The following is a 57,671-nucleotide window of genomic DNA, read 5'->3' on the forward strand; positions in this document are numbered from 1 at the left end:
AACAAGCTCCACAAGTTGCCCTGCTGCTCAAAGATTCTGACATTGGTGTCCGTCTTGCAGCAGCAGAGGTACTAGGGCAGATGCAAGCCAAGGAAGTAGTTCCACAAGTTGCCCTGCTGCTCAAAGATTCTGACTCTGGTGTCCGTTTTGCAGCAGCAGAGGTACTAGGGCAGATGCAAGCCAAGGAAGTAGTTCCACAAGTTGCCCTGCTACTCAAAGATTCTGACTTTCGTGTCCGTAAAGCAGCAGCAGCAGCACTATGGCAGATGCAAGCTAAGGAACAAGCTCCACAAGTTGCCCTGCTGCTCAAAGATTCTGACTCTGGTGTCCGTGGAGTAGCAGCAAAGGCACTAGGGCAGATGCAAGCTAAGGAACAAGCTCCACAAGTTGCCCTGCTGCTCAAAGATTCTGACATAAGAGTCCGTAGACTAGCAGCACAGGCACTAGGGCAGATGCAAGCTAAAGAAGTAGTTCCACAAGTTGCCCTGCTGCTCAAAGATTCTGACTCTGATATCCGTTATGCAGCAGTACAGGCACTAGGGCAGATGCAAGCCAAGGAAGTAGTTCCACAAGTTGCCCTGCTGCTCAAAGATTCTGACTCTGATATCCGTGGAGCAGCAGCACAGATACTAGGGCAGATGCAAGCCAAGGAAGTAGTTCCACAAGTTGCCCTGCTGCTCAAAGATTCTGACGAAATAGTCCGTTTTCTAGCAGCACAGGCACTAGAGCAGATGCAAGCCAAGGAAGTAGTTCCACAAGTTGCCCTGCTGCTCAAAGATTCTGACTCTGATGTCCGTAAAGCAGCAGCACAGGCACTAGGGCACATGCAAGCCAAGGAACAAGCTCCACAAGTTGCCCTGCTGCTCAAAGATTCTGACTCTGATGTCCGTTTTGCAGCAGCAGAGGTACTAAGGCAGATGCAAGCCAAGGAAGTAATTCCACAACTTGCCCTGCTGCTCAAAGATTCTGACTCTGATGTCCGTTTTGCAGCAGCACAGGTACTAGGGCGGATGCAAGCCAAGGAACAAGCTCCACAAGTTGCCCTGCTGCTCAAAGATTCTGACATAAAAGTCCGTAGAGCAGCAGCATGGGCACTAGGGCAGATGCAAGCCAAGGAACAAGCTCCACAAGTTGCCCTGCTGCTCAAAGATTCTGACTCTTATCTCCGTCATGTAGCAGCAGAGGTACTAGGGGAGATGCAAGCTAAGGAACAAGCTCCACAACTTGCCCTGCTGCTCAAAGATTCTGACTCTTATCTCCGTAGACTAGCAGCACAGGTACTCATAAAACTAGGGCAACAAGATTTGCCAGTTGTTGTGCAAATTCTCAATTCAGTTCACTATTATCCCTCTGAGATTGGTCAACTCAGATTTTTAGCTCATTTTTTGGCAGCTGGTAAACCAGAATTAGAAACTCTTATGCAATGGGTTGGTAAGCCTAAAATACGACCAGAGAAACCGAGCTATAAGCAGGGAGTGGAAGCAATGCAAGTTTTCGAGAAAGCCTGGATAGATTGTGATTCTCTGCCAGAACTGCGAACAGAACTAGCACAACAAATTTCTGAAGTTGCTGCTAAAAAACAAATTATTTGGAAAGCCCAGGATCTTAACTTACTGAACACTCATTACAGTAACCTCAAAAAAGTTAACTCCACTCAGGCTGAAGCACTACAGTCAGTAATTAATCATCTGGAATATTGACAGTGGTTTTTCAAAGCCAAAATCACCATTTATATTCATGCTACCTTTTGGCTTGCCCTGATCTTTGCCTACCCAAAATTTCCCCAAGTCCAAGCCATCTTCTTCTACAACCCTTGGGTACGCCGGATTCTCGGTGTCGGCTATGTCGGCTTTCTCCTCACCTGGGTTCCTTTCTTCCGGCGCAAATTATTTGAACCATTCAAATCTTCCCTATTAGCCGATGCCGGCTTAGATAATTTTTATGACCAATCATACTTCCCAGAATCTCAAGTCAAAGTTCCCACCTCAGGAGACATCCTGCCAATTACCGCAGCCCTACCCAGTATTCAAGGACAAATTATCTTAGAAGGTGATTCCGGCTTAGGCAAGTCAATGTTTCTCCGGCATCTGTTGAAAAATCAAAAGCGCATAGTCGTTTATCTCCCCGCCCAGAAATGTCATAAAGGCGTCATTGAGGCAATTCAAGACAAGCTACACGGCCAAGCCAAAGATGCCGACTTCCTAAAAAACCTGATTTACAGTGGTGCGATTGACATCTGCATCGACGGACTCAACGAAGTCACCGCCGATACACAAGCAAAAATCTGCCAGTTTGTCGAAAGCTATTTCCGGGGCAACATTATAATGACTACCCAACCCCTAGAGTGGATACCGCCCTCAACAGCAAAAACATACTACTTGCAACCCCTTGAGCAATAACAAATTCAAGAGTTTTTGATATCCCGTCAGCCGCGACTCCCCAAAGATGCCAAAGTTCAAGGCGACGATTACGCCAAAGCCTGCACCAATTATTTAACAGAAGTCCTGAATAACCAGCAAGTCAAAGAAGAGTTAAACGCTGCCCAACGAACTCTTTCCAATCCAATGGATTTAACAGTGGTAGCGCTGATGTTATCACAAGGCAAATATCCTAACTTGTTTCGCCTGCAAGAACAGCAATACAATTTAATGGCGGCAGAATACCTCAAAGAATGGAATCAAGAATTTCCCTTAAAGAAATTTTCCGCCGCCGTTTACCAAATGCGACTCGAAGACAAACAAGCCCTACCCGCAGATGAATTTCACCAAGTTGTCATGTCTTTGTCAGATGAAAAATACAAAATGGTAGTCAGCCGTCAGTGGGAAGGTGAAAAAGGCGAAGCCAAGAAAGAATGGTACTTCCGCCACGATAAAATCATGGATTTCTTCTTGGTGCAAAACTTTCTCGGCGAAACTGATGCAGCCGAAGGGCTATTAATTGATAGAATGGGCGATCCGCGATTTCGTGGTGTTTATTTCTTGCTAACAACCTTACTTGAGATAGATGCAGCCAAAAAACTGCGGGAAGAATTGATTCAATACGCCGCCGACACGAAAGACAATACGGTGAGTAATACCTTTGTGCGGTTATTGCGTTGCTTCACATCTAGATGGATAGACAGGTGAACCGAAAAGTTCTACAATCTGACTGATTGCGGTAAATTTACCTATTGCCCAATCCATATAAGCATAGTGAAGATTTTCTAGTGATTGCATTTGATTGCGGAAGCACTAAATTAATATAGGAAAGTCTTTAAGTAAAGGGCAGCAAACAAATGGATGTAAAGCTGATTCTAGCCGGATTAACAGTTATATTTACGCTCTCGTGCTTATTTTTCGGCACGAAAAATGGATTCTATGATTCAGATAACTATCACGGCAATGGCTCCGCACATTGAGATAAATCTGTAAACGTTTGGGCGACTTTTCATAGGATGAGTTGGCTAAGAGCGCTCAGAATTTGCAAAGGGAAAATAAACAAAAGGCATTCTTGAGCTTTTAGTTTGTTTGCTTTTCGTTAATCCACCTTTCCGAACCAGTGCGGGTTCGGTGGAGGCGTCCTCCCCAATCAAAAATCTGTATTCTCAGGGTGTAGGGGCGCACAATAAAACTTACCCCTAAGTCACAAAACCAAAATTTGTGTAATTTTTGGATTTTGGGATATGTCTATGATGATCAGGTTTGAGGGGAGGAGAGCATGAGGGATAATCTGTCGGCATCCTCTCACGTAGATGCTGGGGAAGCAGGTAGTGAATTAGAATGTTTGCCCTATAGTGTCCAGCATGACGATGAGGGCATGTGTTTATTGGTGAAGATGGGGCCACACCGCATCCTGTTGGACTGTGGTTTGGAGGATATTTCATCGCTAGCTAAGGGGCTTACTAAGTCGGGACGGGGAGCTAGTTCGCCCCTACCAGCAGATTTAGTTTTGATTAGTCACGCCCACCCAGATCACGCCAGAGGCTTACTGGCATTGCATAAAACTTTTCCAAAGTTACCGATTTATGGTAGCGAAGTAACCAGCAAGTTACTGCCGCTGAATTGGCTAGACCAAGATCCTGAGGAGATTTCCCAATTTTGTCATGCCTTGCCGTTGCGATCGCCTGTGGAATTCCAAGATGGTCTGGTAGCAGAATTATTTCCCGCAGGGCATCTACCAGGGGCAGTGGCAATTCTGCTCACTTACACCACTAAGCAGCGTACTTACAAGCTACTCTATACAGGGGACTTTTTCTTATCAAACTCCCGCCTGGTAGAAGGTTTACGCTTAGAGGAACTGCGGGGCTTAGATTTGGATGTGCTAATCATTGAAGGCAGTTACGGTACATCCCGCCATCCTCACCGCCGCAACCAAGAAAATCAACTAGCAGAGCGAATTAATCGAGCGATCGCTGACAATTGTTCTGTAATCCTTCCCACCCCGGCTTTAGGATTGGGTCAAGAATTATTAATGCTCCTACGCTCTCATCACCACTTCACCGGACGAGATTTAGATATTTGGGTAGATGGTGCTGTCGCCACTGGGTGTGATGCCTACCTAGAACTGCTAGCCCACCTTCCCCCATCCGTACAAAACTTCGCCCGTCATCAACCCTTATTTTGGGATGAACGGGTACGTCCCCGCGTGCGTCGTTTGCAGCCAGAACATCGTGCTTTTGTCGGCAAATCACCTTGTATTGTCCTCACTGACTCCACAACTGATTTGGGTAAACACTGCCAATTAGATACTGGCCCTTGGCTGATCCTTTTACCAGAAAAAATTGATATAAGAGTTAACAAAGAATATTTAGCACCCACCACTGTCGAAAGCTATCTCCTGGCTCAACATAGTGATGGCCCTGGTACTACGCAGCTAATTCATAATTTGCGACCCCAGCACGTCATTTTTGTCCACGGTTCTCCTGCCTACTTGGCAGACCTGACTAGCTTAGAGGAGTTGCAAAACCGCTACCATATACATTCTCCGGCTGCTGAGACTTTAGTAGAACTGCCTATCGGTGATACATTTTTACAACCGGCAGCACCAGAAACTAACTACGAAGGCGAACTCACAGAGTTGGGAACAATAATCACAATTACCCTACCTAATGTGATTACTACCGATCCTCGTTGGCGGCAATTTGCCGATACTGGCTTAATCGAAGCTCGTTGGCAAGGGGAAGAACTAGTCTTAAGGGGATTGTCTCAACGAGAACTGCTCAACCAAAATAGCGATCGCTATACATGGACAGATGTAGACTGTTGCGGTACTTGCCGACATCAAAGGGGGCAACGGTGTTGGAACCCAGCTTCCCCGTTATATAACTTTAAGGTAACTCTAGAAGGTTACTGTCCTGCTTTTGAAGGTTTATCTAATCCTGAGTCTTGAGGACTGAGTTAGGATTTATTAACTCAGCCCTCAGCACTCAGCACTGATTATTCTGGATTCGAGTCAGTGTAACGGTTGTGGATGCGCTCTGCTTCGGGACAGTCTTCAGTCATCAGAGGTTCCACATTCCCGCGTGGCACTGAAGCTAATTTTTGCGTTACAGCACCAATGCTCTCAAGGCGAACCATTTCTTCCCAAGAACAAACTTCGTCCTCTTCTTCTGTTTCATAGCGTAGGGTCACTAAATCTCCCTCTATGTCTATGATGCGGGCGCGTTCAATCCAGCGTTGCTGGTCCCGCAAGAAAACACATACCTCGCGCCCATCGCAACACAGTTGATAAATCTTGCGGTGTAGCATGTACTGTTTCTGCCTTTTTAAACAACGTAGTTAAACCTTTCAAAATCTGGGTTCTACCCCATTACATTACACCTTTAAGAGGTTAATTTCACCGTTCAGAACAAGTACGCTTTATAAACCAATCCCAATACTTGCTTGTAGTTGTCAAAATATTGGGAAATTTTGGGTCATAAATCAGTGTTTGCTCTAGCAATGAACTCAATCTCCTCCGGCTCGTTCTAAGGAATGTCTGCTTCATAGAAGTCAAACAATTCGGGATCTGCCCTAACCAGATTCATATATGCTGGTGAGTCATTATTACCATTATGTAATAAACGATACTCCAAAATAATCGTTGATTGCGGTTGTTTAATTTGCCTACTTTTAGTCATTGGCATTACTGGGAAGTCCGGGGACTTGGCTTTACTTTTACCCATGTGTATCTGATCTTAACTCATTCTCTTGCTGACCTTGGTAATTTTCAACAACAACACCTAAAGAGTTTTAAGATTTTTGCCTGATCATGGCTAAAGAAAAGCCAAGATAGTGGGGAGTGCATCAGGCAGCTTCCCTCTGTTCCTGTGCTTCTTTTGGAGGAGCAGGGAGATTTATATGGTAGGGGATAATTCCATAAGCTTGTTCGACGAGGACGCTTCTCGTTTAATTTTACCTGCGCGAACTGCATTGTATAGGGCTGCAAGGGCTGGTAAATCTTCTGACTGATAGCATTTAGTAGCCACTACTTGATGGAGTAAACCCTCAGATTCAACACTAAGATATCCAGTTTGGAAAGCAGATTCAACGATTGTGCGAATCATCTTGGTTAGGGCAAAGTAAACAATTTGTTACTTCAAGTGTGGAACATTTCCCGCTGCTACTAGTTGATATGGAACATGAAAATCATGTGATTATAGTTACATATAATTAGTGATATGCATCACAATAATGGGTTATGATAAGAGTTTGCGATGGGAGTACTAGTAGTATACTTAAAGTATTTAATACAATTTATTCAGTATTGATGTTGATCAGCCGGATGGTTTGACAATATTAAAATATAAAAAAACTTTTAGGCAAGTATCCAAAAAATATAGTGAAACATAAGCAATCAAGCAAAAAACTGGCGGAAATCCTCATCCTTTTGACTCAATTTCACCCAGTCTAGATTTAAGGACTGGAATTTTTGCACCAAGCGATCGCAAGCAGGACGTTCAGTAGCATAATGTCCAGCATCGATTAAAATTAGATTGCGCTCACGGCTTTCTTGAAACTGATGAAACTTACAATCAGAAGTCAGATAAGCTTGAGCACCAGTTTTAACGACAGATGAAATGTAACTAGCCCCTGAACCACCCAAAACGGCAACTCGTGAAATTGTTTGCTGTAAATCAGCAGTTGGGGAAAAAATCAAATGAGGGGAAGCAAGTCGGGTTTGAATTGCTGCGAGTAATTCCTGTAATGTCAAAAATGGTTCTAGCCAACCAACACGACCATATCCTAACCCTGCTTGTGTAGGTACTATGGGAGTAACTTCCTTTAGCTCTAAAATCTGAGCTAAAACGTCAGCAGTACCATCCTGTACTTGGTCAAAATTCGTGTGAGCAGTGTAAATACCAATATTGTGGGTAAAAGCTAACCGGATCATTTCTGCGATCGCTTCACCACTGCGTAATGACTTGGGAGGAGTAAAAATCAAGGGATGATGGGCAAATATCAGATTAGCATTAAGAGCGATCGCTTCCTGCATTACTGCCAAAGTCGGTGTCAAACACACCAAAACCCGTGTTTTTTCGTGCAAAACTCCTGGTTCAATCTGCCAGCCACAATTATCCCAGCTTTCACACCAAGCAGGATTTGCCCATGCTTCAAACCAAGTAATTAAATCACCAATTTTCATCCTATTTTTCCAGCCAATTATTTTGTATGCAGCAAGTAGCTAGATACTTGCCTTGTAAAGGGTTACATTTTTGATTTTTGAATTTTTGATCAGTGTCTCTGTGGTAGAATACTTAATTTTAATGCTAATTGCTGGCGCATTTCTTGAAAAGGTTTATTCCATACTGGGCTAGCGTTCCAGTTCCACACTGCCACTGGAATAAGTTGTTCTTCAGCAAGATAAGTTAGCAGACGGTATTCATCTTCTGGTTCACGAGAAAATGTGAAGGGATTGCGATAACCTGTTTCACATAGTTTATAAGATGTGATCTGACCGTGATTAATACGTTGTAAAAGTTCCTTGCCTTTGACGAGCAAATAATCCAAAAAAACCAGACTAAAAGGCTCTATATGTGCCCGATTTTGTGGTTCTTTTTGTACCCATCTTGCCCAATCAAATCCATACATAAAATCGTGAACGTAACGGAAGCGCATTTGCGTTTTATTTCCGAACATCTCTATCAGTAAAACCATTTTTTTGCCAAAAACTTTTAAAAAAGGAATAGCACCCTCATCTGCTACTAAAGCCTGTCTAAGCATACTACTTACCAAAAAATCAAAATCCCAGAAGATGTTTCCTGGAAAATTTTGCAACTGAGTGCAGACTATAGATTCGAGAGTTTCCTGAAGGGTTGTAATAAATTGAATGTCAGTGTTTTCTTCAGTAATAAAATTTCCCAATTCTGCAAAACTGGTAATTAATCTCTTTTGGGGATTAAGTGATAACATATTAACAGACTGCTGGGCAAGGATTTCATCAAGAAATTGGAAGGTATGAGTTGGTGTCAGTTCTTGCTTCATAGTAATTGAAATAGCCCAGACAGCTTACACTAAAATAATATTAGTTTATAGTCTGAAAATAGATTATTGAATAATTACAAATAAACTTAACTTTTAAATTTACAAATTTACATAAATTATTTAGTATGTATCTAGTCAATTTTACATCACTAATTTTTGTAAAAAAGCGATGTCTACGACGGGCTACGCCTACGCAGCGAAATTTGTTTAATGCATATGACCGCGAAGTTGACGAGATTTTTTCCACAAGTTACACAGTATAAATAGGGCGTTTCAACTCTACAAAGTCACACCTTAAATGAATTAAATTTGAGAATTTACTATCCAGAAATGTGGATAACTAATTCCCTCGAATGACTGCGCTGGCGATGTTCCCAAATATAAATTCCCTGCCAAGTTCCTAGCACCAAATGACCGCGATTAATAGGGATATGTTCAGAAGTATGGGTAAGTGCGGTACGAATATGTGCCGGCATATCATCAGGGCCTTCTGCATCGTGGATGTATTTGCCTGATTCTGGCACGAGTTTTGCCATAAAATTAGCTAAATCTATAAGGACATCGGGATCAGCATTTTCTTGAATCACTAAACTGGCTGAAGTGTGGCGCAAAAATAGAGTACAAAGACCAGTTTCCACTCCCGACTCTGCAACTATAGCTTCAATTTTCGCGGTGATGTTAGAAAAAGATTTGCCCGTGGTGGAAATTTTTAGTAACTTTTGGTAGTGAGTCATCTGTAATTTGATTGATTATTGACTAATAACCGTTGATTTTTTAGTTTGGATGATTTGCCTCACCATATAAATAAAGTTTATAGCGGTTTTCGTTTGGATGCAATACGCGCTTCGGGCGCACATCTGCGCGTCCCTACTGTATTTTACGTAATTGAAAACAGCTATAACCTTCTCAGCAGATAGCTAGTAGCCGATGAGAGGCTATCAGTTAAGTCAAGTTTAATTACTGCGAAAATAGTTGACAATAGCATGAGCGATCGCTTCATTACCATCCTTGGCAATTGGTTGAGATTGCTTTGGTGGTTGGGGTAACTCACGCAGAAAATCCCAAGTTCCTTGAAAAAACTCAGAAGGGGTGATGATTTGGTGCTGGTTATAATTAATTATGCCTTCTAGTATAAAATTCGCTTCAGCAAAATCTTCACGTGGTATAGTAATAATAGGCACTTGTAGTATTGTGGCTTCGGAAAAAGTACTGTAACCAGGTTTAGAAACGACTCGTCCACAAATAGGCATAAAATCTACAGGGCGGTATTTGCGGTCATCAATTTTCACTAAATTAGGTAAATCAGGGGCAGATTGATCAAATACGATGAATTGCCAATCTGAAAATCGCCGCAGGTTATCATAGGGGATTTGCTGTAAACCCAAACCGCCAAAGGTCAACAAAATAGTTTTTTCAACTGGTGTAGTTATTCCCCAAAGAGAACGTAAATCATCAGCAGAGTAACGGGGGGAACCGCCTGTTAAGCCGACATCTGTGATATTGTTACAAGCCTGCATCGGTTCATGGAAGGGTAGACGAAACAGGCGATCGCACTTTGAGTACCAATCACTAATCCAATCGGCAACTGCGGTAAATTCACCCCCCCAATCTCGGTAGATCAAGTCCCAACCAAAGTTACTCATCATCCAGCAGGGAATATTTGCAGCTTTGGCAAACCCAGGAGCCAGGAAGGAAATATCTGCCAAGATGAGATTAACACGATTTTGGCGGATAAAATTGACTTCTGAGGCAATCAGCGAATTTTGATGCTTCTTAATATCGAGCAACTTTTCTAAAGTCGCTACTTTATCCATTGTCAAACTATCAGTTTGCACCACACCCAAATCAAATGCACGGGGACGATAGATAAAATCACCTTCTATATAGCACTCTAGCAACCAGCGGGGGGCAGTACTCACCATAATTAGCAGAACTTCTGGACATAACTTTTGAATTGTCGCAGCTACAGAAGCCGTGCGGGTAGCATGACCAAAACCGTGGTTAGTTATGGCTATGTATAAGATTGGGCGTTCCATTTTATAGTTAGGAGTTATAAATTATTAAATGTAGAATGTAATTGAGTCTCTAGCCAATCTTTGATAGTGGATTCATTATTGAATAGCAAAATATTTTCATCTACTTCAGGAGGCTGAAAATTTTGTATTAGTTCTGCAAAAATCTCCTTTTTGATTCCTTGGCGTTTTTTAGTCTGTTCATTCATTTGCATTCTTATGTAAATTTCCTCTAGCGGAACATTGAGGTAAATTACTTTGCTTTTATAATCATGTCGTTTGGCGACCTCTCTAAATCTGTCACGCAACCAACGAAAACAGTTTGTATCATCGAGAATGATATCTTGTTCTAGCTGCATTAAATTATCCAAAATCCCAATTGCGATCTGGTGAGTATTTTCCCACTCTTCAACGGGAATACCATCTCCACCAAAACCAAGTCCTCGCTCTTTATTGATATCATCCAGACTTACATATGCATAGTTTAGGTAATCGACTATTGCTTTAGCCAAGGTACTTTTACCAGAAAACGCCAAGCCACAAAGTAAATAAAGGGTTTTCATTTAGTTCAGCAGAGTTAAGTACAGCATCTTAGCTTGAGATACCATAACGCACTAGTAAAAGTGCGTTACAACACACCCTACTGATCCTACATTTTACAAAAACTTTGAATTGCCTCAATCAATTGGTCAATTTCCGATTCTAAAGTAAAGTAATGAACACTAGTGCGTATACAGCTAGGGTCAGCAATTGTCCGAGTTAATATCCTTTGTGAGTCTAAAAATTGCACCAACTTCAAATGAGCTTGGGGCTGATTCTGGGTGAGTTGAAAAGAGACTATACCGCTTTCAGGTGGGGAAGTTCGTAGACATTTGACATCGGGTAACGCTACTAACTGCTGCCAGAGGTACTCACTGTTATGGCAAATTTGCTCGTAACGTTCCTGTGAGGTTCCCCATTGCTGATGGATTGCGATCGCCTCCCGTAACCCAACATACAACGGATAAGCTAATGTAGACACTTCGTATCGTCGCCCATCTGGAAGCCAATCTACAGGCTGAGATTGGCTATCCACAACAATGCCATTCAAGCCAATAAATGTAGGTTTCAGGCTTTCTCGTGCTTCTGGTCGAACATACAAACCACCAGCACCCGCAGGGCCACATAGCCATTTGTGACCAGTGAAAGCATAAAAATCTACTCCCAATTCAGTCAAATTTAAAGGCAACAAGCCGGCAGATTGGGCAGCATCTATCAGTAGTAAAGAATGATTATTTCTGCATACTTCGGCAATTTTATCAAGAGGTAAAACTTGACCAGTATTCCAGAAAACATGACTTAATATCACAAGACGAGTATTAGGGCGTAAGTGCTGGATAATAACTTTTACGGGGTCGCCCTCATTTAAAGTCGCTTTTAGAGGACAGGTAGTAACTTCCACAGCAAATCTCCGCGCGATTTCTTGTGCTGTGGCAATCACACCTGGATGTTCGCAGTCTGAGAGCAGCATATGGTCGCCAGCACGCCACTCAATGCCCCACATGGCGATATTACAGCCAACAGTGACATTTTGGGTGAGGGTAATTGTTTGACTTGGTGCATGTAACTCCGAAGCGATCGCTTCTCTTGCGGCTTGAGTCTGGGGCGCTATCCAGCGATATGCCTCATTGCCAAAGGGGCCTATGTGCTGAACATGAGCTTGAGTTTGGGTCATAGCATCCATTGCCCTTTGGGGCATCGGCCCTTGTCCCCCATAATTGAAATAAGCCTTATTCGCTAAAGCGGGAAATTGCTCTCGATGGCTATGCAACCTAGTTTGTGCGACAGAAGTACTAGTCATACCAATTTTAGATTTTAGATTTTAGATTTTGGATTTTGGATTAGTCAAAAGCTATTAGTCATTGGTCATTAGTTTTTCATCTCCCTGATCTCTCTCGTCTCGCCCACTCCATTATTAATTGTCTGAGTTACTCCCAGAGTGTGCTAATTCTTGTTAACTTAAAAGGATGCTAATTAATGCTGAACTCCTACTGCAATACCAACGCTGTAAACGCCGGCCTTTTCTAGATATCCACGGTGACAAAAGTCAGCGCGATGATACCAATGAGTTGCTGCGAAAACTACAACAGGACAAAAGCGCCCATCAGCTGAGTTTTCTAGCACATTTGACCTATCACCAACCAGATTATCCATACGGAAACTGGGAAAGGGGAGAGGCGGCAACTTTAGAATTGATGCAGCGTGGGGTGGACTACATTTATAAAGGAGTACTGTTAGCAACTTATTCTGAAGGATACACCTTACTGAGTCGTCCAAATTTACTCGTTAAACAGCCAGGACAGTCCCGTTTTGGAGACTGGATGTACGTCCCGGCTGGTATTGAACTGGGTAAGCGCCCTAAACAAGAATATCAAGTTGTCGCCGCATTTCATGCCCAGGTGTTGGCAACAGTGCAGGGAGTTGTACCAGAAATAGCTTGGCTTTTATTGCGGCGAACCAATGACAGAAGTTATGCGGTGGATCTTTTCAAATGGATACCACGGATGCAGCAGATTCTGGAGGAATTTATTCAAGTTTTAGAGTTACCGAATCCGCCAGAGGTGTTTATTTCTCGGCAAAAATGCAATCTTTGCCATTGGTATAGTCAATGTTATGCCGTTGCTCAATCTGAAAAACATCTCTCACTGTTACCAGGCGTAACACCCATTCGCTACACTCAACTGCAAGCCCTAGCTATCACTACACTGGAATCTCTCGCCAACACCAGTCCTAGCACCTTAGAAAACCTACTTGGTTTCGACAGGGAAGTAGCGCCCAAGCTAGTGGTGCAAGCTCAATCTGCACTGGAAAGACGACCCATAATATTACCCTACCCGCTACCAATTAAAGATATTACATTCACAGCACCCATAGAGCTTTACTTTGATATTGAGGCACAGCCAGACTTGGATTTAGATTATCTTTTGGGGGTTTTGGTCGTTGATAGACTTGCCAATACAGAACAGTTTTATTCGTTTTTAGCAGAAAAACCAGAAGACGAAGAATTAGTTTGGCAGCAATTTTTGGATTTAGTTTGGCAATATCCCGAAGCGCCAATTTATCATTTTTGTGTCTACGAGTTTGATACAGTCAAACGGTTGGCAAAGCTTTACAACACTCCCTACGCCTCAGTGCGTCCTATACTGAATCGATTTGTGGATGTGTATGAACAATTAACCCAAAGTGTAACATTGCCTGTAGAAAGCTATGCCCTGAAAGCGATCGCTCGTTGGTTAGGATTTGAGTGGCGGGAAAAAGAAGCTAGTGGCGCTAAATGTATTTACTGGTATGATCAGTGGCTAGAAACAGGCGATCGTACCTTATTAGAAATTATCCAAAGCTACAACGAAGATGATTGCCGCGCTACCCACAGAGTGAAAGATTGGCTTGTCAACTTTTTTCAGGATGAATACGGTTTGCGACTAGCTTAAGTAATTTCGTATTTTCTAAAGGTTTTCAATTGGTTGGAATATATGTTATTTGTAGTGGCGCACAGATGTGCAGCATTAAAACATGTTGCATCCTTCAGCATGATGTCTCATTCGTAATTTTTAGACTTTAACAAAAAAAATCTATGCAGCTGATTAAAAACATCTTCACAATCCCACGAATTATTTATTTATTGCTAGCAATTATAATTATCATTTTTTTATTTATAAATTTATATACAAATGCTGTTGAAGTGAGTAGCATAGAGTTTATCGGGGAAGCCACTTTACCAAAAGGTTTAATCTTTAAAAAAACTGAAGTGGGAGGTTTCTCTGGAATTACATATGATGCAAAAAACAACCTTTATTATGCTATTTCCGATGACCGAGGAAAAAAAGCTGCCGCCCGTTTCTACACTCTTAAAATTGACTTAAGCAAGGGTGAGCTACAAAAAGGTAAAGTTCTTCCTGTCAGTGTTACCACATTATTAAATGAAAATGGTCAAACATTTCGCCCTGGTGAAAGTGATACAGAAGGTATTGCGTTAACTAATAAAGCAACTGTGTTTATTTCTTCTGAAGGCGATGCTGGAAAATTAATTAATCCTTTTATTAAAGAGTTCTCGCTCTCTTCTGGCAGAGAAATTAAAACACTTTCCATACCAAACAAATTTTTGCCAGATAAAAGTAGTCAAAAAGGTATCCGTAACAATTTGGCTTTTGAAAGCCTCACTATCACACCCGATAAAAAGCATCTATTCACAGCTACCGAAAATGCTCTAATTCAAGATGGTGTCGCAGCTAAACCTAACATCGGTAGTCCTTGCCGGATTTTGCAATACAACTTGCTCAACAACCAGCCAGAAAAGGAATTTCTTTACCAAACTGAACCAGTTTCACCCTTTTTGAATTTGACTGGCAAATTCGCTAGTGGATTACCTGATTTACTTGCTCTCGATAATCAAGGACACTTCCTAAGTTTAGAACGGTCTTTTACTGGTTTAGGATTTGCTATTTTCCTATTTCAGGTTTCTTTAGAAGGAGCCGATGATATTCATAAGATTGATAGCCTTTTAGCAATTAATTCCAAGAGTATTAAACCAGTTCCGAAAAAATTGCTGTTAGATTTAAGAACCTTAAATGTACTGCTAGATAACATTGAAGGCTTAACTCTTGGCCCTAAACTACCCGATGGACAACAATCATTAATTCTCATCAGTGATAACAATTTCAACTCCCTGCAACGCACCCAGATACTAGCCTTTAAAATTAAAATTGAAACACCACTAATCAGATTATTGCGCCGTTTACTCCCGAATCTCAACCGTTAACTGTACAGAGGCATCGCACCCTTTACTGCTATTCACTTGTTTGAAGCTTATTCCTGTGTATTCACGGAATTTGCTAGGCAACTTTATCTTGCCTATTTTTAGTTTACGTGTAATTTCTCAACCGGATTCATTAATAAATATGTTACACAATGATTAGGGAGTTTTGCAGAAAGATTAACCATAATTACAACAGAGGATTAATATTCTAAAAATTAGGATGTTTTTCAGATTTAAATTTAAAAATTAGCTAGACTTATTAAAGTATTTTGCAACAATGTTTTTCATAAATAATTCTTATGTCACAAAATCAAATTGAGAGTATGGTAGGGCAAAAAGCAGAATTAGATGATTACATTGGAAAATTTTTAAATAATCGCTATTTAATCATAGATTTAATTGGTAAAGGGGGGATGGGTAAAGTTTATTTAGCAGAAGATACTGCTAAAGGTGGTATGCCGATCGCAGTGAAAATTTTATCACTCAGTTTGGTGAACCAGCAAATGTCCCAACGCTTTGCCAGAGAGATTTTTATTGGCGCTCAATTGGGTCGCAAAAGTAAACATATTGTTCGTATTTTAAGTTATGGTGTTACTGAGGATAAGACTCCCTTTTATGTAATGGAATACCTCCAAGGAAAAAATCTCAAACAAATTATAAAAATTCAGCCCTTAACAATATCAAAGTTTTTGGAGATTTGTAATCAAATTTGTTTAGGTTTACAATGTGCCCACCAAGGTATCAGCCTCAAGGGAGAGATTTATCCCATTGTTCACAGGGATATTAAACCAGAAAATATATTCATTAGTGAAGATAGTAAACAAGGAGAAATTGTTAAAATACTAGATTTTGGTATTGCCAAATTTTTAACAGAGCGAAGTGGGATGACCCTGACAGATTCTTTTATTGGCAGTTTGCCTTACTGTTCTCCAGAACATATGGAAGGACGCAAATTGCTAGATGTCCGCTCTGATATTTACAGTTTGGGAGTACTAATGTTTGAAATGCTGACAGGAAAACATCCATTTCAGACAAAAAGTAACTCCTTTGGTACTTGGTATCAAGCGCATCGCTTTCAAATGCCACCTACAGTTGAGGAAGTGAATCCGCAAGTCAAAATACCACAGGTGTTAGAAAAATTACTGATGAGTTGTTTAGCGAAAGAAATAAGCGATCGCCCTCAAAATATCAACCAAATATTAGAAGATTTAGAAAAGGTTAATACTCAGCTTAATGATGTTCTTCCTAGCAAAAGTACTGAGATTCTTAACCTCTCGTATCCAGTTCAATTAGTACCTGCTACTTTATTATCAGAAAAAGATTGTTTACAAAAAATTTGGCCTAAAAATAAACCAATTGCATCAATTGGTTTTCCGCATTTACTACATACTCATCAAAGACTCATACCAACTTTTTGGTCAATGTTGCCCAAACAAGAGATTACAAAATATTTGGATAAAATACATGGTACTGAATTTATTAGTAAAATGAATGTATACCCGATGCTATTATGGGTAACAGTATTATATAATGCCCAACCTTCTATGACTAAGTGGCTACCTTATTTTCTGGATTTGAAAGATAATAAAGGGGAGAATATAGCACGTAGTTTAGCAGAAGTAGGCTACTATCATCTACTATTTTTTGCCCTAGAAGATCCAAACCGTTGCTCTCATGTAACGACTTTAAAGCTTACAGCTAATCAGCGCCAGCAACTTATAGATTGCTTAGATATGAGTCAACAATCAAATGAATTAATTTCGCCTGATGAAGCTAAAAATCTTCTAAAAATAGATTATGAAAAGCTAAAATTAGATATTTTACAAAAGTTAGCTTTTCATCAAAAAACTGAGAAAGAAGGTTTAAAAAATTGGATGAATAAATTCTTGGAGACTTTTTTTAAACTTTTATCACGTCCTTGAAAGTCTGTTATCAAAATGAAAATGCTTACCACCATTACCCAATGATATTCTTATGTGTCTACTGCTAACTTTAAATCGACTCAGCAGCAGAGGTGAACAAAGTGAATCAAAGCCGATTTACATCTCCAAGTAGTACGGGCTTGCTTGCCAATCGTTATCAACTCAAGCAATTAATCGGTAGCGGTGGCATGGGTGAAGTTTTCTTAGCAAATGATATTTTGTTAGGAGGTACACCAGTTGCTGTGAAGTTTTTGACTAAAACTGTTGTCGATACCAAGATGCAACAAGACTTTGTTCGTGAAGCTTTAATGAGTGCAGCTTTGAGTCAAAAGAGCTTACATATAGTGCGGGCGTATGATTATGGTGTGAATGAGCAAGGAAAACCATACTACGTCATGGAATATCTATGTGGAAAGAGTTTAAAGGATTTAATTCCGCTGCCTTTGTCCATGTTTTTGACTCTCTCCCGCCAAATTTGTTTGGGCTTACAGTGCGCCCATCAAGGTATTAACATTGATGGTAAAATTTGTCCATTAGTTCATAGAGATATCAAGCCTGCCAATATATTAGTTATTCCTGATCCGATATTGGGTCAGTTAGTTAAAATTCTCGATTTCGGGATTGCTAGATTTTTAAATTATGCATCAACAGCTAGTACAAGCAGTGGATTTAATGGCACTTTACCCTACTGTTCTCCAGAACAGCTAGATGGGGAAAAATTAGATAGTCGCTCTGATATTTATAGCCTGGGTGTGATGATGTTTGAAATGCTCACAGGCAAAAAACCGTGGCAACCAGAAACTGATTATTTTGGTGCTTGGTATAAAGCACATCAGTTTGAAGAACCAAAAGCGATCGCAGATGTTAAACCCACTCTTAAATTACCTCAGAAGTTAAATAATTTAATCATGGCTTGTCTTGCTAAAAAAGCAAGCGATCGCCCACAAAATATCGCTCAAATTCTGCAAGTATTAAACAGTTTAGAACAGCCCGATAGTCCCCGTTTATCTACAACATCAGCCTCTAGTTCCATTCTTAACTGTCCCTTATATTCGGGATTACCAATCACAGTAGAACAAAAGTGTCTGCAACTTTTCTGGCCTGAAAATAAACCAATTCAAGAAATTGTTTTTCCCCAGCTTTTAGACACTGCACAAGGAGCTATGACAGCGTTATGGTTGATGTTGCCTAAACAAGAAATCAAAAACTATGCGGTTTCTACCCGTTATAATCAATTTATCTTCATAACATCCCCTCACCCAATGCTGTTGTGGGTGAGTATACTCTACAATCGGCAATTATTAGCTCCTAAGTGGCTACCCTGCTACCTAGATATGCAAAATCCTCAAAATCTTAGGGTGGTAAGTTTCCTGGCTGAAAATGAATACTATCCTTTGATTTTCTTCACTCTAGAAGCACCACATTCCTGCACCAACGTTCTCAGCAGTCGCATCGAGCCAACTCAGCGGCAAATGTTGAAAACCTGGGTGCAACAGAGTCATAGTCTACCACCCGCTTCTCAACCCCAATTGAGCAAACAGCTATTAAAGCAGCAGTATAAACAAATGCAATCCCGGATATTACAGCATCTAGAATCAGAGCCACAGGTTGTATTATCAGGTTCTATTTAACGAAAAATTTCCCCCAAGGAGCGATCGCCCGCTAGGCAGACGGGGCAAAAATAATTCCTAACTGCAAAACACTTGACAATTAGAAAATAAATAGCGATAATAGCAAAGTTGCCAAACAAGGGACTGTAGTTCAATTGGTTAGAGCACCGCCCTGTCACGGCGGAAGTTGCGGGTTCGAGCCCCGTCAGTCCCGTTATAAAGTTATCACTAGTGAATCTTGAGTAATATTAGGAATTGGGCATTTATTATTTACTAATTCCTAAGCCTGCATTTGCTTGACTCAGGATTCAGGGTTTAAATATAAGCTACATTTATCAAGCTTTGCGAAAGAGAGAATTAACTGTGACTGTCAGAGTCCGAATTGCGCCGAGTCCAACTGGAAATTTACATATTGGTACAGCTAGAACGGCTGTATTTAACTGGCTATTTGCCCGCCACCACGGTGGGAAATTTATACTGCGAATAGAAGACACAGACCTAGAGCGATCGCGTCCCGAATACACCGACAATGTTCTTGAAGGACTGCGCTGGCTAGGACTTAACTGGGATGAAGGACCATTTTTTCAATCCCAACGCCTGGATCTTTATAAAGAAGCAGTACAAAAACTGCTAGATCAAGGATTAGCCTATCGCTGCTACACCACTTCCGAAGAACTAGAGGCGCTAAGAGAAGCTCAGAAAGCTAGAGGCGAAGCTCCTCGCTATGACAACCGTCACCGTAACCTCACGCCAGAACAACGCGCCGCATTTGAAGCAGAAGGTCGCTCTTCTGTGATTCGCTTCAAAATCGAAGATGGGCGGGAAATTGTCTGGAATGACCTAGTAAGGGGAAAGATGTCTTGGCGAGGTAGCGATTTAGGTGGTGATATGGTCATCGCCCGCGCCTCAGAAGAAGGTAGCGGTCAACCACTGTACAACTTTGCAGTTGTAGTGGATGACATAGATATGCAAATCACCCATGTCATCCGGGGAGAAGACCACATCGCCAACACCGCCAAGCAAATTTTACTGTATGAAGCAATGGGTGCAAAAATCCCAGAGTTTGCCCACACGCCGCTGATTTTGAATTTGGAAGGGCGCAAGCTTTCTAAACGAGATGGTGTTACTTCCATTTCTGACTTTCAGCAAATGGGCTTTACTGCTGAAGGCTTAGTGAATTACATGACATTGCTGGGTTGGTCGCCACCAGACTCGACGCAAGAAATATTTACCTTAGAAACAGCAGCCAAAGAATTTGGCTTTGAGCGTGTAAATAAAGCAGGTGCAAAGTTTGACTGGGCAAAACTCGATTGGTTGAACAGTCAGTATATCCACAATACGCCAGTAGATAAACTTACAGATTTACTCATACCCTATTGGCAAGCGGCTGGGTATAAATTTGATGGTGGAAGAGAACGTCCCTGGTTAGAACAGCTAGTAACTTTAATTAGCCAAAGCTTGACTCGTTTAGTAGATGCAGTAGCTCAAAGCCAACTGTTTTTTAGCGACATTGAATTTAGCGACGAAGCCAGTACACAACTCAAGCAAGAAGGTTCTACTGCTGTGCTTGAGGGGATTGTCACAGCTTTAGAAAATCAGCCGCAACTATCGGAAGCCGCCGCCCAGGACATTATTAAACAAGTGGTGAAAGAGCAAAAAGTCAAAAAAGGCTTGGTGATGCGATCGCTCAGAGCAGCCTTAACTGGAGATGTTCATGGCCCCGACCTCATTCAATCTTGGTTACTATTAAATCAGATTGGTTTAGACAAGTCGCGCTTAAGTAAGGCAATAACAGAAGCTAATTAGCGATTACTTCCAGATTTTAGAAATATTTTAGACTTTAGGGGCGCACAAAGGTGTGCCCCTATCCATAAGGTAGAGCAACTATCGGAACAAGAAATCATTGACTAATTACTAATGAATTATCCCCAATTTAAAATCTAAAATAGGTAGTCAATTCTCCTCACATTGGGAACTTGGTGTGTAAAATTCATGTCTTCAAAAACACTTAGAAGCGAACGTAATTACAATGCCGACAAAAGCGCTCAATAGAGGGATGAGATTATCGTTCATGATAGTTACGCTATTCATCATATCGACAGTTAATGCTGTGACTGATGCTCAGGAAGCGCCAACGATATTTGGAGATGTCACCATTGGGCCCCAGTTTTCGCCAGACCCCCTGACAGTTCGCGGGATGAGTGGTGGTTCAATATCTGGGAGTCAAGTAGCCGCCAGAAGCGAAACAGCCACTGGCCCTTGTACCGGATTTGTTGATGAAACACCAGACCACACATTAGTGCTAACAAGTAAATTTGACTACCTAAAGCTGCAAGTGCAAAGTCCTGAGGACACCACCTTGATTATCAAGGGACCCGGTGGTACTTGGTGTAATGACGATGTTGACGGTAAAAATGCCGGCATTGTTGGTGAATGGTTGGCTGGAAATTACCAAATTTGGGTTGGTTCCTACGAAAAAGGCAAGTATCTCCCTTACACTCTACAAATTACAGAAGTTAAGTAGGTAAAGGGAGGGCAACGGTACACAAAACCCTTTCCGCAAGTTGATTGGATGGTACGAGTTGTTCGTTCAAATATCAAAAATGAGCCGGCACTAAATTACTATTGGGCATTCCACAACCCCAAATTCGCCCAACCGGACTTCAATCCCAGTTCTACTTCTAATCAGTTTGAGTATTTTACAAACACTAGACATTAATAATCAATTGCATCATTTGAAAAGACCTAGCATTTACTAAGTCTTTTTTTGTCCCTTAAATGATTGCAAATTCAGTTATTCATTAGCTATTCCGTGGCTATCCAGCGCACATAAGGACGGAACCCGCCTGTTCCCTGATATGTAATTGTGGTATTTAGTGTTGCTTGGTTCAAATCTAGGCGGAAATAAACTTTTCCATTCCGAAACCGGAAATTGTACACAAGCGGTCTTTCTGACTTAGCACTACCAACACAAGATGCATAAGATTGCCGCAATGGTGCTTCGTATTCTAAAAATTTCTTACCAGAGGCTACCAATTTAGCATTCCTAATATCAGCAACAGCAGTATGTTCAGCACCACCTTCAAAGGGGAGCAAGAAAGTCCAAATACCAACTGTCTGAGGACATGCCCCTGCCTCACTTTTTACATTGAGTATCATGTTGGGGCGCTCAGGTGGCCCAATGAAGGTTTCTATTTGGGCTTGAGTAAGAGTTGTTGCAGTTTCACTATTACCTTGAACACAGGCAGTTAGTATCCCTAAACTTATAACAGGAGGAACCAGGGCTAAAGTCAAGTGTTTGAGACTTTTGGAAGTCATTTTTGTAGTTCCATTGATTAATTTTCTTTTTACTAGCAACGAAGTATGTAACTCTTGTAATAAAAAACTTTATCCTGATTAACAAGATGTATTTTTTATTACATATCTCAGAATTAAAAAGTTGCCCGCCGTAAGAAAATCACCTCGCTCACCAGGGAAATTCGTAAGTAGCTTACTCTGTCGTGTTTCATCTTACACGCCAAGCGGCTGCTTAAATAACCAACTTCTCTCTCATGGCCTCTACAAATTCTCTGCTGGTTAATCCAAGGTGTATTAAAATTAAGTTAACTTTGATTAAGATTCTTGATGGCATTGTCGTAATGCCCCGATGGCTCTATGGCAATGCATATAAGAGATCAAATTAAATAAAATGGATTTATAAATATCCGTTTAACAGCTTAAAGTGACAGAGTGATGAACATTCGGTTGCTAAGGCTGATGAGTTGTATAGGCATCTAGAGGCAAATTAACATGAAATTTTCTTGGAAAGTCCTGGCACTCTGGACATTGCCGGCTTTGGTAATTGGCTTTTTCTTCTGGCAAGGGGCCTTTGCAGGCGCTCCTGCTGACATGAGTAAGAATACAGCCAATACCCGCATGACCTATGGTCGCTTTCTAGAATACTTGGACGGCGATCGCGTCAGCAGCGTGGATCTGTACGAAGGCGGTAGGACAGCAATTATAGAAGCCCGCGATCCAGACATCGAAAATCGTGTCCAAAGGTGGCGGGTGGATTTGCCTGTTAACGCTCCTGAGTTAATTAGCAAACTCAAAGAAAAAGATATTAGTTTTGATGCTCACCCCATGCGGAATGATGGCGCAATTTGGGGATTGTTGGGCAATCTCGTGTTTCCAGTTTTATTGATTACCGGGCTGTTCTTTTTGTTCCGGCGTTCTAGCAACCTCCCTGGCGGGCCAGGTCAAGCGATGAACTTCGGCAAATCCAAGGCGCGTTTCCAAATGGAAGCAAAAACTGGGGTTAAATTTGACGACGTAGCCGGGATCGAAGAAGCAAAAGAAGAACTGCAAGAAGTTGTCACCTTCCTCAAGCAGCCAGAAAGATTTACCGCTGTAGGCGCACGGATTCCCAAGGGAGTGCTGTTAGTTGGACCTCCTGGAACTGGTAAAACTTTACTAGCAAAAGCGATCGCTGGCGAAGCAGGCGTACCTTTTTTCAGTATTTCCGGTTCGGAATTTGTGGAAATGTTCGTTGGTGTGGGTGCATCCCGCGTCCGCGATTTGTTCAAGAAAGCCAAAGACAACGCCCCCTGTATTATCTTCATCGATGAAATCGATGCAGTCGGACGACAACGGGGCGCTGGTATCGGTGGCGGTAACGACGAGAGAGAGCAAACCCTCAACCAGTTGCTTACTGAAATGGACGGGTTTGAAGGTAATACAGGCATCATTATTATTGCTGCAACCAACCGTCCTGACGTACTAGACTCAGCCTTGTTGCGTCCCGGTCGCTTTGACCGACAAGTAACAGTCGATGCACCTGATATCAAAGGGCGTTTGGAAATCTTGCAAGTCCATTCACGAAACAAGAAACTGGACACTAGTGTATCTTTGGATGCGATCGCTCGCCGCACTCCTGGATTCACTGGTGCTGACTTAGCCAACTTACTCAATGAAGCGGCTATTCTTACCGCTAGAAGACGCAAAGAAGCGATCACCCTCCGCGAAGTTGATGATGCGGTCGATCGGGTAGTCGCTGGGATGGAAGGTACTCCTTTGGTAGACAGCAAGAGCAAGCGCTTAATTGCCTACCACGAAATTGGACACGCCTTAGTTGGGACTTTGTTAAAAGACCATGATCCAGTGCAGAAAGTCACCTTAATCCCACGGGGACAAGCACAGGGTTTGACATGGTTTACTCCCGACGAAGAACAAGGGTTAATTTCCCGTTCTCAACTCAAAGCCAGAATTACTGGTGCTTTAGGCGGTCGCGCTGCTGAAGAGGTGATTTTTGGGGCTGCGGAAGTTACCACTGGTGCCGGTGGAGACTTGCAGCAGTTATCAGGAATGGCGCGGCAGATGGTAACCCGCTTTGGGATGTCAGATTTAGGGCCGTTGTCACTGGAAAGCCAGCAGGGAGAAGTATTCTTAGGTCGTGACTGGACAACCCGATCTGAGTATTCCGAATCTATCGCCTCCCGTATTGATGGACAAGTGCGAACGATCGTGGAAGAATGCTACGAAACCTCGAAAAAGCTTATCCGTGATAATCGCACTGTCACCGATCGCTTAGTCGATCTGCTCATCGAAAAGGAAACCATTGACGGCGAAGAATTCCGCCAGATTGTGGCTGAGTACGCTGATGTACCTGAGAAGCAGCAGTATGTACCACAACTCTAATAGTTGATTCTTTTCTGGGCTAATACCTGGAAATCAGCAAAAAAGCAAAAAATCGAATGAGGATGCTATGTGGCATCCTCATTTTTTTTGCTCTACCGGAAATTTTATGCAAAAAAACATTCAAACAGTTATATACAAGTATGATCCTTAAATACTGGCTTGGAGTTGGGATTTAGCGCCCGTAACCTAGTTTTACTAATCAACCAAATAAAAATCCGAAACTGGCAACATGAGTATTGTATATAAATATCTACCCAATTTTATTTACAGCAAATGAATAGCAAAACTAAATTATTGAGTATTAGTATCGTAACGCTTGCTCTTTCTTCTCTGAGTGTTGGAATAGTCATAGCACAGACAGGACTGACAAACCAATCAAAACTGTTTATTAATGGAATTGGCACAGTACGAGTTGGGATGACTGTTTCCCAAGCGGCAAAGGCTGCTGCTACTAAGCTAGTGGGTGATTCTCCAAATAACAGTTGCTACTACGTTAAGCCACAAAACGAACCCAAAAATCTTTTGTTTATGGTTACAAAAGGTCGTATTTCTAGAGTAGATGTGCGGCAGAATACCCAGATTACTACCCTCAAAGGTGCAAAAATTGGCGACACCGAAGCGCAAATCAAGTCTCTCTACCCAGGACAAATTAAAGTCACACCTCATAAATACGTCCAAGGCGGACACTACTTGACATTTATCCCGAAAGACCGTGCTAACCAGAACTATCGTGTGGTATTCGAGACTGACGGGAAGCGTGTCACTCAGTTTCGGTCAGGTAAACTGCCAGAAGTTGAATTTGTTGAAGGCTGTTCTTGATCTGAGATATCATCAAACTTACTTCCTTAGCTTCCGCAGCTTGCGTTGGCTATGCCCGCCGTACCCCTACGGAGAAGCAAGCTATGCGGAGCGTCTGGTAGAGTTGGCATCGCTGCACTTTACTCCCAAGATGATCCAATGCCGTACAGCGCCTTTAATCTTAGCAAAGTAAAAACCGACTTTAAATTAATCTTTGTTGAAAATCAAGATTTATTTACAGATGTGCAGACAGTTTCACCTAGTGAATATCTAAATTTTATTTTCTCTGAGCATCTACCATTAGTAACAGCAATAAATACAGAAAAAGCTCGTTCTGAACTAATTATTATGCCTGTTTTAATTGAAGTTAAACGCTTCTTTAAATACCAAATTAGTATATTTTCTGGTTCAGAGTTTAATGTAGATGTTTCTAAAGGCTTAGAAGGACGCTGTGATTTTATTCTCAGTTGTTCACCAGAACAATATGATATTACTAGTCCTGTCGTGACTATTGTGGAAGCTAAAAATGAGAGTATTAAATCTGGTTTAGGACAATGCATTGCGACAATGATTGCATCTCAATTATTTAACCAGCAACAAGGAAATCTTCTCAATGAAATTTATGGTGTAGTCACAACAGGAACAGATTGGAAATTTCTCAAACTTTGTGACAATACCATCTTTATCGATAAGAACGATTACTTTATTAAAGAAATAGATAAAATCTTAGGAATTCTGACAATGACTCTGATGGCTTGTCCACAATTTTAGCTTGGGGATGGTACAGCCCATCCCCATTTTTTATCGTTCTACTTCATCCACTGTTTTGGGAACCCCCGCAGTTAATACCTCATGTCCATCAGATGTAACTAACACATCATCCTCAATACGAATACCAATACCAATCCATCGAGGATCAGTCTCTGGTTGGTCTTCTGCTAGTTTGGTGTCAGGTACAATATATAATCCCGGTTCCACTGTCAGAATTTGACCTGGTTGCAAAATCTGCGGTTTATCTTCACCGTGCTGGTAAACACCCACATCATGGACATCCAACCCTAACCAATGACTGGTGCGATGCATATAATATGGCTTATATTTCTCTTCCTCAATTAACTTGTCAATTTCACCTTTAAGAATGCCAAGTTCGACTAAACCTTCGGTGAGGACGCGCACTGCTGTATCGTGAACTAATTTGAAGGGATTACCTGGTTGCACTTGGGCGATCGCTTGTTTTTGCGCTGACAAAACAATCTCATACAGCATCTTTTGTTCTGGGGTAAATTTACCACCCACAGGAAATGTCCGGGTAATATCAGAGTTGTAATAACCATAAGCACAACCGGCATCGATTAGCAGTAATTCTCCATCCTGCATTTGACGATTATTTTCAATGTAGTGGAGTACGCAAGCATTTACGCCAGAAGCCACAATCGAAGGATAAGCCGGCCCCATTCCACCCCGGACTCGAAAGATGCGTTCCATCTCCGCTTGAATTTCATACTCATAACGTCCGGGTGCAGCAATTTCTTGTGCATAATTGTGTGCTTCAGTTGCGATCGCTACTGCTTGACGCATCAATTCTAACTCAGCTTCACTTTTGATTAGTCTCATGCTGTTGAGGGCTGGGCCAGTATCTTCAATGGCGATCGGGCCTGTACCACGCTTGGGATAAGTCCGCAGTAAACTCTGATAATGTCCCAGAATTTGGTCATTGAAGGTGCGATCGCGTCCTAAGTGATAGTAAATGCGGTTAGCTTTTTCCAAATACTGTGGCAACTTTTCATCTAACTCGCTAATCGGGTACGCTTCATCAGCACCATAAATTTCCTTGGCTGCATCTACCCCACAAAGATAACCAGTCCATACTTCCCTTTCCCGATCCTTCGGTTGGACAAATAGCACAAACCGATGTTCTGAATGATGCGGCGCTAACACTGCAACAGCCTGTGGTTCGTTAAAACCAGTCAGGTAGAAGAAATCACTGTCTTGGCGATAAACATACTCGACATCGTTGTGCATCACTGCCATTGGCGCACTGCGAAAGATGGCTGTGCCATCACCAATTTTTGCCATTAACTGCTCGCGACGCTGCCGATATTCTGCTTGCATAGCTGATGTATGTATTAAACTATTGTGTCATTTTACACTTCTGGCAACCAGCGGATGCACAGATTATGCTTTTCAGTAGTTGCTAATCTAAGTTATTCTAACCAATATTTGTTTCAACTCAAGTCATAAACTATTAATGAATAATCAATTATCTTGCGATTGGCGTCTGGCGAACGACTCTTGTTGCATCTGGCGTGGGACTACAGGAGGGTCGCAACAATTTACAATTTTCACGAATGATTTAGGACTGCTATATAAAACACGAAAAATATTTTGCAATTGCTTGTATATAACTTAATTATTTTAGAATAATCGTTTAAAAAAAACATATATTTATCTTCAGTTAATAACATTAATAAAGAAAAAATAGTTATAAAGAAATATTGAAAGCCTGGTAAATGTTATTAGGTTACAGAAAGAGATTGTCAAAAAAAGTTAAAACCATATAACAACCAATCATAAAAATACACCATGTCTGGAAATTCAAATTCCTCACCCTTATCTTTGAATACATCTAAATGGGCATCAGACTCTTTAGCAAAATCAAAAATCTTAACATCTTCTTTTGAGGATTTGAATTATGATTTGGGATTTGGGAGTAAGAGTTCCTCATATACACTACAAGATGAACCATCGAAGCCTGCCAAAACGTCAGCAAATCCCAATCCTAATCCTTACTTAACTAGTGCGGCGATTACTCCTGACTTTAACGGTGATGGCAAAACGGACAAAGTTTGGGTCGATTCTACAACCGGTGAGATTATCATTCGGTTGATGGATGGAACAAAAGTTATCGACCAGGGTTCTCTAGGTAAATTCGACCTATCTGCCTATGATTACAAAATTGCTGACTTCAATGGTGATGGCAAAACCGACTTCTTATTACGCAATAAGTCAACTGGTGAGAATGCCATTGCGCTGATGGATGGAACCAAAGTTGCTAATTCGGCTGCTCTAACCAGTGTTGACCCAGCTTGGACTCCTCAGATTGGCGATTTCAATGGCGATCGCAAAACAGATATCTTCTGGCATAACAATACAACCGGTGAGAACGCTATTTGGCAGATGGATGGTACAACAGTTCTGAATGCAACTGTTTTAGACACTACAGATGCAGCCCTAACTCCTACCATTGTTGATTTCGATGGCAATGGCAAGAGTGATATCTTCTGGCGCAATCCGACAACCGGCGATAACACCGCTTGGTTTATGGATGGTACGCAAAAGACTGAACTTGCACTACAATCACAAGACGCCGCCTGGACTCCTACCCTTGGTGATTTTAACGGCGACTATAAGACTGACATTCTGTGGAGAAACGCTCAAACAGGTGAAAACAAGGTTTGGACGATGAATGGGATCATAGTCACAGAGGGTGCTATGAAGACACTTGACACAGCCTGGACTTCTAAGATTGGTGATTTCAACGGCGATGGCAAGACCGACATCTTCTGGCACAATGGCACCACTGGCGAGAACACTGCTTGGTTGATGGATGGTACAACAGTTGCCACTGAAGCTTTCTTACCCACTAATGACGCGGCTTTGACACCATCTCTTGGCGACTTCAACGGCGATGGTAAGACTGACATCTACTGGCGCGATCAGACAGCAGGTGCAGACAAAATTTGGACTATAGATGGGACGACAGCGGTTGAGACTCCCATTAGCGATGCAGATAAGCTTGGTGGAGGGTGGTATACGTTCTAAAACCTAGAAACAAGAGTCATTCGATTTTAGATTTTAGATTTTTGCTTCAATCTCAAATCCAAGTTGCGCTGTTAGCGCACTAAAAGTGCGACCCAAAATCTAAAATTGGCAGAGTCAGGAGTTATATCATGTCCGGTCAAATACCCATAATAGCCGTGCTAACCCCACCCCGGCAAAGCTACACTTTTGCTCCCCAAAGACATCGGGGAGGGGGTGCTTTCATGATCGGCAATTAGATGGCATATCAAAAGGTGTGGGACAGGAATCGTTGATTATTCTCCCTGATCCACTTATCCTCTGCTCCTCAAAACTTGTAACTCAAAACCTGAATTTCCCCATTTTCCGGCAATTTACCAGGGCTAATAGAAATAGTATCTGTGTTACTACGTCGCACTGGCATACCTTGCATCAAGGTCAAAAAATTATCGAGTGGCGAAATATCGCACGTAGCAGCATCAGCAGCCTGTGTCCGGTAATGGGTCGGAATCACCAGCTTGGGATTTAATACTTGAACAGCCTGCTTTGCTTCCTCAGCATTGTAGGCTTTTGCACTGCCTCCCACTGGAATAAATGCCACATCGGGACGCCCCATCAGGATTTTTTGCTCAATGGAAATGGGTGCAGCGGCTCCTCCTAAGTGGAGGATATTAATTCCGCCTTGCTTCCAACTCCAAGCAGTATTTGAGCCAAACTGCCTACCACCTTTGCGATCGTGGTCTATGGCAATTCCTTGGAACTTAATGCCTTTGAACTCGTAAACTCCTGGTTCGTAAATGAGTTTTGCATTTCCCGGTAGTACGTCTACAGCCCCTTCATCCAGTAGTTGGCTGCTAATCAGTACCAAATCTGCTGCAACTTTTGGTGGACGATATTTAGCAGTACAGCCGACCGCCCGAAATGGATTGACGAGAATTTTCGCACCGCCACCAGTAAAAAGAAAGCAAGTATGACCCAACCACTGAACTGATAAACCGCTAGATTGTGCGTCAGCTTGAGATTCAGAACTCAAGGTAGTAAGCAAAGCTGTGACCAACCCCGCCCCAGCATAGCCCATCAACTGTCGTCGTTTCATTAATTATGCTCTCGACTGTAACTGTTCCAGAAAATTTCGCAATAACTGTTTTCCTGAAGATGTCAGGACACTCTCTGGGTGAAACTGGACGCCCTGAATGTGAGGATAGTTCCGGTGTCGCACTCCCATAATGGTGTTATCTTCAACCCAAGCGGTGATTTCTAACACATCTGGGCAAGTCTCACGTTCTATCACCAAACTATGATACCTGGTGGCGGTTAGAGGATTTTCTAATCCCCGGAAAACCCCCACCCCAGTATGAGACACCTGAGAGGTTTTGCCATGCATTAACTCTGGAGCAGAAATTATTTTACCACCGAATACTTGACCGATGCTTTGATGTCCCAAACAGACACCCAAAATTGGCAACTCTTGGCCTAGCTGTTCAATCAATTCTAGGGAAATGCCGGCATCTTCCGGGCGACCAGGCCCAGGAGAAATAACCACCGCTTCGGGCTTTAATGCCCGAATCTCATCTATGGATATCTTGTCGTTACGAAAAACTTTAATATCATCTGCCACTGAGAATTCTGCTGCCAATTCTCCCAGATACTGCACTAAATTATATGTAAAACTGTCATAATTGTCGATAACTATAATCAAAGCTCATTACTCCTGGTTTTTACCACTAATCAATTGCAAAAAGCATAGACAAATATCTCATGCTATTTGTTCGCTAAGTGTAAAAATAACGCTAACGTGGACACGTAAATATGAAGTGGCTACTCTGGGACAAGCCACTTGTTAAAGTTACTAAGTAACCCTTTAGCTAGGATGGTTGGCACGTAGGCGTAGCCCGTCGTAGACATCGCATTACTTCAATTTTAAATTGCTGATAATGTGTTCTCCAAAGGGGATCGGACAGAGCGTGATCCTCTTACCGACTCACTAAGCGCCTGGCGAGGGCAGTGCGGACTATGACGCTCGAAGACTCGCTAACGCTTCGCTATCGGCGTCGCAAATGATGTCTACAAAGCCGATATAATTAACCTTACCAGAGGAGGGAGCAATAGCGTACCAGCTACCAGCACCGCTACCAAAGCAGAGACAAGGACTGCACCAGCCGCACAATCTTTAGCGATTTTTGCCAAATCATGGTATGTCTGCTTAACGGTTAAGTCCACAAGAGACTCGATCGCTGTATTTAATAACTCTAATGCCAAAACTAAACCACTAGTTACACCAATTACCGCTATTTCCACCGCTTGCAGATGTAGAAAAACGCTCAAAGCGATCGCTAAAGCACAAACACTTACGTGGATACGAAAATTACGTTGAGTTTGAAAACTATAGCTGATTCCGGCCCAGGCATATTTAAAACTAACAAATAAATTAGAGGCTACTTTCCAGGAGAATTCCCGTTCGTTAGACACCAGTGTTTGTAACGAGGTGGGCGTTGGTGATGGAGAGATTTTTTGGGACATACACTTAAAAACACAAAAACAGAGTTGCTACAGTGGGAATCTTCGCCGATCTTAATGGTGCAATTAACTTTAAGACAATTTTTAAGCAATTTTGCACAGAAGTATTATAAAAGTATTACCCAAAATTAACACTAAGGGATACACAAGCTTCTGCTATTCCATGTCAATAGCAATACCTATTGCGTTCAGCAATCTCACTTGCTGTTCTAACATTCGCCCCAAACTTTCTTCATCAGGATGATCCCAGCCTAACAGGTGCAATAAGCCGTGAGCAGCTAACCATGCTAACTCAGTTGGTAAGCTATGTTCCTGTTGTTGAGCTTGACGTTGCGCTGTATCTACAGACACAATAATATCACCTAAATACAATGGTACAGAGGCAAGCATTTCTTTGCTTTGAGGAAAATCCACCTCCAAAGCAGCAAAGGCTAAAACGTCTGTCGGCTTATTTTGTTGTCGATACTGGGCATTCAGTTCTTGTATTTGCGAGTCATCTGTCAAACGCAGCCCAATTTCATAACTTGACGCTGGCGGAATATGAGGGTGAAGTATTTCTAACCAGCGATTAAACCAATTTTCCCAAGTTTCAGGAGGAATTCGGGCATAAGTGTCCCCAATCTTTACAGATGTTGTCGGGGACAACTCGTAAAAATACTCTTCCACATATAGTTCAACTCTCAGAGGCACACAGTCTCCTAGTCTGAGGTTTACAGTTTGTCGTTAGTGAGTTAGATAAGCAAGACCAACAAGGAGAGCTAAAAGCCCTACAGCAGTCAGCCCAAAATGCTTCAGGGAAGTTCCACCCTTCCGCACCATGTTTCGCATGGCAAGTTTTACGTAGCTAGGTTGAGGTTCTGTTGAAGGAGAGTTGCTCATAGTTATTTGCCTACAGACTCTTTTATAACTGTAACAGTTGGTCTAGGATAGAATCGCGATCGCCTGTATATTGCTGAGGAATTTCTCTGAAACCCCCCAATAATAGAGGGTACTATGCGATGTCTACGACGGGCTATTCGGCGTCGCGCCAATCTAAAATACGAGAAAATAAATCATGGGCACTAAATAACAGTAAAAAAATCAAGTACACTGTTGCGGAAGTTTACCTATTTTTAACAAGGGGATTTTGCCCCAAATCTGGTTAATTGAGATGGTAACTGGATTTACACGCCCGCTGTACTAGTATTTATTGCCAAACCCAAATTATACCGGAGTGTTTTCTACTAATTTATTTTCTTGGCGCAGATAAGCTTGGATGAATGTATCAAATTCACCATTCATCACATCTATAATCGCATTTGTTTCTGTATTTGTACGTAAATCTTTCACCATCTGGTAAGGGTGAAACACATAGTTACGGATTTGGTTCCCCCAGGAAGCTTCCACCATATCGCCACGAATTTCGGCAATTTCTTGGGCCCGTTGCTCCTTGGCTATGACCAACAGCTTTGCTTTCAGGCGATTTAAGGCTTTCTCTTTATTTTGCAGCTGCGATCGTTCTTCTGTACAGCGCACGGCAAGACCTGTAGGAAGGTGAACAACGCGTACCGCCGTTTCTACTTTGTTGACGTTTTGCCCACCCTTACCACCAGAGCGGGTTGTGGTTATTTCCAAATCTTTATCTGGAATGTCCAACTGCACAGAGTTATCAATCTGCGGCATCACTTCCACCCCAGCAAAACTGGTTTGTCGCTTACCGTTGGCATTAAAAGGTGAAATCCGCACTAAGCGATGTGTACCCATCTCCGATCGCAAGTAACCATAGGCATAGCGACCAGTAATTTCTAGGGTTGCCGATTTAATTCCGGCTTCATCACCCTCCGACTCTTCAGCTAAAGTTACCTTATAGCCATGAGCTTCGCCCCAACGGGTGTACATCCGCATTAGCATAAATGCCCAGTCTTGAGCATCTGTGCCACCAGCGCCAGCACTGATTGTCAGTACAGCACCTTCAGCATCATAGGGGCCAGAAAGTAACTGTTGTAACTCCCACTGGTCAAGGTCACGATTCAGCTTGGTAATGGTAGATTCTGCTTCTTGCAGTAGTGCCTCATCAGTTTCTAACTCCAACAACTCAACAACTGCCTTAGTATCTTCCAGATTGGCTTGCCACTGATCATACTGCTGGAGGTGGGCTTTAATATCGTTGAGTTCTTGTAGCGTTTGTTGAGCTTGGGTTTGGTCATTCCAAAATTCTGGTTGTGCTGATATTTTTTCGAGGTCTTGAATTTTGGCTGTCAGTGCAGGTACGTCAAAGATAGTCCTGGGTTTTACCCAGGCGGCCAGACAACGTTTCGATTTCGCGTTTGAGTTCTAAGACTTCCATAGTGCTTGCTTTAGTTGATCGATAGAGCGCTTTGGATTGGGAAATTGCTTTTTATTGTACTTATATTTACGCGATGTGCAACTTAATATTCTAACCTGACTTCTATTCTTCTCTCCTAAAAAGAGAAAATCTTTGAATTTTCCCCCTTCCCTATGAGGAAAGGGGGTTGGGGGTTAGGTTTGATTAAAAGTTGCACACGGCGTTATATTTATTAGTTTTAGCTGTAGTTGGGCAACTTCTCTCTGCACTACTTAATATAAGTTACAAAAATTACTTGGAATTATCAAGTGCTTCTTTGGTCACTCAACCTGGATTTCTCACCAGGATTTTCCAAAGGCTTATGAAACCTAAATTAACGGTAGATAAGGCGTTCAACACTCTGTCAAAATTTTTGGTTGGTCAAAAACGCCTGAAATATAGTTGGGATAAATGTTGTCAGGTGTGCGATCGCTCAACCAATTAACTCCCTCAATCTTTTGATAGTACTTTTTTACTATATTAAATAGGCAAATTATCCAGTACTAATAAAAAATTGACAAATTCATCAAAAGATTATTCATTGCGATCGCAGCTTACATCCTATACAGTTTAAAACTGTAAGAAATATTTCCGTTAACTTTTTAGTTTCACAATATTTGAATTATCTCTTCTATAAAATAAATTATAAAATTTATAATAATTAAGAGACTTATAGAAAAATTGTATATTTTATAAAACTGAATATTAAGTTTTTGTAAAACTCAATAATTTTTGAAATGGGAAGTTTCAAATGGTACTCCGTTCACTCAAAATATGGCTGTTTCCACTAGTTTTCACCTCAATTAATATTTGTTTAGATGCAGCGATAGCAACAGCACAGACTATATATCCATTTACTGGCAACTATCGCACTACTGTTAACATTCAGCCAATCTCAGGCAATGTTTCACAGGTATCTGAGATAGGTGTGAGTGATGATGCTCTATATAATTTAGGACGATACGACGGTCTGACATACTCAGTAATTGATGCCAAAGGAAATCTCACTTTTAATAACAATCCACAAGTGTTTGGCGTCCAAGGTTTTCCATTAGGCTACATCGTTTTTGGTAGCGGTACTAACAAATTGTTTGGAACTAGTGATGCCAGTGCTGAAGTTAATTTTGATAATCTGACAGCAAAAGGTTCTGGCATCGTGAATATCACTGGCGGTGAGGGCATATTCAAAAACGCTACAAGCACACTATTGTTCTCCGAAGAGGACATAGTTAATCTGGGATCAATTATTACCTTGAATGGTCTGGCTTCAGTAAAGGGTTCTATCGAGGTGTCTCAGGAAGTCCCAGAACCAACAACTATGACGCCACTGATTAGTATAGGTTTAGCTGGAATCGGTTTTTTTGTGCGTCGACGCCACCGTCGATTCGCTGGGTGAATTCTTGGAGCAATAAATGCATATATAGGGCTTGCGACGATTGGTCTATATTAAAAAATTGTTGTCCAGTTTAAAATACCTTCGCCAAAAAAAGATTATGAAGAGATCAGACCGATGTAGTAAAGTTGTTGTCTTCCCAAATTCCAATACTTCCAGAGCAGCCTTGATATCTTCTAAAATAGAGTACCATCGCTGATATTGTTCCTGTCTGTTGGATATGAGATATGCGATTTTTTTAATTGTCTAATGACCAGTAGTTGGATTTTCTCAAAAGTTGCTTTAGGAACTAGCTGATTTAGGTTGTGAATTCTTACAGTGAAATATGAAAGGTCAAAGACAGTCCACTGGTTGACCCAAGATATTCAACAACCTTTCTACTTCACTTTTGATATTTAAGAGTTCAAGCATAGTTTTGCTCACTTAAAGCTTAACTTATCTACATATTCTATTGGTAAACAGATAAAAAAAACCGTGGTTGCTGAAAATTTCACCACGGTTTTTGCTTTATAAAACTTTACTACTGTTAGTGGCTACAGGTAATTAATCGCGGCCATTAATGGCAATTAGCAACCGCAAGATAAAGACGAACAAGTTGATGTAAGTGAGGTACATCGACAAAGCAGCAGGTAGATACTGGTTATCGCTGTAAGTGCGGGGCAAGATGTAGAAATCGACAACAGAAACCCCAACAAACAAAAACACTCCCAAACCGGAGATGGCGATTTCTAACCAATTAGGCGTGTAAACATGAAACATGGCAAACCCAAATTGGGCTAGGCACACAACCACCAAGGCAATGACGCCGAGATTGATGGTTTTCGTCAAAGCCATGCCGTCTTGTTCAGAGAGATTTGAACCAATTTGACGGGCAGCAATAAAGGTGACGCCACAACCGAGGGCAGCCAACCCAATGCCTTGAATGCCAACACCTTGGGATCTCAAGGCGACAAATATTAAGCCACTGAGGGTATATCCAGATAACAGGCTATAGGTTGCCAACAGGGGTAGTGCAAGACCCTTATTACCTTTTTGGGCAACATTTTGGGCAACAAAGAACAAAATTAACTCCAAAATCACCGCACCAATGAAGGTGGGAAAGAATATTCCGGGGTTAGTACGGATAACTCCCAAACCGCCGTAGGTTCCTAATGCCGTTAGTACTAATCCACCGCCGACGTAGGGGAGGGCGTTGGCAATCACATTTGGGCCAACGAGGGCGTGAGATTTAGCCTCACGGATAGCTTCACGAAAATTACTGGTATTGCTCATATTGAAAAACTGTTTTTTAGGAAAACGTTCTGCTTATTCCTATTCTTACCAAGATTTAGGGCGATAAACCAGGAAGGGGTTACGCAAGGTAGGAAACAACTAAACAAAAAAGATCATCCAAGGTTGAAATTTTTATCTAAAACACAAACATAACCTGCAACAAATAGGTAAGCAAAATCATGCGTAAAAATACTGAATTATAGAGTGCGCCCACTCACAAGTTCAGTGAAACGACGATAGCTTATTCAGCCCTAACTAAGGAAAATAATGACAGCTTAAAAGAAAATATACGCAGCTCCCTTTTCTGAAGAATAGGAGTCATAACAAAGGAATGTATATGGCAACAAGTGAGTCCTCTTTACGAACTGATGGTATAGAATTATTACACTTGTACCACCAGAATCCTTCTATTAAACTTCGTAATAAACTTGTACAGTTACATACTGGCTTAGTACGGAAGATGGCTCATAAATTCAGCCATCAATGTAATGAACCTTATGAAGATTTAGAACAAATCGGTTATTTTGGTTTGATTAGGGCAATTGAGCGCTTCGACCCTAGCCAAGGATATGCTTTTAGTTCCTTTGCTGTGCCATATATTCGCGGTGAGATGCTGCACTTTTTGCGCGATCGCAGTACTCTATTAAAAATTCCCCGTCGTTGGCAAGAACTGTACAATGAAGGGCAAAAGATTCGTAAGGACTTGTCAATGTCTTTGGGTCGTGCGCCTAAGGATGCTGAAATTGCCAGCCAACTTCGCGTATCTCTGCAAGAATGGCAAGAAACCAAGTTAGCTGCTCAAAACCGTATGCCTTTAAGTTTAGATGCGACCGCAGTTAACTATATTGATTGCCAAATAACCTTGGGTGAGGCACTTCCTTGTCCTCGTTCTCATGTTTTCCTGCAAGAAGAAGAAGAACGGCAACAACTCCAAGGTGCAATAAATATGTTAGAAGAAAAGCCCCGCATGGCAGTCGAAATGGTATTTTTGAAGGAACTTTCTCGCAAGGATGCTGCTAAGAATATTGGCACCAGTCCGATGACGGTAACGCGGTATTTGCAAAAGGGAATTCAGGATTTGATTTACTATTTGCAACCACAGGTAATGCCGACTGGATCTTGATGTTATTAGACAATGGCCAGTGGTTAGTAGAAAAGCAGCTGACAAATGACTAATAACTAATTATCGAGATTTTAAATCAGCGATCGCACCTTTAGTCATAGCAGCAATAGCTTGATCTGTCGCTTTCGGCAAATGATAATATTTACCACCTGCTGTTTGCGATAATTCCTTGGCAAAGCCAGTGGACACAAATTTACTTTCCGTATCAATTACTAATAGTTGCATCCCCAAAGCACGGATTCTGGCAGCAATTTCTAATAATTCCCCTTTGATATCCGGCTTTCCTCCTGGTTCTAGTTGTTCACCTAAAGAACGCGCTAAGGGAATATTACCCCGCCCATCGGTGATTGCTACAAGCACAACTTGCCCAATATCTCCACTCATCTGGGCATTTAAGCCGACGCGCACAGCTTGGGTTAAACCATGCGCTAAAGGTGAACCCCCACCACAGGGCAACCTTTCTAAGCGGTTACGCGCCAAAGCAATGGAACGTGTTGGAGGTAATAACACCTCCGCCTGTTCTCCCCGGAAGGGAATCAATGCTATTTGGTCGCGGTTTTGATAAGCTTCTGTTAACAGTTGCATCACCGCACCTTTGGCCGATTGCATTCGGTTCAGGGCCATTGAGCCAGAAGCATCTACCACAAACACTACTAACGCCCCTGCTTTGCGTACCAGGCGTTTCGAGCGAATATCAGCCTGTTCGACAATAACTTTTCTGTCTGGGTGTCTTTCTCTTCGGGCTTTTTGATAAGGAGCCGCAGCTCTCAGGGTGGCATCTACTGCAATGCGTCGCGCTTTCCCCTTGGGCAACATTGGCTTAATATAGCGTCCCCTGTCATCGGAAAATATGACACTGCGACTACCAGATTTACCTTGCCGCTTCGCCATCTGAGTAAAATACAGCACGCTCTCATCAAGGATTACCCCTTCCGGATCAAAAATGAATTCTTCCGGGATGCTAGGGGGTTCTTGCTCTTGATTTTCTTCCTGTTCTTCTTGTTCCTCTTCTTCCTCTTCTGATTCGTCTGGGGGTTCTTCTTGATTTTGTGGTGGGGGTGGAGGTGGTGGTGGTTGTTCGGGTGGCGGTGTCTGCACAATTGTGGCTCGTGGTACAATCACCAGTTCTACAGCACGGCGCAAATCTTCGGCATTAACTGTTGTCCGTCCCTCCAAAGCCGCAGCAGCTTTGGCAACCCGCGTGGCGAATAACTCGGCGCGATGTCCCTGAACTCCTCCGCGAATAGACTCATCCACTAAGTAGGCAATTTGTTCATGAGTGATCGTTACTTCTTTCAACCATTCCCGTGCCAAGATGATTTGGGTTTTGAGGGAGTCTAAATCTTCGTTGTACTGTTGAAGAAAGTCTTGGGGAGATTTAGAATAGGCGATCGCAACTTCAACTGCTGCTACTCTTTGATCTAAGCCAAGTACACCATCAGCTGAGAGGGCGATCGCAATTCTATCTAGCAAATGCTCCCGTAATCCGCCTTCTTCTGGGTTGTAGGTGGCAATAAACAAAGATTTACACGGATGCTGAAAACTAATTCCTTCCCGTTCAATCTGGTTACGTCCCTCAGATAATACTGTTAGAAGCTGATTTGATATTTGGTCATCTAATAAATTAATTTCATCTACGTACAAAACACCTCGGTTTGCTGTAGCGAGTAACCCAGGCTGAAAAATAGTATCACCTTGTTTTACCGACTTTTCAACATCCACTGAACCTAATAATCGGTCTTCTGTGATACCTAGAGGAATTTGCAAAAAAGGCGCTGGGATGATTTCGACGGGAACATTTTGAATGTCTTTGCCTGCGGACTCCGCCAATAGTTGATCATCCCATTCTTCTGGGTGATTGGGGTCACAGTTGCTGATTGAACCTTTGACAACTTCAATGGGCGGTAGTAGAGCGTGGATAGCACGAGCCATCACAGATTTTGCCGTACCGCGACGACCTGCGATCGCTACTCCCCCTAAACCAGGATCAACGGCTGCTAACAACAAGGCTAATTTAATTGCTTCTTGACCGACTACGGCACTCAAAGGAAAGGCAGTGATCGTGGGATTGATAGTAGGCGCAGGCATTGTTTGCTTTCATAGCGAGTCTCGGCCTTTAGCATACCAATTTCTGGCACATTTAGAATAAGTATTATGGCAATGAGACAAAGGTAAGGTTATGAGTATTGCTCAAGCTAAACGCTTCACACTGAATGAATACCACAGGCTTGGAGAATTGGGCTTTTTCCATGAGGATGAGCGAATTGAATTAATTAATGGAGAAATTATTCAAATGGTAGCCAAAGGTACAGCCCATGAAACTTGTTTGCGAAATTTGTTGCGGGAACTTCCAAAACTTGTAGGTGATAGGGCAACTTTGCAATCTCAAGCTCCGATTGCTTTGCCACCTAATAGCGAACCTGAACCTGATTTTGCGATTGTTCAAAACCGATATGATAATTATCTCTCATCTCATCCAAAATCGGCTGATGTATTTTTGGTAATGGAGGTTTCAGATTCTTCTTTAGCTTATGACCAAGATGTGAAAATACCTCTCTATGCTAAAGCGGGTATTACTGATTATTGGATATTCAATTTATTCGATAATTATTTGGAAGTTTACAGTGAACCATATCAGGATAATCAAGGCAGATATGGTTATTCAAATAAGCGAATTGTCTTGTCCACTCAGGTGATAAATTTTCCTTGTTTTCCTGATTTGTCTCTTGATTTAGGTAAGGTGTTTCCGCCAAAGCTGAATTTCTAAACTTTGTTATATGAATGAGATAAAATTCCGTCATAAGACAAAGGAGTAAGTTTGATGGCTTATAGTGATTTTAAACTTATTGAAATTATTGATTCTTTTGGTTTAGTTATCCACGAGTCATCTGGATTATTTGCAAGTGTACAGGAGCAAGAATGTAGTGATTTATTATCTATCCTTCTTAAGGAAAATGTTGATTTAGCGGTAGCGATAAGTACAGAAAAAGCTCGGAGTGAAATGATAATTAGTCCAATTTTATTAGAAATTAGACGTAAATTTAATTATGAAATAAGTTTGTTTTCTGGAGTTGATTTTACTGTTGATAGCCAACGGGGACTAAATGGTTTTTGTGATTTTATTTTGAGTCTTTCTTCGGAACAGTTGCTTGTCCGGAGTCCGGTGATTGTCCTAGTAGAAAGTAAAAATGAGAATTTAAGGTCTGGTTTAGCGCAATGTATTGCCGAAATGGTAGCTGCCCAGTTTTTTAATGAGAGAGTTGGAAATCAAATAAAAGCTATATATGGTGCTGTTACTATCGGTACTATCTGGCAATTTCTCAAACTTGAAGGTAATGTAGTTTCGATTGATTTGAGTGAATATTATATTAAGGATATTAAGAAAATTTTAGGTATTTTGTATAGTGCGATCGCGCAAAGTAAGCCATAAATTATTGGTTAACTATATTAGAATTTTTCTCACTGACTTACTTAAACTTTGGTAAATTGTATGAAGAATCTGTGCTGCATCCCTATAATTTGCTAAACTAAAGGTGAAAGCTAACACCCTAAAAATTGTTATAACAAGTTACTCAATACTCAAAGAAGTCCTGCTGATTCATATAATCGTTTGAGCATTGCTGAAATTTTTGTACCATAATCTAAATCTGCTGACCACCGCCCTGCTAGCTGATCAATTAATGGCGCAATCCCGCGTGTGACAAAGCGAAACCGTGGATCTACGACTTCTTGTACCAAAGGTTCTAAACTAGCGTAAGCTTTTAAATGTTGGATGTGTGCCCTCACCCCAATTCTGGCACTTGCAAAAGATGCAGCCTCCGAACCACCACCGATCGCACCTAAGCCGGCAAAGTTATTTTGCTCAGGTTTAATATCACCACCAAACCGTAAAAATCCAGTTTCTACACACATTTGGCAAAAGGCAATATCATAATTGACTCCCTCTATACTTGCTTCTTCCCGATAAAGTTTTGGGATGTCAGGAAACTTTACTAAAGCATTTTCATTATTGTTTCTCAGAAATAATTGTAACTGGACTTCTGAAGTATTACCATTCGACATCACCCGTGAAAATTGACCAGGGCAAACCACCAAATTTGAGCGCAAGCTGACAGTACGAGTTGCAGCATCCCAAGTGACTGCAACATTAAAATCTCGCAGTTCGACCGCTTTGACATAAACTACTTTGTGATAGGTAATCCGATTGACATTAGCTGCTTTTGAAAGGTCAATCCGCAGAAGGTCTACTAAATCAATGGGAATGTAAGCATTACCATTAACTAAAACTCCTTGCTCTGAGTAATTTTGCCCATTAATATTTATATTAATTGCTGGATAATTTGGTTCCGCCGGAATTCCAGGAGTGGGGTCAATCACACGACTCCAAGTTACTAGTCCATCGGCAATTCCCAAAGCAAAATCGCGGCGGCGAGTTTGCAACAAAGCCCGATCCTCTGGATTGCTGAGAAACCCCACTTGCATCACCAAAGCTGGAAGCGTTGTCTGGCGACAGAATGTTAAACGACCCAATCCACTATCTGTATCTGGCTTGACTCCCCGATTCGGTAATTGGGGTACACGGCGCAATAACCCCACTAGCAACTGTTCAGCATTGCTTCTACGATCGCTATTATTAGCAATGTAGAAGACACTAGCCCCACGCACAGAAGGGCTGTTAGCCGCATCAGATTCAATTTCTAGGGCGATATCACCCCGGCGGCCACGGGAATTGATCCAGGTGATAGTTTGAGCGGCACTCAAGTCATCGGGGACTGCTAAAATTTCCAAATTCCGCGCTCTTAGTTCCGTGACAATCAAATCCCGGAGCAGAATCATTTCTTTAGCTTCAGTTGTACCACCTGCGATCGCACCTGGATCGATTCCTCTAGCTTCTTTGCCTCCATGAGCCGCTGATATAAAAATACGTCCCATTTTCAGTATTTCCTCTGATCCAATTAAGTGTAAACAATTCTATACATTATTTTTGGTCTAGCAACAAGAATATAATAGCTATCAGTTGGGAAATGTACCGCAGTGTTAATTACCAACCCATGACTTCATAAATAGGCTAGAATGCAAATTCCCCGCTTGCACCCAGACACAATTGAGGAAGTTAAACTACGGGCTGATATTGTCGATGTCGTCTCTGAATACGTAGTTTTACGTAAACGTGGAAAGGATTTTGTCGGTTTGTGCCCCTTCCATGATGAGAAATCTCCTAGTTTCACCGTCAGCCAGACCAAGCAAATGTACTATTGCTTCGGCTGTCAAGCTGGGGGAAATGCAATTAAGTTTGTCATGGAGTTGGGAAAGCGTTCTTTTGCTGACGTGGTGCTGGATTTAGCACGGCGTTACCAAGTACCTGTGCAAACCCTAGAACCCGAACAACGCCAAGAATTACAGCGTCAGCTTTCTTTGCGTGAGCAGTTGTATGAAGTTCTGGCAACGTCTGCACAATTTTATCAACACGCCCTTAGACAATCACAAGGGCAAAAGGCAATTCAATATTTGCAATCTAACCGTCAACTTAAAGAAGAAACAATACAGCAATTTGGTTTAGGTTATGCTCCCGCAGGTTGGGAAACTCTCTATCGCTATCTAGTGGAAGATAAACGTTTGCCCGCGCAGATACTGGAAAAAGCGGGCTTGATTAAGCCACGCAAGGAAGGGGGCGGTTATTATGATGTATTTCGCGATCGCCTAATGATTCCCATCCGTGATGTCCAAGGGCGCGTCATTGCCTTTGGTGCTAGAACCCTTACGGATGACCAACCTAAATATCTGAATTCACCAGAAACCGAACTTTTTAGTAAAAGTAAAACATTATTTGCCCTCGATAAAGCCAAAGCTGGGATTTCCCAACAGAATCAAGCCGTGGTGGTAGAGGGATATTTTGATGCGATCGCTCTCCACGCCGCTGGTATTAATAACGCCGTCGCCTCTCTCGGTACTGCCTTAAGCTTAGAACAAGTGCGGTTAGTATTACGCTACACCGAATCAAAACAATTAGTACTCAACTTTGATGCTGATAAAGCCGGAACTAATGCCGCCGAACGGGCGATCGGTGAAATTGCCGAACTAGCATACAAAGGTGAAGTTCAGCTAAAGATTCTCAATCTACCCGATGGCAAAGATGCTGATGAATACTTGCATAGCCACACATCAGAAGATTATGGAGAATTGCTAAAAAATGCGCCACTTTGGCTAGACTGGCAGATTCAGCAAATTATTCAAGATCGGGACTTGAGACAGGCTACTGATTTTCAGCAAGTAACTCAGCAATTAGTCAAATTACTTAAAAATATAGTTAATAGCGATACACGCAACCATTACGTTTCCTACTGTGCAGAAATACTTAGCTTGGGAGAAACCAGATTTATACCTCTACGAGTCGAAAATCTGTTAACTCAAATTGCTCCCCCTGCGGCTACATACACTAAGCCCGTGTCAGCGAAGAAGGCATGGGGAGGTAGCAAATCCCATTCCCCACTCCCTACTGAACGCAGCCTTTTAGAACACGCAGAAGCCTTATTACTGCGGATTTACTTGCATTGTCCTGAACAGCGTCAAGCGATTAGTGACGAACTAGAGGAGCGAGATTTGCAATTTAGTCTTTCCCACCACCGATTTTTATGGCAACAGATTTTAGAAATTTCATCTGGTGATGGAGAGACGAAAAATTTTTCGTTTCCACCAGATTTAATTTCCCGCCTGCAAAACCAGTTCTTAGAATTTGGCAGCGAGATGGGGTTAATTTCCCATTTATTTCATGTAAATGAAAAAAACCAGAAAGAAATACTTCGGACTCCGCAAGTGGTTCAAGCTGCGATCGCTTGCATGGATCTGGTGATGCTTGAAAAACGCTATCGCCACTTTTTGGAACTATGGCAACAAACCGATCCAGAAGCTGAACCAGAGCGGTATCAATCTTATTATCAGGCTTTCTACGCTGAAAAAATCAAGCTTCAGAAAATAGACCGACAACGCTTATTTTCCATCACAGAGTTGTTATAGCCTCGCACTCACGCCCAACCTAATTCTTGATTAGAAATCAATCCAGTTGAGTTAAGCATTTTTTCTTCCCTCTGTGTTCTCTGCGCCTCTGTGGTTAAATTAAAAAATTGACTTTTACAAAGGATTTTAACCTTAACCCAAGCGTATTGCATTAGAAATGACTTTTCACGTTATGTGGAAAAGAACAAAGCGAAACCTAACCCCCTAGTTCCCTTCCCTACAAGGCAATGGAGGGAAAATTCAAAGCCTCTCTCCTAAGAGGAGAGAGGAATGGAAGCTAGATTTTCCAGTTGAACAGCTAACGAAAATTAGCGATCGCGTTTAGCAGAACGGCGCGATACAGACGAACGAGTACCAGACTTATCGCCATTCGTGGCAGGTGGTGCTACCTTACGTTTAACCGATGTCTGTGGTGACGGTTTAGCAGTACGGGCCGGACGCTTATCACCTTGGGGTTTCGGTCTGTGTTGGCGTCCATTTGGGATTGGTTCAGGCTTGGTATCAGGGTTGGGGCCAAAGCCAGCGACCACTTCCTTCGGTAAGCGCTGCTCGATCAGTTTTTCAATATCTGCCAATAGAGGGTATTCATCGACACACACCAGTGATACGGCTTCACCTGACGCGCCAGCGCGACCAGTGCGCCCAATGCGATGAACATAATCTTCCGGTACATTGGGCAGATCGAAGTTGACTACATGGGGCAGTTCGCTGATATCAAGACCCCTAGCAGCAATGTCCGTCGCCACCAATACCTGTAAGCTGCCATTCTTGAACTTTGCCAGAGCATTGGTACGCACCGGCTGGCTCTTGTTACCGTGGATTGCCAGGGCTTGAATGCGGTCTTCAGCTAGCTGCTTAACTAAACGGTCAGCGCCATACTTAGTGCGAGTGAAGACTAACACTTGATACCAATTATCTCGCCGAATCAGGTGAGCAAGTAATTGGCGTTTCTTGTCACGGTCTACCTGGTAAACTTTCTGGGCGATCGTGTCGGCAGTAACGTTGCGGCGTGCGACCTCAATCATCGTTGGCTGATTGAGGAGTCCGGCGGCCAGTGTCTTGATTTTGTCGGAGAAAGTAGCGAAGAATAGCAAATTTTGTCGTTGTTTGGGCAGGAGTGAGAGGATACGGCGGATATCATGAATAAAGCCCATATCCAGCATCCGATCTGCTTCATCTAGCACCAAAACCTCAATCTGCGACAGGTTCAGCGTGCCCTGCTGTACATGGTCTAGCAGTCGCCCTGGAGTAGCGACTAGAATATCCACTCGGTTCTTCAAACGCTGTTTTTGCAGATTAATACTGACTCCGCCGAACATCACCATGGAGTTTAGCTGCAAATACTTGCCGTACTCGCGCACGCTTTCTTCCACCTGTGCGGCGAGTTCACGAGTTGGGGTAAGAATCAGCGCCCGGATCGGCCGATAGCCATTAGATGTACCTTTGATGCTCTTGTCAGACGACAACCGATGCAGGAGCGGTAGGGTAAAACTAGCGGTCTTTCCAGTGCCAGTTTGTGCCCCAGCTAGCAAATCGCTACCCGACAAGACGGCAGGAATCGCCTGGATCTGAATTGGCGTGGGTTCGGTGTACCCTCGTTCAGTAACGGCACGGATAATTTCATTGGACAAGCCGAGAGTAGAAAAAGACATAAAACTCCAAAAATAACATCGGCCTGTCGCCAATGGCGGCGTCAGTCTTAGGCGGACGGATTAAAAATCATTGAAAGGCTGGATGGGCAGTAGCGCAAAGACTGAGAGCGAGTGCCGCAGCTGTGCATTCTAACAGATTACAGTCCATTGTGTCCTTAAAGTTGCTCTAATTCAGTGGTGTGTTAAATTAGCATTACTTGCAAAATAATGTGTTAAACAATTGGGAGAAATTCATTATCGCAATCCAAAAGCAACTGATTAATTCGCAAATCAAGTCACCTCATGTCTTCTTGATTGACCATGAGAATAACAATCGTGGTCTGATCGACACCAATGAGGCGCTACAGTTAGCCGAGAGCTTAGAGCTTGACTTGGTTGTAGTCTCTCAAGGCAAAGAGGCTCCAATCGCCAAGATTCTTAACTATGGCAAGCTTCAATATCAAAAGAAAAAACGTCAAAGCCAGAGTGCTAGACCCACGGTAAAGGAAGTTCGGTTCGGTCTAAACGTGGGTGTGGCTGATTACAATTTACGCATTCAGAAAGCAGTTGAGTGGTTGAGTAAAGGCGATTCAGTGAAGTTTGCCATTCGTTTACGAGGCCGAGAACATCAATATCGTGACCAAGCTGGAGAACTGCTAGACAGAATTGCAAATGATCTCAGTCAAGTAGGTAAAATCCAGTCGCTGGATAAACGCTCACTAATTGTTCAAGTGATTCCTGCCTAGTTAATCTTGCTATGACTGGAGGATGTATTTGTAGCAGCCTTTGACAACAAGAGGCAAGGGAGAAAAAGGATTTTCGGTACGAGCCGCCACCATTAGGGGCGGAATCTTCTGATATTTGAGCGTTGTTCTGCCCCGTCCCCTTGTGGGCAGTCTTCTTTCTTCCCTGCCCCCTGCCTCTAATTAACACTCCCACGGCTATGAAAACACGGTGTTAGCTGGTTTTCACGTAAAGCCGTGGGATTCTAGGCTCAACGGTAAGGAACGAAAAAAACCGGAGGCAATACTGTAGCTTTTATGAACAAAACAGTCAACTGTTACTCAAGCTGAATTTGACCTTCCGACCGAATAAGCGCCGGGGGATAGCTAATTCAATCGGCGCATTTAGTGATTAAGTGTGTCAAGGCATCAATCAAGCGATCGCTTTCCATCGGAATAATATCTTTGCCATGCATAATCTCCTGAGCAATCACTAAATGCACTATTGACCCCATCAAAATCCATACCATTGCCTCTGGATCAGGAATATTGAGTTCCTGGCGAGAAGCCAGGTATTGACTGATAATTTCGCTCCCAGGTTTAGCGATACAACTGAGGAAAACCTGAGATAACTCCGGAAAACGAGCAGACTCCCCAATCAACACTCGCTGAAATCCCTGAAATTCTTTGTCATTGAGCATCTGTGTCAAGGCTTTTGTTAACAACTCCCGCAGGACGACATGAGGTTCTCCCTCAAGAGGTTGTGTGCCAAAAACTGACTCAAACCGCTTTCGCGCTAGTTGCTCCATTAATACTTTAAAAAGTCCTTCTTTATCGTGAAAGTGGCTGTAAACTGTCGCTTTAGAAACGCCTGCTCCTACCGCTACCCGATCCATGCTTGCACCAGCATAGCCATGTGCCAAAAACTCTTGCATCGCCCCTTGTAAAATTTTTTCGACTTTATCGCTTGAACCCTCCCGCTCAACTTCGTTAATTTTTATGTGAGTCATTTTTTAATCATCCTGTGCTGTGGAACCATCTTAAAAATAATTCAAATTAAAATTCAAAATCCTCTCGCCTTTGCAATCAATCTCAATAAGAGAATTGCTCTAAAATAAATTTTTCTTTCCTTAGGCTTCATCCTTTCATTAGCTTTTTCCAATTCTCTATGAGCCTACATATTATGCCCATAGCCTAGAAGCTTTGGACTAAACTTAGCAAGCCTGCCTTTGCAGGCTAATTATATGCATGTTTATCTAGATTTGGTATGTAGGACAAATTAATAACAACTTTAGCTACGCGATATTGACTAAACTACTCCATTTAGTTTAGTATAGTAAAACTATACGGTTTAGTTTTATTGTCCACTAGTTAAGATGAGTGCTATGGAGCGAAACTTAAAGCTAAATGAATCGCGGTCTTCCCAAAATATCTTCAGATTGCCTGTTTTGTTAGCAATGCTGACATCTTTTTTGCTAGGAATGCTAAGTGTTTATACGATACAAAAGTTTCAGAATACAGCTAAGAAGCCGCAAGAGACATCAGTATCACCCAAGTTAGTGGTAAAAACAGTAACGGCGTTGGGGCGGTTGGAACCGAAAGGAGAGGTAATAAAACTTTCTGCACCTACCTCGAATGAAGGGAATCGTGTTGAACAACTGTTGGTTAAAGAAGGGGATAGGGTGAGATTTGGGCAGGTAATTGCGGTTATGGACAGTCGCGATCGCTTACAAGCAAGTTTGCGTGAAGCACAAAAACAAGTCCAAGTAGCCAAATTCCGTCTTGCCCAAATAAAAGCGGGAGCAAAACAGGGAGAAATTGGGGCGCGGCAAGCCTCTGTGAGCCGTATACAAGCTGAACTAGAGGGAGATATCAAAACTCAGCAAGCCACAATTAATCGCCTAGAAGCGGAACTAGAAGGTCAAAAACAGCAGTTAAAAGCAACAGTGGCTCGCTTTACAGCCGAGAAAGGTAATGCCCAAGCTGACGCCCAACGTTACGAGACTTTATACCAACAAGGAGCAATTTCCAGTCAGGAAGTTGACAGGAGACGCTTGAGTGCAGAAACTTCCACTCAGCAGTTGCTGGAAAGCCAAGCTACCCAGAGAACAACTATCGCCACTCTAGAACAGCAAATTAATGAGGCAAAAGCCAACCAGAACAAAACTTTAGCCACCCTGCAACAGCAAATTAATGAGGCAAAAGCCACGCTGAACCAAACTGCTGAAGTGCGTCCAACAGATGTAGCAACCGCACAAGCAGAAATAGACAGCGCTCAAGCCACCGCCGATAAAATTCAAGCAGAACTCGCGCAGGCATACGTTCTGGCTCCTAAACCTGGTCGAATTTTGGAGATTAATACGCGATCGGGAGAAACTGTTGGTAATGAAGGAATTGTGGATTTAGGTCAAACCGATCAAATGTATACGGTAGCAGAAGTTTACCAAACTGATATCAAGAAAGTACGTCCGGGGCAACGAGTACGCATTAGTAGCGATTCCCTACCTAATGAATTATTCGGAAGGGTAGATTGGATTGGTATGCAGATAAAACGGCAGAATGTCATCAATGCCGACCCTTCTAGCAATATTGATGCCAGAGTAGTGGAAGTGCATGTGCAGATGAATCGGTTATCAAGTCTAGAAGCTACTAGCTTAACTAATCTGCAAGTCAAGGCGGTGATTGAACTGTGATTGGATTTATCCAGCAACTGCGACGGCGGACGCCTTTAGGATGGCTGCAATTGAGTCATGAAAAAGGGCGTTTTTTGGTGGCATTGTCAGGCATTGCCTTTGCCGATGTTCTCATGTTCATGCAGCTAGGGTTTCAGAATGCCCTATTTGACAGTAACACCAGGCTACATGCCAGTATGCAAGGAGACATCATGTTAGTTAGTCCCCAAGCTCGTAACCTGGCAAATATGTCTACATTTCCTCGGCGGCGACTGTACCAGGCAATGGATATGCCGGGAGTCAAGTCAACCGAAGCAATGTATCTCAACTTTATCGATTGGAAAAATCCCCAAACGCACCAGGAAACAGCGGTACTAGTTATAGGGTTCAATCCTGACAAGCAACTTTTTGACTTACCAGAAGTTAACCGTAACTTGGGCGTGATTAAGTTACCAGATAGCGTCTTGTTTGACAGTGCTTCTAGAGGAGACTATACAAAGGTAATCGCCCAAATTGAACAGGGTAAACCCGTTACAACCGAAATAGAACGACGCACAATTACTATTAATGGCTTATTTAAGGTTGGAGCTTCTTTTATCGCAGATGGTAGCTTGATTACCAGCGATCAGAACTTTTTGCGATTATTTCCCAGACAACAGGCAAGCAGTGTAAGTTTAGGTTTGATTCAGCTACAACCAGGGTATGACCCAAAGCAAGTGGCAAACACCTTGAAATCTTACCTGGGTAAGGATGTCAAAGTTTTTACCCACGATGAATTTATCGCCTTTGAGAGAGACTATTGGCAGAAAAACACCGCCATCGGGTTTATTTTCAGTCTAGGTGTAACAATGGGGTTTTTGGTAGGGGTAATTATCGTCTATCAAGTTCTTTCTACGGATGTGAATGCCCATATGAAGGAATATGCCACCTTCAAAGCAATGGGTTATAACAATCTTTACCTACTAAGTGTGGTGTTTGAAGAGGCAGTAATTCTGGCAGTACTGGGCTTTATCCCAGGAGCAATTGTGCCTTTAGGACTCTACCATATGACTCGTAATGCTACGAATTTACCTGTATATATGACCTTAGCACGAGCCTTGACAGTGTTAGTGCTGACTATGATTATGTGTTTAATTTCCGGTGCGATCGCCACTCGTAAATTACAGTCCGCTGACCCCGCAGATATGTTTTAAAAAATGGGCATGGGACGTAGAAATAATTAACAATTCCAAATCTAAAATCTAAAATTTAAAATCTAAAATTGGTATGCTTCCTGTTATCTCTGTCAAAAATCTTGACCACTACTTCGGTCATGGTCAACTTCGTAAGCAAGTTCTCTTTGATATCAATCTAGATATTAACGCCGGCGAAATTATTATTATGACTGGGCCTTCTGGTTCTGGTAAAACTACACTTCTCACCTTAGTCGGCGGCTTACGTTCTGCCCAATCTGGTAGTTTGCAAGTTTTGGAACAAGAACTCTGTGGCGCTAACGCCAGACGACTCACCCAGGCGCGACGCAATAATGGTTATATTTTCCAAGCGCACAATCTGCACGGTAGCTTAAGTGCGTTGCAAAACGTCAGAATGGGCTTGGAATTGCACAAAAATATTTCGCAACCAGAAATGAAAACCCGATCAGCCCAAATGTTAGAGGAGGTAGGATTAGGAGAGCGCTTGAATTATTATCCTGATGATTTATCTGGGGGACAAAAACAAAGAGTTGCGATCGCTCGTGCTTTAGTTGGTCGTCCTAAAATTGTCTTAGCGGATGAACCCACCGCCGCCCTTGACAGTAAATCGGGACGAGATGTAGTCAACTTGATGCAAAAACTAGCTAAAGAACAGGATTGTACTATTCTCTTGGTTACTCATGACAATCGGATTCTAGATATTGCTGATCGCATCGTCTACATGGAAGATGGGAAGTTAGTAAATGACGGTGCTGTTATTGCAGTTAGTTAGGCTGGTTCTTTTCAAGATGTTTTATTAACAAGAAAATAGCCAGAAAGTGCTATTTAACTATTTTAAGCGGCAAATCGTCTCTGTAGTTTCACTAATGCCAATCTAGCAACTCATCTGCTAGAGATTTGAAAGGTTTACTGTTATATAATAAATGCTTGCCAGAGTCTGGAGTGCATCAATTGTGGGCATCGATGCCGTCAAAGTAGGCGTGGAAGTCGATGTGTCAGGGGGATTACCGGGAATTATTGTCTTAGGACTGCCAGATTCAGCGATTCAAGAATCAAGAGAAAGAGTCAAAGCAACGCTGAAGAATGCAGGTTTCGCCTTTCCCATGCGAAAAATTGTGATCAATTTAACTCCGGCAGATTTACGGAAAGAAGGCCCTTGTTTCGATTTGCCTATTAGTGTGGGAATTTTGGCGGCTTCTGAGCAAGTTAGCGCTGATTTGTTAGGGGATTATCTATTCTTGGGCGAAGTCTCTCTAGATGGCAGTTTGCGTCCGGTGGCTGGTGTCTTACCGATCGCAGCAGCTGCCCAAAAGATGGGAATTGCAGGTTTAGTTATCCCTGCTGATAATGCCCAAGAAGCCGCAGTGGTTCAAGACTTGGCTGTTTACGGCTGCAAACATCTGTCTGATGTGGTGGATTTTTTAAATAATCCGGGGCGTTACAAACCTGTGCAGATAGATGGCACAACGGAGATAGCAACATTATCTTACCCTGGCGCAGATTTGCATGATGTGAAAGGACAAGCTCATGCGCGTCGTGCTTTAGAAATTGCTGCGGCTGGTGGGCATAATTTAATCTTTGTCGGGCCGCCTGGTAGTGGGAAAACTATGTTAGCAAGGCGCTTACCAGGAATTTTGCCACCCCTGAGTTTTGCCGAATCTTTAGAAGTGACTCGCATCCATTCGGTGGCTGGTTTATTGAAAAATCGCGGTTCGTTGGTACGCGATCGCCCTTTTCGCAGCCCCCACCACTCAGCATCCGGGCCTTCTCTTGTGGGTGGTGGTAGCTTTCCTCGTCCTGGGGAAATCTCATTATCTCACAGGGGCGTGCTTTTTCTTGATGAACTTACGGAATTTAAACGTGATGTTTTGGAATTTCTGCGTCAACCTTTGGAAGATGGCTATGTGACAATTTCCCGCACCAAACTATCGGTAACGTTTCCCGCGCAGTTTACTTTAGTAGCGAGTACCAATCCCTGTCCATGCGGTTACTATGGCGATACCATCCAACAATGTACTTGTTCTCCCCGCCAACGCGAGCAATATTGGGCAAAACTTTCTGGCCCGTTGATGGATCGAATTGATTTACAAGTTGCGGTGAATCGCTTAAAACCAGAAGAAATTACCCAACAACTTACGGGAGAAGGATCAATATCAGTGCTACAACGGGTTCAACAAGCAAGCGATCGCGCCATTACTCGCTTCCAAGAAGAACCAAATCTGCGTTGCAATGCCCACATGCAAAGTCGTCATCTCCAGAAATGGTGCAAGCTAGATGATGCTAGTCGCCATTTATTAGAAGTAGCAATTAGAAAATTAGGTTTATCGGCAAGAGCAAGCGATCGCATTCTCAAAGTAGGGCGGACTATTGCAGATTTAGCGGGAGACGATGAGTTAAAAACCAATCATGTAGCGGAAGCGATTCAATATCGCACGATAGATAGGATGCAGTAAAAATTTTCGGCGTTGCTGAATAAAAGTATGAATTAGCCTCACGCTCCAGACGTAGCGAAAAGTTGAGCCAGACGCTAACAGCGGATTTTTCGACTTGTACTCCTACGGAAAAGCAAGCTAGCAAGAGCGTCTCCTTTATGAGTCCTATAGAATTTTTGAATTTCATACCTAGATTCAGCAATACCAAATTTTCAGTTTATATTCTATATAAGTCTTACCCTAGAGAGAAGACTACTTGTGGTGTACTAAAGTGCAAACTACTAAACTTGAATTTATGATTGTATTTAAATCAGCTTTTTACAAATATTTTATTAATCTAAAATCTCCATTAAGAAGCATTGGTTTTATTATTAAGACTGGCATAATAATAAATATAAATAATAGTTTTTAGGCGAGTAAAAACAAATAAAGTTAACTAGTCAAAGTTATGATAACGCCATTTATAATTAATAGTTATCAAAAAGCTGGAAAATACTTATGGTTCAAACTTGGCTGTGGATTGGTGTCATCAGTATGGCACTGGGTTGTGTTTTTTCCGGAGTAGGCGCACACAATGGTAAAAATGAACACTGGAAAATACTATATACACTTAATTTTTTCATTTGTTTGATTGCCAGTGGGCTGTACTTAGCAATGGCACTCGGTCAAGGAGTTAACATCATCAATGATCGTCCAACTTATTGGGTGCGATTTGTCACTTGGTTTTGCTCAACGCCGCTATTGTTGTTGGATCTGACTTTCTTGGGAAGAACGAGCCTGCTGATTACAGGTAGCTTATTAGGAGCAAACGCCTATATGCTTGCCACTGGCTTCCTCGCAACAGTTACACCCAAGACGATCAGCTACATCTGGTATATTGTGAGTTGTGGTGCTTACGTCGCGGTTTTCTACTTATTAGTGAAGCCTTACCGGATTGAGGCAGAACGCAAACATCCCAGATCCAAGCAAGCATTCCGTAAGCTGGTGACTGTGCATCTGGTACTGTGGACACTCTATCCAATTGTGTGGATTCTTAGTCCAGAAGGGTTTAACGCTCTTGGTCAAGGTGGGGAAACAATGGGTTATACGCTACTAGATATTGCCTCTAAAGTCGGGTTTGGTTTTCTATCATTAAACACCCTACGTAATTTAGAAGAGGCAGGAGAATCGGTTATTCAATCGGAACCGTTATATGAGTAAGCATAAATTTTCAGTTAGATGCAATAGATAGCTAACCGATGAAGAAATCCCGAATTTTAGCGAAACGATATTAGGGGAATCAAACCGTTGCGCGGGGTCATTAGTCATTTTTACAAAGTTCTGAGCAGAGAAAACTTCTGCTCAGAACTTTGCGCTTAGTCCTTGGTCACTTGTACTGAGCGAACGCAAGAGCGTCTCGTAGAGAAGCCGTAAAGCCTGCGGCATAGCTACGCTTAGGGCGCAGCCTCTGGTAGAGAAGTATTAGTCCTTGAGATACCACGCTCACTCTTGAACGTGGTTTGAATTAGTCTGATATAAGAAAGTTTTTCCGCGCTACAAGAGGCGGGGTATGCACTTCAAAAGCGCTCTTACTAATGACTAGTGACTAATCAATCAAGCAATTATGCGATCGGTTTCACTGCATTTTATATACTAAAGCGATCGCACTACTTATTGTCTACCAAAAAGCAAATTATTTATAGATATTGCCGTCAAGGAAATTACCGACTCTACTAAATTCCTCCTCCAGGACGCTGCACAAACTCCCTTGGGTGGATGTCATTACTTAAGAAATCAGTATCAAATATATCAGGAAGTAAGCGACATTCCTTAAGGAGACTGATTGGATGAATTTACAGGCGATTTGGAAGTTATTACAAGAGACATTCAAAGAATGGAGTGAGGATAAAGCTTCACGGTTAGCGGCAGCGTTAGCTTACTACACAATTTTTTCCATTGCCCCGTTGTTGATTATTGTAATTGCGATTGCAGGGGTAGTATTTGGAGAAGAGGCAGCAAGGGGTCAAATTGTTGCACAAATTCAAGGTTTAGTCGGTAAAGATGGGGCACAATTTATCCAAACAGCCATTCAGAATGCTAATAAACCACAAACAGGAGTGATTGCTTCCATTATTAGTGTTGTAGTTTTACTAGTGGGTGCTACTGGTTTATTTACCGAGTTGCAAGATTCCCTCAACACGATTTGGGAAGTGAAAGCGAAACCCGGACGCGGCGTAAATAACATGATTCGTCTACGCTTTTTGTCCTTTGCAATGGTAATCGGGATTGGCTTTCTACTTTTAGTTTCTTTGGTAATTAGTACGGGGTTAGCAGCAGTAGTAACATACTTTGGCAACATCCTACCCGGTGTTGATTTCCTCTGGCGAATAGTTAACTTTGTTTTATCTTTTTCGATCACTACAGCACTATTTGGGTTAATTTTCAAAGTTCTGCCAGATGTCAAAATTACTTGGAATGATGTTTTTATTGGATCTGTTATTACCTCATTTTTGTTCTCTATCGGTAGGTTTTTATTAGGACAATATCTAGGTAATGGTAGTTTTGGTTCAACCTACGGTGCTGCCGGTTCACTGGTAGTGCTTTTAGCTTGGGTTAACTATGCCGCACAGATTCTTTTCTTCGGTGCAGAGTTTACCCAAGTTTATGCCAGAAGGTACGGAAGCGGTATAGTCCCAACAAAGGATGCCATACCTCTATCTGATAACACCAAAGATAATGGCACGAATCCAACGGGGCGATCGTCCACTAATAAAAAGCCATCTTCTAACTTGATTAATCGCTTATTCCAGTCTTTTAAGAAGCCCAAACGCTCAAAAAGTAGAAGAAAAGATTAGCGATTTTAATCTCGGAATACTGGGATTTTATATTTGTAAGTCTGATAGATATTGAAGGATTTAACCTCTAATAAAAGTCAGGTTTATGAAATAAGACCACAGATAAATAACCTGATACTGGATTTTTTCCAGAAATCTATTGAGAAAGGAAGAAAATCAGTGCTAATGGAAAAATGGTTTTTTATCAATTGGCAGTCAATCTTTGTTCCTAGCATCAGTGTCTTGGAGTTGATTATCCGTGGTTCGCTGGTATATTTAGCACTATTTTCAGTGCTAAGTTTCCTTCCTAGTCGACAACTAGGAACACTAGGAATAAGTGATTTACTAGTAGTTGTACTATTTGCTGAAGCTGCCCAAAACGCTATGGCAAGTAATTATACATCGATTACTGAGGGCGCTATTCTGGTAGGAACTGTGATTTTTTGGAGCTATTTGCTGAACTGGTTGGGCTACAAAATACCCCAGTTCCAACGTTTTATAAATCAGCCACCGCTGCTACTGGTAAAAAATGGTCGGATGATCCAACGTCATTTGTAACGAGAGTTAATTACAGAGGATGAGTTGATGAGCAAGTTACGTCAGCAAGGTGTGGAATTTTTAGCAGATGTGAAGTTTGCATATATAGAGGCTGACGGTAGGATTAGTATCATTACCTCAAATTCAAAAACTAGTTCCGTCCCTGAGCAAAAAGCAGCACTAAAAAGTGATCTACATTAATTAGACTGTAAAATATGACGGTTGTATTCTGTGCCGAACTGTGATTGAGCGCTATACTTTGCCCGAAATGGCTAATCTGTGGAGTGAAGCCTATAAGCTAAAAACTTGGCTGCAAGTCGAAATTGCTGTTTGTGAGGCTCAAGCTGAACTGGGTTACATTCCATCTCAGGCGGTTGAGGAAATTAAAGCCAAGGCAGATTTTGACCCGAAGCGGGTACTGGAAATTGAGGCTGTAGTCCGCCACGATGTCATCGCTTTCTTGACAAATGTCAATGAATATGTAGGTGATGCCGGACGCTACATTCACCTGGGTTTAACCAGTTCGGATGTTTTGGATACAGCTTTAGCACTGCAATTGGTTGCCAGCCTGGATATATTATTGCAACGTCTGGAAGATTTGATTCAGGTAATTCGCCAAAAAGCCCAAGAACATCGTCATACAGTGATGGCTGGTCGATCGCATGGTATTCACGCTGAACCGATTACTTTTGGTTTCAAGCTAGCTGGCTGGTTAGCAGAGGTGTTGCGACACCAAGAACGCTTGAGAATTCTTCACCAAACTATTGCCGTGGGTAAGATTTCTGGTGCAGTAGGAACCTATGCGAATGTTGAACCCCGTGTAGAAGCGATCGCTTGCCAAAAACTCGGACTCAAACCCGATACGGCCTCAACACAAGTTATTTCCCGCGATCGCCACGCTGACTATGTGCAACAATTAGCTTTGGTAGCGGCATCCATCGAACGTTTTGCTGTAG

50 protein-coding genes, 1 tRNA gene and 1 pseudogene (1 of these 52 running past the window's edge) are annotated in these 57,671 nt (G+C 42.3%); 30 read left to right on the forward strand and 22 right to left on the reverse strand.

All coding sequences use genetic code 11. The features are described 5' to 3' along the window. From V7K46_RS28560 to V7K46_RS28575, 4 genes are all read left to right on the forward strand, one after another. On the forward strand, positions 1-1,700 hold a 1,700-nt coding region (locus V7K46_RS28560), incomplete at its 5' end, for a HEAT repeat domain-containing protein (protein WP_335119264.1). 372 nt (positions 1,701-2,072) lie between these two features. After that, entirely contained in the window at positions 2,073-2,399 is a 327-nt protein-coding gene (locus tag V7K46_RS28565; protein WP_335119266.1) for a hypothetical protein, read from the forward strand. A 15-nt stretch (positions 2,400-2,414) separates the two neighbouring features. Then, a complete protein-coding gene (locus V7K46_RS28570) occupies positions 2,415-3,125 on the forward strand; it encodes a hypothetical protein (protein ID WP_335119269.1) in 711 nt (236 codons plus the stop codon). A 571-nt stretch (positions 3,126-3,696) separates the two neighbouring features. Then, a complete protein-coding gene (locus tag V7K46_RS28575) occupies positions 3,697-5,367 on the forward strand; it encodes an MBL fold metallo-hydrolase (RefSeq protein WP_335119272.1) in 1,671 nt (556 codons plus the stop codon). Between the two features lie 47 nt (positions 5,368-5,414). Here the strand turns inward: V7K46_RS28575 and V7K46_RS28580 are convergent, their stop codons facing one another. The 9 genes from V7K46_RS28580 to V7K46_RS28620 form a co-directional block, all read right to left on the reverse strand. Then, on the reverse strand, positions 5,415-5,726 hold the full coding sequence (locus V7K46_RS28580) for a DUF6679 family protein (RefSeq protein ID WP_012408115.1): 312 nt from the start codon (positions 5,724-5,726) through the stop codon (positions 5,415-5,417). A 218-nt stretch (positions 5,727-5,944) separates the two neighbouring features. After that, positions 5,945-6,142, reverse strand: a complete 198-nt coding sequence (locus V7K46_RS28585; RefSeq protein WP_335119274.1) for a hypothetical protein — start codon at positions 6,140-6,142, stop codon at positions 5,945-5,947. 171 nt (positions 6,143-6,313) lie between these two features. After that, positions 6,314-6,523: a hypothetical protein gene (locus V7K46_RS28590; protein ID WP_334725977.1), complete on the reverse strand. Its 210-nt coding sequence runs from the start codon at positions 6,521-6,523 to the stop codon at positions 6,314-6,316. Positions 6,524-6,813: 290 nt separating this feature from the next. After that, complete coding sequence (locus V7K46_RS28595; protein WP_335119276.1) at positions 6,814-7,602, reverse strand: Nif3-like dinuclear metal center hexameric protein; 789 nt, start codon at positions 7,600-7,602, stop codon at positions 6,814-6,816. Positions 7,603-7,691: 89 nt separating this feature from the next. Beyond that, positions 7,692-8,441, reverse strand: coding sequence for a hypothetical protein (locus V7K46_RS28600; RefSeq protein ID WP_335119278.1), 750 nt, complete (start codon positions 8,439-8,441; stop codon positions 7,692-7,694). A 320-nt stretch (positions 8,442-8,761) separates the two neighbouring features. Next, on the reverse strand, positions 8,762-9,175 hold the full coding sequence (locus tag V7K46_RS28605; protein WP_335119280.1) for a secondary thiamine-phosphate synthase enzyme YjbQ: 414 nt from the start codon (positions 9,173-9,175) through the stop codon (positions 8,762-8,764). A 219-nt stretch (positions 9,176-9,394) separates the two neighbouring features. After that, entirely contained in the window at positions 9,395-10,477 is a 1,083-nt protein-coding gene (locus V7K46_RS28610; protein WP_335119282.1) for a glycosyl transferase, read from the reverse strand. Between the two features lie 14 nt (positions 10,478-10,491). Beyond that, positions 10,492-11,016 carry an ATP-binding protein gene (locus V7K46_RS28615; RefSeq protein WP_335119284.1) on the reverse strand — a complete coding sequence of 175 codons (525 nt, stop codon included), beginning with the start codon at positions 11,014-11,016 and terminating at the stop codon, positions 10,492-10,494. A gap of 86 nt (positions 11,017-11,102) precedes the next feature. Next, the gene (locus V7K46_RS28620; protein ID WP_335119286.1) at positions 11,103-12,293 is read right to left on the reverse strand and encodes an aminotransferase class V-fold PLP-dependent enzyme; all 1,191 of its coding nucleotides are present in this window, start codon (positions 12,291-12,293) and stop codon (positions 11,103-11,105) included. 166 nt (positions 12,294-12,459) lie between these two features. Between V7K46_RS28620 and V7K46_RS28625 the strand changes: the two genes are divergently transcribed. The 7 genes from V7K46_RS28625 (at position 12,460) to V7K46_RS28655 (ending at position 21,304) form a co-directional block, all read left to right on the forward strand. Continuing rightward, positions 12,460-13,923, forward strand: a complete 1,464-nt coding sequence (locus V7K46_RS28625) for a TM0106 family RecB-like putative nuclease (protein WP_335119288.1) — start codon at positions 12,460-12,462, stop codon at positions 13,921-13,923. A 143-nt stretch (positions 13,924-14,066) separates the two neighbouring features. Then, positions 14,067-15,251, forward strand: coding sequence for an esterase-like activity of phytase family protein (locus tag V7K46_RS28630; protein WP_335119290.1), 1,185 nt, complete (start codon positions 14,067-14,069; stop codon positions 15,249-15,251). Positions 15,252-15,547: 296 nt separating this feature from the next. Further along, positions 15,548-17,170 (forward strand): serine/threonine protein kinase, encoded by a 1,623-nt coding sequence (locus tag V7K46_RS28635; protein WP_335119292.1) that lies wholly within the window; start codon positions 15,548-15,550, stop codon positions 17,168-17,170. A 101-nt stretch (positions 17,171-17,271) separates the two neighbouring features. Beyond that, positions 17,272-18,801: a serine/threonine protein kinase gene (locus tag V7K46_RS28640; RefSeq protein WP_335119397.1), complete on the forward strand. Its 1,530-nt coding sequence runs from the start codon at positions 17,272-17,274 to the stop codon at positions 18,799-18,801. A gap of 119 nt (positions 18,802-18,920) precedes the next feature. After that, a tRNA-Asp gene (locus V7K46_RS28645) sits at positions 18,921-18,994 on the forward strand. 149 nt (positions 18,995-19,143) lie between these two features. Then, complete coding sequence (gene gltX, locus V7K46_RS28650) at positions 19,144-20,586, forward strand: glutamate--tRNA ligase (protein ID WP_335119294.1); 1,443 nt, start codon at positions 19,144-19,146, stop codon at positions 20,584-20,586. A gap of 223 nt (positions 20,587-20,809) precedes the next feature. Then, a complete protein-coding gene (locus V7K46_RS28655; protein ID WP_335119296.1) occupies positions 20,810-21,304 on the forward strand; it encodes a hypothetical protein in 495 nt (164 codons plus the stop codon). A gap of 281 nt (positions 21,305-21,585) precedes the next feature. On the opposite strand, the gene V7K46_RS28660 is transcribed toward V7K46_RS28655, so the two are convergent. After that, positions 21,586-22,098 carry a hypothetical protein gene (locus tag V7K46_RS28660; protein WP_335119298.1) on the reverse strand — a complete coding sequence of 171 codons (513 nt, stop codon included), beginning with the start codon at positions 22,096-22,098 and terminating at the stop codon, positions 21,586-21,588. Positions 22,099-22,569: 471 nt separating this feature from the next. Between V7K46_RS28660 and ftsH2 the strand changes: the two genes are divergently transcribed. The 3 genes from ftsH2 to V7K46_RS28675 all read left to right on the forward strand — a co-directional run bounded on the left by ftsH2 (position 22,570) and on the right by V7K46_RS28675 (position 26,025). After that, positions 22,570-24,456, forward strand: a complete 1,887-nt coding sequence (gene ftsH2, locus V7K46_RS28665) for an ATP-dependent zinc metalloprotease FtsH2 (RefSeq protein WP_335119300.1) — start codon at positions 22,570-22,572, stop codon at positions 24,454-24,456. Between the two features lie 294 nt (positions 24,457-24,750). Beyond that, positions 24,751-25,275: a hypothetical protein gene (locus V7K46_RS28670; RefSeq protein WP_335119302.1), complete on the forward strand. Its 525-nt coding sequence runs from the start codon at positions 24,751-24,753 to the stop codon at positions 25,273-25,275. 138 nt (positions 25,276-25,413) lie between these two features. Beyond that, positions 25,414-26,025 (forward strand): hypothetical protein, encoded by a 612-nt coding sequence (locus V7K46_RS28675; RefSeq protein WP_335119399.1) that lies wholly within the window; start codon positions 25,414-25,416, stop codon positions 26,023-26,025. Positions 26,026-26,055: 30 nt separating this feature from the next. On the opposite strand, the gene V7K46_RS28680 is transcribed toward V7K46_RS28675, so the two are convergent. Then, positions 26,056-27,366: an aminopeptidase P N-terminal domain-containing protein gene (locus tag V7K46_RS28680; protein WP_335119304.1), complete on the reverse strand. Its 1,311-nt coding sequence runs from the start codon at positions 27,364-27,366 to the stop codon at positions 26,056-26,058. A 471-nt stretch (positions 27,367-27,837) separates the two neighbouring features. Between V7K46_RS28680 and V7K46_RS28685 the strand changes: the two genes are divergently transcribed. After that, positions 27,838-29,076: an FG-GAP repeat domain-containing protein gene (locus V7K46_RS28685; protein WP_335119307.1), complete on the forward strand. Its 1,239-nt coding sequence runs from the start codon at positions 27,838-27,840 to the stop codon at positions 29,074-29,076. A gap of 304 nt (positions 29,077-29,380) precedes the next feature. Here the strand turns inward: V7K46_RS28685 and V7K46_RS28690 are convergent, their stop codons facing one another. The 6 genes from V7K46_RS28690 to prfB form a co-directional block, all read right to left on the reverse strand. Continuing rightward, complete coding sequence (locus tag V7K46_RS28690; protein WP_335119310.1) at positions 29,381-30,148, reverse strand: MBL fold metallo-hydrolase; 768 nt, start codon at positions 30,146-30,148, stop codon at positions 29,381-29,383. 3 nt (positions 30,149-30,151) lie between these two features. Then, complete coding sequence (locus V7K46_RS28695) at positions 30,152-30,751, reverse strand: anthranilate synthase component II (protein ID WP_334955911.1); 600 nt, start codon at positions 30,749-30,751, stop codon at positions 30,152-30,154. Between the two features lie 365 nt (positions 30,752-31,116). Then, positions 31,117-31,572, reverse strand: a complete 456-nt coding sequence (locus V7K46_RS28700; protein ID WP_273763329.1) for a diacylglycerol kinase family protein — start codon at positions 31,570-31,572, stop codon at positions 31,117-31,119. Between the two features lie 153 nt (positions 31,573-31,725). Continuing rightward, positions 31,726-32,253: an rRNA maturation RNase YbeY gene (gene ybeY / locus V7K46_RS28705; RefSeq protein WP_335119401.1), complete on the reverse strand. Its 528-nt coding sequence runs from the start codon at positions 32,251-32,253 to the stop codon at positions 31,726-31,728. Between the two features lie 39 nt (positions 32,254-32,292). Next, positions 32,293-32,448, reverse strand: coding sequence for a DUF3285 domain-containing protein (locus V7K46_RS28710; RefSeq protein ID WP_094350437.1), 156 nt, complete (start codon positions 32,446-32,448; stop codon positions 32,293-32,295). A 324-nt stretch (positions 32,449-32,772) separates the two neighbouring features. Then, positions 32,773-33,895 (reverse strand): peptide chain release factor 2 gene (prfB, locus tag V7K46_RS28715; protein WP_335119313.1). Its coding sequence is split into 2 segments (ribosomal slippage): positions 32,773-33,822 and positions 33,824-33,895, totalling 1,122 coding nucleotides; the frame shifts between segments, so codons are not numbered across the junction. A gap of 340 nt (positions 33,896-34,235) precedes the next feature. Between prfB and V7K46_RS28720 the strand changes: the two genes are divergently transcribed. Beyond that, positions 34,236-34,358, forward strand: coding sequence for a hypothetical protein (locus tag V7K46_RS28720; RefSeq protein ID WP_335119315.1), 123 nt, complete (start codon positions 34,236-34,238; stop codon positions 34,356-34,358). Positions 34,359-34,664: 306 nt separating this feature from the next. Further along, positions 34,665-35,309, forward strand: coding sequence for a PEP-CTERM sorting domain-containing protein (locus V7K46_RS28725; protein WP_335119317.1), 645 nt, complete (start codon positions 34,665-34,667; stop codon positions 35,307-35,309). A gap of 540 nt (positions 35,310-35,849) precedes the next feature. Here V7K46_RS28725 and V7K46_RS28730 read toward each other — a convergent pair. Next, complete coding sequence (locus V7K46_RS28730) at positions 35,850-36,578, reverse strand: Bax inhibitor-1/YccA family protein (RefSeq protein WP_335119319.1); 729 nt, start codon at positions 36,576-36,578, stop codon at positions 35,850-35,852. A 337-nt stretch (positions 36,579-36,915) separates the two neighbouring features. Here V7K46_RS28730 and V7K46_RS28735 point away from each other — a divergent pair, with 337 nt between their 5' ends. Continuing rightward, a complete protein-coding gene (locus V7K46_RS28735) occupies positions 36,916-37,701 on the forward strand; it encodes an RNA polymerase sigma factor SigF (protein ID WP_335119321.1) in 786 nt (261 codons plus the stop codon). A 60-nt stretch (positions 37,702-37,761) separates the two neighbouring features. On the opposite strand, the gene bchD is transcribed toward V7K46_RS28735, so the two are convergent. Then, complete coding sequence (gene bchD, locus V7K46_RS28740; RefSeq protein ID WP_335119323.1) at positions 37,762-39,789, reverse strand: magnesium chelatase ATPase subunit D; 2,028 nt, start codon at positions 39,787-39,789, stop codon at positions 37,762-37,764. Between the two features lie 91 nt (positions 39,790-39,880). Here bchD and V7K46_RS28745 point away from each other — a divergent pair, with 91 nt between their 5' ends. Further along, entirely contained in the window at positions 39,881-40,468 is a 588-nt protein-coding gene (locus V7K46_RS28745; RefSeq protein ID WP_335119325.1) for a Uma2 family endonuclease, read from the forward strand. Between the two features lie 54 nt (positions 40,469-40,522). Continuing rightward, the gene (locus V7K46_RS28750) at positions 40,523-41,131 is read left to right on the forward strand and encodes a hypothetical protein (protein WP_335119327.1); all 609 of its coding nucleotides are present in this window, start codon (positions 40,523-40,525) and stop codon (positions 41,129-41,131) included. A gap of 149 nt (positions 41,132-41,280) precedes the next feature. Here V7K46_RS28750 and tftA read toward each other — a convergent pair whose 3' ends face one another. After that, the gene (gene tftA / locus V7K46_RS28755; RefSeq protein WP_335119329.1) at positions 41,281-42,633 is read right to left on the reverse strand and encodes a hormogonium tapered terminus morphoprotein TftA; all 1,353 of its coding nucleotides are present in this window, start codon (positions 42,631-42,633) and stop codon (positions 41,281-41,283) included. Positions 42,634-42,774: 141 nt separating this feature from the next. Between tftA and dnaG the strand changes: the two genes are divergently transcribed. Then, the gene (dnaG, locus tag V7K46_RS28760; RefSeq protein WP_335119331.1) at positions 42,775-44,715 is read left to right on the forward strand and encodes a DNA primase; all 1,941 of its coding nucleotides are present in this window, start codon (positions 42,775-42,777) and stop codon (positions 44,713-44,715) included. Between the two features lie 308 nt (positions 44,716-45,023). On the opposite strand, the gene V7K46_RS28765 is transcribed toward dnaG, so the two are convergent. Continuing rightward, complete coding sequence (locus V7K46_RS28765; RefSeq protein ID WP_335119333.1) at positions 45,024-46,367, reverse strand: DEAD/DEAH box helicase; 1,344 nt, start codon at positions 46,365-46,367, stop codon at positions 45,024-45,026. 209 nt (positions 46,368-46,576) lie between these two features. Between V7K46_RS28765 and infC the strand changes: the two genes are divergently transcribed. Beyond that, complete coding sequence (infC, locus tag V7K46_RS28770; RefSeq protein ID WP_273763311.1) at positions 46,577-47,092, forward strand: translation initiation factor IF-3; 516 nt, start codon at positions 46,577-46,579, stop codon at positions 47,090-47,092. A 368-nt stretch (positions 47,093-47,460) separates the two neighbouring features. On the opposite strand, the gene V7K46_RS28775 is transcribed toward infC, so the two are convergent. Next, positions 47,461-48,078 (reverse strand): TetR/AcrR family transcriptional regulator, encoded by a 618-nt coding sequence (locus V7K46_RS28775; protein WP_335119334.1) that lies wholly within the window; start codon positions 48,076-48,078, stop codon positions 47,461-47,463. A 375-nt stretch (positions 48,079-48,453) separates the two neighbouring features. Here V7K46_RS28775 and V7K46_RS28780 point away from each other — a divergent pair, with 375 nt between their 5' ends. From V7K46_RS28780 to purB, 8 genes and pseudogenes are all read left to right on the forward strand, one after another. Next, positions 48,454-49,761 carry an ABC exporter membrane fusion protein gene (locus V7K46_RS28780; RefSeq protein ID WP_335119336.1) on the forward strand — a complete coding sequence of 436 codons (1,308 nt, stop codon included), beginning with the start codon at positions 48,454-48,456 and terminating at the stop codon, positions 49,759-49,761. Beyond that, the gene (gene devC / locus V7K46_RS28785; RefSeq protein ID WP_335119338.1) at positions 49,758-50,933 is read left to right on the forward strand and encodes an ABC transporter permease DevC; all 1,176 of its coding nucleotides are present in this window, start codon (positions 49,758-49,760) and stop codon (positions 50,931-50,933) included. Before V7K46_RS28780 ends, devC begins: the two co-directional genes overlap by 4 nt. 73 nt (positions 50,934-51,006) lie before the next feature. Then, positions 51,007-51,705 carry a DevA family ABC transporter ATP-binding protein gene (locus V7K46_RS28790; protein WP_335119340.1) on the forward strand — a complete coding sequence of 233 codons (699 nt, stop codon included), beginning with the start codon at positions 51,007-51,009 and terminating at the stop codon, positions 51,703-51,705. Positions 51,706-51,856: 151 nt separating this feature from the next. Next, a complete protein-coding gene (locus V7K46_RS28795; RefSeq protein WP_335119341.1) occupies positions 51,857-53,386 on the forward strand; it encodes a YifB family Mg chelatase-like AAA ATPase in 1,530 nt (509 codons plus the stop codon). A 477-nt stretch (positions 53,387-53,863) separates the two neighbouring features. After that, the gene (locus tag V7K46_RS28800; RefSeq protein WP_335119343.1) at positions 53,864-54,565 is read left to right on the forward strand and encodes a microbial rhodopsin family protein; all 702 of its coding nucleotides are present in this window, start codon (positions 53,864-53,866) and stop codon (positions 54,563-54,565) included. A 626-nt stretch (positions 54,566-55,191) separates the two neighbouring features. Beyond that, a complete protein-coding gene (locus V7K46_RS28805; RefSeq protein ID WP_335119345.1) occupies positions 55,192-56,199 on the forward strand; it encodes a YihY/virulence factor BrkB family protein in 1,008 nt (335 codons plus the stop codon). A gap of 165 nt (positions 56,200-56,364) precedes the next feature. After that, a pseudogene (locus tag V7K46_RS28810) lies at positions 56,365-56,916 on the forward strand (DUF421 domain-containing protein). 40 nt (positions 56,917-56,956) lie between these two features. Next, positions 56,957-57,671: the 5' portion of an adenylosuccinate lyase gene (purB, locus tag V7K46_RS28815; RefSeq protein ID WP_334874979.1), read on the forward strand. The gene runs 581 nt beyond the window's last position; the window shows 715 of its 1,296 coding nt (coding positions 1-715); the start codon lies at positions 56,957-56,959; its stop codon lies beyond the right edge, outside the window.

The sequence above is a fragment of the Nostoc sp. genome, from assembly GCF_036917395.1.
Taxonomy (GTDB): Bacteria; Cyanobacteriota; Cyanobacteriia; order Cyanobacteriales; family Nostocaceae; genus Nostoc.

Bases quoted from the DNA above. Each gene is read 5' to 3' on its own strand.
- tftA (WP_335119329.1), bottom strand. From the start codon at position 42,633: ATGGGACGTATTTTTATATCAGCGGCTCATGGAGGCAAAGAAGCTAGA.
- V7K46_RS28750 (WP_335119327.1), top strand. From the start codon at position 40,523: ATGGCTTATAGTGATTTTAAACTTATTGAAATTATTGATTCTTTTGGT.
- V7K46_RS28710 (WP_094350437.1), bottom strand. From the start codon at position 32,448: ATGAGCAACTCTCCTTCAACAGAACCTCAACCTAGCTACGTAAAACTT.
- V7K46_RS28685 (WP_335119307.1), top strand. From the start codon at position 27,838: ATGTCTGGAAATTCAAATTCCTCACCCTTATCTTTGAATACATCTAAA.
- V7K46_RS28595 (WP_335119276.1), bottom strand. From the start codon at position 7,602: ATGAAAATTGGTGATTTAATTACTTGGTTTGAAGCATGGGCAAATCCT.
- V7K46_RS28780 (WP_335119336.1), top strand. From the start codon at position 48,454: ATGGAGCGAAACTTAAAGCTAAATGAATCGCGGTCTTCCCAAAATATC.
- V7K46_RS28565 (WP_335119266.1), top strand. From the start codon at position 2,073: ATGTTTCTCCGGCATCTGTTGAAAAATCAAAAGCGCATAGTCGTTTAT.
- V7K46_RS28690 (WP_335119310.1), bottom strand. From the start codon at position 30,148: ATGAAACGACGACAGTTGATGGGCTATGCTGGGGCGGGGTTGGTCACA.
- V7K46_RS28625 (WP_335119288.1), top strand. From the start codon at position 12,460: ATGCTAATTAATGCTGAACTCCTACTGCAATACCAACGCTGTAAACGC.
- V7K46_RS28730 (WP_335119319.1), bottom strand. From the start codon at position 36,578: ATGAGCAATACCAGTAATTTTCGTGAAGCTATCCGTGAGGCTAAATCT.
- V7K46_RS28575 (WP_335119272.1), top strand. From the start codon at position 3,697: ATGAGGGATAATCTGTCGGCATCCTCTCACGTAGATGCTGGGGAAGCA.
- V7K46_RS28805 (WP_335119345.1), top strand. From the start codon at position 55,192: ATGAATTTACAGGCGATTTGGAAGTTATTACAAGAGACATTCAAAGAA.
- V7K46_RS28615 (WP_335119284.1), bottom strand. From the start codon at position 11,016: ATGAAAACCCTTTATTTACTTTGTGGCTTGGCGTTTTCTGGTAAAAGT.
- V7K46_RS28675 (WP_335119399.1), top strand. From the start codon at position 25,414: ATGCCGTACAGCGCCTTTAATCTTAGCAAAGTAAAAACCGACTTTAAA.
- V7K46_RS28700 (WP_273763329.1), bottom strand. From the start codon at position 31,572: ATGTCCCAAAAAATCTCTCCATCACCAACGCCCACCTCGTTACAAACA.
- V7K46_RS28580 (WP_012408115.1), bottom strand. From the start codon at position 5,726: ATGCTACACCGCAAGATTTATCAACTGTGTTGCGATGGGCGCGAGGTA.
- dnaG (WP_335119331.1), top strand. From the start codon at position 42,775: ATGCAAATTCCCCGCTTGCACCCAGACACAATTGAGGAAGTTAAACTA.
- V7K46_RS28680 (WP_335119304.1), bottom strand. From the start codon at position 27,366: ATGCAAGCAGAATATCGGCAGCGTCGCGAGCAGTTAATGGCAAAAATT.
- V7K46_RS28775 (WP_335119334.1), bottom strand. From the start codon at position 48,078: ATGACTCACATAAAAATTAACGAAGTTGAGCGGGAGGGTTCAAGCGAT.
- bchD (WP_335119323.1), bottom strand. From the start codon at position 39,789: ATGCCTGCGCCTACTATCAATCCCACGATCACTGCCTTTCCTTTGAGT.
- V7K46_RS28745 (WP_335119325.1), top strand. From the start codon at position 39,881: ATGAGTATTGCTCAAGCTAAACGCTTCACACTGAATGAATACCACAGG.
- V7K46_RS28610 (WP_335119282.1), bottom strand. From the start codon at position 10,477: ATGGAACGCCCAATCTTATACATAGCCATAACTAACCACGGTTTTGGT.
- V7K46_RS28735 (WP_335119321.1), top strand. From the start codon at position 36,916: ATGGCAACAAGTGAGTCCTCTTTACGAACTGATGGTATAGAATTATTA.
- V7K46_RS28660 (WP_335119298.1), bottom strand. From the start codon at position 22,098: ATGACTTCCAAAAGTCTCAAACACTTGACTTTAGCCCTGGTTCCTCCT.
- V7K46_RS28800 (WP_335119343.1), top strand. From the start codon at position 53,864: ATGGTTCAAACTTGGCTGTGGATTGGTGTCATCAGTATGGCACTGGGT.
- V7K46_RS28630 (WP_335119290.1), top strand. From the start codon at position 14,067: ATGCAGCTGATTAAAAACATCTTCACAATCCCACGAATTATTTATTTA.
- V7K46_RS28600 (WP_335119278.1), bottom strand. From the start codon at position 8,441: ATGAAGCAAGAACTGACACCAACTCATACCTTCCAATTTCTTGATGAA.
- V7K46_RS28590 (WP_334725977.1), bottom strand. From the start codon at position 6,523: ATGATTCGCACAATCGTTGAATCTGCTTTCCAAACTGGATATCTTAGT.
- V7K46_RS28720 (WP_335119315.1), top strand. From the start codon at position 34,236: ATGAAACCTAAATTAACGGTAGATAAGGCGTTCAACACTCTGTCAAAA.
- V7K46_RS28765 (WP_335119333.1), bottom strand. From the start codon at position 46,367: ATGTCTTTTTCTACTCTCGGCTTGTCCAATGAAATTATCCGTGCCGTT.
- V7K46_RS28790 (WP_335119340.1), top strand. From the start codon at position 51,007: ATGCTTCCTGTTATCTCTGTCAAAAATCTTGACCACTACTTCGGTCAT.
- V7K46_RS28585 (WP_335119274.1), bottom strand. From the start codon at position 6,142: ATGGGTAAAAGTAAAGCCAAGTCCCCGGACTTCCCAGTAATGCCAATG.
- V7K46_RS28655 (WP_335119296.1), top strand. From the start codon at position 20,810: ATGCCGACAAAAGCGCTCAATAGAGGGATGAGATTATCGTTCATGATA.
- V7K46_RS28620 (WP_335119286.1), bottom strand. From the start codon at position 12,293: ATGACTAGTACTTCTGTCGCACAAACTAGGTTGCATAGCCATCGAGAG.
- V7K46_RS28795 (WP_335119341.1), top strand. From the start codon at position 51,857: ATGCTTGCCAGAGTCTGGAGTGCATCAATTGTGGGCATCGATGCCGTC.
- V7K46_RS28725 (WP_335119317.1), top strand. From the start codon at position 34,665: ATGGTACTCCGTTCACTCAAAATATGGCTGTTTCCACTAGTTTTCACC.
- V7K46_RS28605 (WP_335119280.1), bottom strand. From the start codon at position 9,175: ATGACTCACTACCAAAAGTTACTAAAAATTTCCACCACGGGCAAATCT.
- ftsH2 (WP_335119300.1), top strand. From the start codon at position 22,570: ATGAAATTTTCTTGGAAAGTCCTGGCACTCTGGACATTGCCGGCTTTG.
- V7K46_RS28635 (WP_335119292.1), top strand. From the start codon at position 15,548: ATGTCACAAAATCAAATTGAGAGTATGGTAGGGCAAAAAGCAGAATTA.